At 73.0% G+C, this 57,671-nt stretch carries 47 protein-coding genes (1 of these 47 running past the window's edge); 17 read left to right on the top strand and 30 right to left on the bottom strand.

Annotation, left to right across the window (positions count from 1 at the left end; all coding sequences use genetic code 11):
- Window positions 1–17 precede the first annotated feature (17 nt).
- Window positions 18–2,330 carry a chitobiase/beta-hexosaminidase C-terminal domain-containing protein gene (locus tag UO65_RS23585; protein WP_035286523.1) on the bottom strand — a complete coding sequence of 771 codons (2,313 nt, stop codon included), beginning with the start codon at window positions 2,328–2,330 and terminating at the stop codon, window positions 18–20.
- A gap of 195 nt (window positions 2,331–2,525) precedes the next feature.
- Between UO65_RS23585 and UO65_RS33585 the strand changes: the two genes are divergently transcribed.
- Window positions 2,526–6,308, top strand: a complete 3,783-nt coding sequence (locus UO65_RS33585; RefSeq protein WP_052021678.1) for an AAA family ATPase — start codon at window positions 2,526–2,528, stop codon at window positions 6,306–6,308.
- Window positions 6,309–6,320: 12 nt separating this feature from the next.
- Here the strand turns inward: UO65_RS33585 and UO65_RS23595 are convergent, their stop codons facing one another.
- Together UO65_RS23595 and UO65_RS23600 are read right to left on the bottom strand one after the other, a co-directional pair.
- Window positions 6,321–7,784, bottom strand: coding sequence for a MutS-related protein (locus UO65_RS23595; RefSeq protein WP_035286414.1), 1,464 nt, complete (start codon window positions 7,782–7,784; stop codon window positions 6,321–6,323).
- Window positions 7,781–9,286 carry a MutS-related protein gene (locus UO65_RS23600; RefSeq protein WP_035286415.1) on the bottom strand — a complete coding sequence of 502 codons (1,506 nt, stop codon included), beginning with the start codon at window positions 9,284–9,286 and terminating at the stop codon, window positions 7,781–7,783. The genes UO65_RS23595 and UO65_RS23600 overlap by 4 nt, the downstream gene beginning before the upstream one ends.
- Before the next feature lie 114 nt (window positions 9,287–9,400).
- Here UO65_RS23600 and UO65_RS23605 point away from each other — a divergent pair, with 114 nt between their 5' ends.
- A complete protein-coding gene (locus UO65_RS23605; protein ID WP_035286416.1) occupies window positions 9,401–10,597 on the top strand; it encodes a serine hydrolase domain-containing protein in 1,197 nt (398 codons plus the stop codon).
- Here UO65_RS23605 and UO65_RS23610 read toward each other — a convergent pair.
- Window positions 10,557–11,468: an alpha/beta fold hydrolase gene (locus UO65_RS23610; protein WP_052021682.1), complete on the bottom strand. Its 912-nt coding sequence runs from the start codon at window positions 11,466–11,468 to the stop codon at window positions 10,557–10,559. The two genes, UO65_RS23605 and UO65_RS23610, sit on opposite strands and share 41 nt — an antisense overlap.
- A 107-nt stretch (window positions 11,469–11,575) precedes the next feature.
- On the opposite strand from UO65_RS23610, the gene UO65_RS23615 reads away from it, so the two are divergent.
- Entirely contained in the window at window positions 11,576–12,193 is a 618-nt protein-coding gene (locus UO65_RS23615; RefSeq protein WP_035286417.1) for a GyrI-like domain-containing protein, read from the top strand.
- Window positions 12,194–12,256: 63 nt separating this feature from the next.
- Here the strand turns inward: UO65_RS23615 and UO65_RS23620 are convergent, their stop codons facing one another.
- The 3 genes from UO65_RS23620 to UO65_RS23630 all read right to left on the bottom strand — a co-directional run bounded on the left by UO65_RS23620 (window position 12,257) and on the right by UO65_RS23630 (window position 15,534).
- A complete protein-coding gene (locus tag UO65_RS23620) occupies window positions 12,257–13,084 on the bottom strand; it encodes a class I SAM-dependent methyltransferase (RefSeq protein WP_052021684.1) in 828 nt (275 codons plus the stop codon).
- A gap of 162 nt (window positions 13,085–13,246) precedes the next feature.
- Window positions 13,247–13,801 carry a dihydrofolate reductase family protein gene (locus tag UO65_RS23625; protein WP_035286418.1) on the bottom strand — a complete coding sequence of 185 codons (555 nt, stop codon included), beginning with the start codon at window positions 13,799–13,801 and terminating at the stop codon, window positions 13,247–13,249.
- Between the two features lie 176 nt (window positions 13,802–13,977).
- Complete coding sequence (locus UO65_RS23630) at window positions 13,978–15,534, bottom strand: ATP-binding cassette domain-containing protein (protein WP_035286419.1); 1,557 nt, start codon at window positions 15,532–15,534, stop codon at window positions 13,978–13,980.
- Between the two features lie 390 nt (window positions 15,535–15,924).
- On the opposite strand from UO65_RS23630, the gene car reads away from it, so the two are divergent.
- Together car and UO65_RS36935 are read left to right on the top strand one after the other, a co-directional pair.
- Window positions 15,925–19,416, top strand: a complete 3,492-nt coding sequence (car, locus tag UO65_RS23635; protein WP_084176186.1) for a carboxylic acid reductase — start codon at window positions 15,925–15,927, stop codon at window positions 19,414–19,416.
- Between the two features lie 392 nt (window positions 19,417–19,808).
- Complete coding sequence (locus tag UO65_RS36935) at window positions 19,809–19,958, top strand: hypothetical protein (protein WP_161784502.1); 150 nt, start codon at window positions 19,809–19,811, stop codon at window positions 19,956–19,958.
- A 71-nt stretch (window positions 19,959–20,029) separates the two neighbouring features.
- On the opposite strand, the gene UO65_RS23640 is transcribed toward UO65_RS36935, so the two are convergent.
- The 11 genes from UO65_RS23640 to UO65_RS36945 all read right to left on the bottom strand — a co-directional run bounded on the left by UO65_RS23640 (window position 20,030) and on the right by UO65_RS36945 (window position 33,004).
- Window positions 20,030–20,674: a response regulator gene (locus UO65_RS23640; protein ID WP_035286420.1), complete on the bottom strand. Its 645-nt coding sequence runs from the start codon at window positions 20,672–20,674 to the stop codon at window positions 20,030–20,032.
- Window positions 20,665–21,831, bottom strand: coding sequence for a sensor histidine kinase (locus UO65_RS23645; RefSeq protein ID WP_035286421.1), 1,167 nt, complete (start codon window positions 21,829–21,831; stop codon window positions 20,665–20,667). The genes UO65_RS23640 and UO65_RS23645 overlap by 10 nt, the downstream gene beginning before the upstream one ends.
- Window positions 21,812–22,513 carry a DedA family protein gene (locus tag UO65_RS23650; protein ID WP_052021685.1) on the bottom strand — a complete coding sequence of 234 codons (702 nt, stop codon included), beginning with the start codon at window positions 22,511–22,513 and terminating at the stop codon, window positions 21,812–21,814. The genes UO65_RS23645 and UO65_RS23650 overlap by 20 nt, the downstream gene beginning before the upstream one ends.
- Window positions 22,514–22,665: 152 nt before the next feature.
- Complete coding sequence (locus tag UO65_RS33590; protein ID WP_084176188.1) at window positions 22,666–23,220, bottom strand: DUF732 domain-containing protein; 555 nt, start codon at window positions 23,218–23,220, stop codon at window positions 22,666–22,668.
- 322 nt (window positions 23,221–23,542) lie between these two features.
- Window positions 23,543–24,655, bottom strand: a complete 1,113-nt coding sequence (locus tag UO65_RS23660) for an HAD-IIIC family phosphatase (RefSeq protein WP_035286537.1) — start codon at window positions 24,653–24,655, stop codon at window positions 23,543–23,545.
- A gap of 17 nt (window positions 24,656–24,672) precedes the next feature.
- Window positions 24,673–25,533, bottom strand: coding sequence for a 3-hydroxyacyl-CoA dehydrogenase family protein (locus tag UO65_RS23665; protein ID WP_035286422.1), 861 nt, complete (start codon window positions 25,531–25,533; stop codon window positions 24,673–24,675).
- Between the two features lie 87 nt (window positions 25,534–25,620).
- On the bottom strand, window positions 25,621–26,442 hold the full coding sequence (locus UO65_RS23670; protein ID WP_035286424.1) for a TetR/AcrR family transcriptional regulator: 822 nt from the start codon (window positions 26,440–26,442) through the stop codon (window positions 25,621–25,623).
- 219 nt (window positions 26,443–26,661) lie between these two features.
- Window positions 26,662–28,011, bottom strand: a complete 1,350-nt coding sequence (locus tag UO65_RS23675) for an SWIM zinc finger family protein (protein WP_052021689.1) — start codon at window positions 28,009–28,011, stop codon at window positions 26,662–26,664.
- Window positions 28,012–28,013: 2 nt separating this feature from the next.
- Window positions 28,014–30,668 (bottom strand): DEAD/DEAH box helicase, encoded by a 2,655-nt coding sequence (locus UO65_RS23680; protein ID WP_200873446.1) that lies wholly within the window; start codon window positions 30,666–30,668, stop codon window positions 28,014–28,016.
- A gap of 459 nt (window positions 30,669–31,127) precedes the next feature.
- On the bottom strand, window positions 31,128–31,958 hold the full coding sequence (locus tag UO65_RS36940) for an ABC transporter permease (RefSeq protein WP_035286427.1): 831 nt from the start codon (window positions 31,956–31,958) through the stop codon (window positions 31,128–31,130).
- Window positions 31,955–33,004: an ATP-binding cassette domain-containing protein gene (locus UO65_RS36945; protein ID WP_161784503.1), complete on the bottom strand. Its 1,050-nt coding sequence runs from the start codon at window positions 33,002–33,004 to the stop codon at window positions 31,955–31,957. Before UO65_RS36945 ends, UO65_RS36940 begins: the two co-directional genes overlap by 4 nt.
- Before the next feature lie 216 nt (window positions 33,005–33,220).
- Between UO65_RS36945 and UO65_RS38855 the strand changes: the two genes are divergently transcribed.
- From UO65_RS38855 to UO65_RS23710, 4 genes are all read left to right on the top strand, one after another.
- Window positions 33,221–33,739 carry a beta-ketoacyl-[acyl-carrier-protein] synthase family protein gene (locus UO65_RS38855; protein ID WP_035286428.1) on the top strand — a complete coding sequence of 173 codons (519 nt, stop codon included), beginning with the start codon at window positions 33,221–33,223 and terminating at the stop codon, window positions 33,737–33,739.
- A complete protein-coding gene (locus UO65_RS23700; RefSeq protein ID WP_035286430.1) occupies window positions 33,739–34,983 on the top strand; it encodes an ABC transporter substrate-binding protein in 1,245 nt (414 codons plus the stop codon). The genes UO65_RS38855 and UO65_RS23700 overlap by 1 nt, the downstream gene beginning before the upstream one ends.
- Complete coding sequence (locus UO65_RS23705) at window positions 34,980–35,873, top strand: carbohydrate ABC transporter permease (protein ID WP_035286431.1); 894 nt, start codon at window positions 34,980–34,982, stop codon at window positions 35,871–35,873. The genes UO65_RS23700 and UO65_RS23705 overlap by 4 nt, the downstream gene beginning before the upstream one ends.
- 98 nt (window positions 35,874–35,971) lie before the next feature.
- Window positions 35,972–36,670 carry a carbohydrate ABC transporter permease gene (locus UO65_RS23710; protein WP_084176194.1) on the top strand — a complete coding sequence of 233 codons (699 nt, stop codon included), beginning with the start codon at window positions 35,972–35,974 and terminating at the stop codon, window positions 36,668–36,670.
- 5 nt (window positions 36,671–36,675) lie between these two features.
- Here UO65_RS23710 and UO65_RS23715 read toward each other — a convergent pair whose 3' ends face one another.
- From UO65_RS23715 to UO65_RS23735, 5 genes are all read right to left on the bottom strand, one after another.
- Entirely contained in the window at window positions 36,676–37,872 is a 1,197-nt protein-coding gene (locus UO65_RS23715; protein WP_035286432.1) for an erythromycin esterase family protein, read from the bottom strand.
- A 288-nt stretch (window positions 37,873–38,160) separates the two neighbouring features.
- Window positions 38,161–38,571, bottom strand: coding sequence for a hypothetical protein (locus UO65_RS23720; protein WP_035286434.1), 411 nt, complete (start codon window positions 38,569–38,571; stop codon window positions 38,161–38,163).
- A gap of 20 nt (window positions 38,572–38,591) precedes the next feature.
- Entirely contained in the window at window positions 38,592–39,368 is a 777-nt protein-coding gene (locus tag UO65_RS23725; RefSeq protein ID WP_035286435.1) for a hypothetical protein, read from the bottom strand.
- Window positions 39,365–40,504, bottom strand: a complete 1,140-nt coding sequence (locus tag UO65_RS23730) for a hypothetical protein (protein ID WP_035286437.1) — start codon at window positions 40,502–40,504, stop codon at window positions 39,365–39,367. The genes UO65_RS23725 and UO65_RS23730 overlap by 4 nt, the downstream gene beginning before the upstream one ends.
- Entirely contained in the window at window positions 40,501–42,735 is a 2,235-nt protein-coding gene (locus tag UO65_RS23735) for a hypothetical protein (RefSeq protein ID WP_035286438.1), read from the bottom strand. Before UO65_RS23735 ends, UO65_RS23730 begins: the two co-directional genes overlap by 4 nt.
- A 286-nt stretch (window positions 42,736–43,021) precedes the next feature.
- Here UO65_RS23735 and UO65_RS23740 point away from each other — a divergent pair, with 286 nt between their 5' ends.
- A complete protein-coding gene (locus UO65_RS23740; RefSeq protein ID WP_161784504.1) occupies window positions 43,022–45,274 on the top strand; it encodes a tetratricopeptide repeat protein in 2,253 nt (750 codons plus the stop codon).
- Between the two features lie 28 nt (window positions 45,275–45,302).
- Here UO65_RS23740 and UO65_RS23745 read toward each other — a convergent pair whose 3' ends face one another.
- Window positions 45,303–46,148 carry an NmrA family NAD(P)-binding protein gene (locus UO65_RS23745; RefSeq protein WP_035286441.1) on the bottom strand — a complete coding sequence of 282 codons (846 nt, stop codon included), beginning with the start codon at window positions 46,146–46,148 and terminating at the stop codon, window positions 45,303–45,305.
- On the bottom strand, window positions 46,145–46,597 hold the full coding sequence (locus UO65_RS23750) for a nuclear transport factor 2 family protein (protein ID WP_052021691.1): 453 nt from the start codon (window positions 46,595–46,597) through the stop codon (window positions 46,145–46,147). The genes UO65_RS23745 and UO65_RS23750 overlap by 4 nt, the downstream gene beginning before the upstream one ends.
- Before the next feature lie 96 nt (window positions 46,598–46,693).
- On the opposite strand from UO65_RS23750, the gene UO65_RS23755 reads away from it, so the two are divergent.
- Complete coding sequence (locus tag UO65_RS23755; protein ID WP_035286444.1) at window positions 46,694–47,290, top strand: TetR/AcrR family transcriptional regulator; 597 nt, start codon at window positions 46,694–46,696, stop codon at window positions 47,288–47,290.
- A 16-nt stretch (window positions 47,291–47,306) separates the two neighbouring features.
- Here the strand turns inward: UO65_RS23755 and UO65_RS23760 are convergent, their stop codons facing one another.
- Window positions 47,307–49,118 (bottom strand): glycoside hydrolase family 9 protein, encoded by a 1,812-nt coding sequence (locus tag UO65_RS23760; protein ID WP_035286446.1) that lies wholly within the window; start codon window positions 49,116–49,118, stop codon window positions 47,307–47,309.
- Window positions 49,119–49,285: 167 nt separating this feature from the next.
- Here UO65_RS23760 and UO65_RS23765 point away from each other — a divergent pair, with 167 nt between their 5' ends.
- The 6 genes from UO65_RS23765 to UO65_RS23790 all read left to right on the top strand — a co-directional run bounded on the left by UO65_RS23765 (window position 49,286) and on the right by UO65_RS23790 (window position 55,148).
- Window positions 49,286–50,380 (top strand): phytase, encoded by a 1,095-nt coding sequence (locus tag UO65_RS23765; protein ID WP_035286448.1) that lies wholly within the window; start codon window positions 49,286–49,288, stop codon window positions 50,378–50,380.
- 98 nt (window positions 50,381–50,478) lie between these two features.
- On the top strand, window positions 50,479–50,712 hold the full coding sequence (locus UO65_RS23770; protein ID WP_035286449.1) for a hypothetical protein: 234 nt from the start codon (window positions 50,479–50,481) through the stop codon (window positions 50,710–50,712).
- Window positions 50,713–50,977: 265 nt separating this feature from the next.
- Window positions 50,978–52,072: an alpha/beta hydrolase family protein gene (locus UO65_RS23775; RefSeq protein ID WP_035286450.1), complete on the top strand. Its 1,095-nt coding sequence runs from the start codon at window positions 50,978–50,980 to the stop codon at window positions 52,070–52,072.
- A gap of 100 nt (window positions 52,073–52,172) precedes the next feature.
- Window positions 52,173–54,380, top strand: coding sequence for a tetratricopeptide repeat protein (locus tag UO65_RS23780; protein ID WP_052021694.1), 2,208 nt, complete (start codon window positions 52,173–52,175; stop codon window positions 54,378–54,380).
- 122 nt (window positions 54,381–54,502) lie between these two features.
- A complete protein-coding gene (locus tag UO65_RS23785) occupies window positions 54,503–54,856 on the top strand; it encodes a DUF3253 domain-containing protein (RefSeq protein ID WP_084176190.1) in 354 nt (117 codons plus the stop codon).
- Window positions 54,849–55,148 (top strand): hypothetical protein, encoded by a 300-nt coding sequence (locus tag UO65_RS23790; protein WP_035286551.1) that lies wholly within the window; start codon window positions 54,849–54,851, stop codon window positions 55,146–55,148. The genes UO65_RS23785 and UO65_RS23790 overlap by 8 nt, the downstream gene beginning before the upstream one ends.
- A gap of 136 nt (window positions 55,149–55,284) precedes the next feature.
- Here UO65_RS23790 and UO65_RS23795 read toward each other — a convergent pair whose 3' ends face one another.
- The 4 genes in view from UO65_RS23795 to paaD are tightly spaced (at most 37 nt apart) and all read right to left on the bottom strand, a layout consistent with a single transcriptional unit that may run on beyond the window.
- Entirely contained in the window at window positions 55,285–55,917 is a 633-nt protein-coding gene (locus UO65_RS23795; RefSeq protein WP_052021696.1) for a TetR/AcrR family transcriptional regulator, read from the bottom strand.
- Between the two features lie 37 nt (window positions 55,918–55,954).
- Window positions 55,955–56,383, bottom strand: coding sequence for a hydroxyphenylacetyl-CoA thioesterase PaaI (gene paaI, locus UO65_RS23800; RefSeq protein WP_324608981.1), 429 nt, complete (start codon window positions 56,381–56,383; stop codon window positions 55,955–55,957).
- Window positions 56,384–56,397: 14 nt separating this feature from the next.
- Window positions 56,398–57,477: a 1,2-phenylacetyl-CoA epoxidase subunit PaaE gene (paaE, locus tag UO65_RS23805; protein ID WP_052021697.1), complete on the bottom strand. Its 1,080-nt coding sequence runs from the start codon at window positions 57,475–57,477 to the stop codon at window positions 56,398–56,400.
- 1 nt (window position 57,478) lies between these two features.
- Window positions 57,479–57,671 carry the final stretch of a 1,2-phenylacetyl-CoA epoxidase subunit PaaD gene (paaD, locus tag UO65_RS23810; protein ID WP_052021698.1) on the bottom strand. It continues 326 nt past the right edge of the window, so only the last 193 of its 519 coding nucleotides appear in the window; its start codon lies off the right edge, out of view — the gene reads right to left on this strand; it ends in the stop codon at window positions 57,479–57,481.

Genomic DNA, 57,671 nt, shown 5'->3' on the forward strand with positions numbered 1-57,671 from the left:
GCACCCGGGTCCAGCGGTCAGGGGTGGTTGACGACGTTGACCGGGACGGTGCCCGGGGGTGTCACGCCACCGACGTCGTTGATCACGTGGGTGATCGTCCCCTGGTAGTTCAGGGACACGGTCAGCAGGTTGTGCATCCGCACGCCGGGGGTGTTGGGCACTTCGAAGGCGTGGTAGGCGCTGACCGAGGGGTTGACGTTGAAGAAGCAGTAGCTGCCCAGGCCCCACGCCTCGTGGTTGGTGACCGAGTCGGCGACCTTGTAGGCGGCGTAGCCGTTGAAGCCGTTGGGACTCCTCCAGCTCGCCTGGTTGGGCACGTCGTAGGGCATCTCGTTCTGGAAGAAGATGGTCCGGCCGTTCTGGCCGTTCCAGATGACCTGGTACTTCTGGTAGTGCTCGACGAACAGACCGGTGGCGAGCACGTTGTTGCCGTTGACGATCACACCGGTGTCGCCGGTGGCCTGGGTCCAACCCCAGGTGCCCGCGTTGCCGTGGTCGGCCCGCCAGGCCCAGATGTGGTCGATGACCGTGTTGGCGCTGTTGACGACCAGGCTGGTCGTCGCCTTGCCCGCGATGGCGCCGCCGATGCGGAAGAAGACGTCCTGGACGGTGGTGGGGTTGGTGGCGTGCGACGCCGACGAGCCCGCCGGGCCGACGGTCAGGAGGGCGGCGGAGTTGGTGGTGCCCGCGTCGAAGAGCAGGCCCTTGAGGCGGACGCCGTCCACGTCGGCCACCTGCATGGCGTTGACGCCGTTGTCCGGGATGAGCGTGGGGTAGCCGATGCCGAGGACGACGGTGTTGGCCTTGGTGACGTTGAGGGTCTGGTCGAGGTGGTAGATGCCCGGGGTGAACAGCAGGTGGCACCCCGAGGCGAGGGCCGTGTTGATCGCCGAGGCGGTGGCGCCGGGCTTGACCACGAAGAACTGGCTCATCGGCAGCGACGTGCCGGGGGTGCTGCCGCCCGCCCAGCTCGGGCCGGAGGCGTTGGTGCGCAGGGCGGGCTGGAACACGCGGTACCTGCCCGCGCCGTCGATGTAGAGGTAGGGCACGTCGCGGGAGACGGGGGTGGTGGCGAGGGTGGTCTCGGGCGGGTTGGGGAAGGTGTTGGCGGGGGCACCGGACGTGCCGGAGAACACCATGTTCCACACGCCGCCCGCCCAGCTTCCGTAGGCGCTGTCGCGGGTGTACCACTGCTGCTGCGACACCGACGCGGTCTGGCCGGAGACCTTCGAGTCGGCGATGTAGCCGCCGCTGGCGAAGCCGTAGCTGGCCGGGTGGAGCTGGAGGTCGCCGCGGATGTCCATGCGGCGGAACGGCGCGGCCTGGGCCACTGCCCAGCGGGTGGCGCCGCTGCTGGGGTTGACGGCCAGGTTCTCCGTGGAGCGCCAGAAGTTCTGCAACGCCACGCCCTGGTCGGACTCGTTGAACGCGTCCACGGTGATGTCGCCGTTGATCACCACGTCGCCCGGGTTCTGGCCCAGGCCCGCGACGGAGGTGTAGTAGCCGACGTTGTCGCGCACGGCGTAGGTGCCGGGCTTGAACAGGTGCGCGACCCGGCCGGTGCCCATCTGCGCGGTCAGGGTGTCCTTCTGCGCGGCGAAGTCGGCGTCGAGCCGGGCCTGGATGGTGGCCGCGGGCATGCTCGGGTCGAACACGCGGGTGTTGGGGCCGAAGTCGGGGGTGTCGGACTGGGTGGGGCAGGTCGCCGCGGAGCCGCCGATCGTGTACGACGCGGTCGCGGTGGCGGAGGTGGTCAGGCCGCTCTTGAGCGCGATCGCCTTGACGGTGCGCGACGAGGGGACGCTGATCGGCGTGGAGTACAGCGTCGAGGTTGCCGTGGGGGTGGAGCCGTCGACGGTGTAGCGGATGGTCGCGCCGCTGGTCGCCGTCGAGAGGGTGACCGCCTGCGCGGTCGCGTACGTGCCGCCCCCGGGGCTGAACGTCGGGGCCGCGACCGAGCCGGTGCCGCCGCCGTGGGTGTAGGTGAAGTGCGGGGTGTCGTACTGCGGGCCGCTCTTCTCGTAGGTGAACCAGTAGTCCAGGAGCGAGCCGGTGCTCAACGACCCGACCGTCTGCCGCCAGGTGCCGCCGGACTCGGTCATCCGGAGGTTCTGCTGCCCGCCGCCGTTGACCTGGTAGTGGATGTCGACGTACCGCGCGACCGTGGTCGGGGTGAACACCACTTGGGCCTGGGAGGTCGACACCTGCGTGGCGCCCTGCGTGTAGTCGGCCGCCGCCGACGCCGTGCCGCCGGTGGCGACCAGCGCGGAGAGGGCCAGCGCCGCCGAGACGACCAGTGCACCCGGTCGCCACGTCCGCCTTTTTCGCATCACGAGATCACACCCCAATGACGAAGGTAGTAGCCGCGGACGACCAGTCCCGGGGTGCGCCCATTGGACTAGACCATAAACGGCGATCCGCCGTCGGCGATAGGGACATCCGGTGGAATCCGCGCGCCCGTACCGAATACGGTCATTCCGGCCCACCGCGGGCACCCCCGGCGCGATACTGCGGTGGGAGGTCCGATGGCGAAGAAGGTGCGGCGGCGTCCGCTGGTCGGCGGTGTGGTGGTCGGGGTGCTGCTGCTCCCCATCGCGGTCAACATCGCGACGGACGCGCTGCCGGAGGGGTGGGGCCGCTTCGCCTGGATCGGCCTGCCGGTCTCCCTGGTGCTGACCGTCGTGCTGGCCGTGCACGAACGCCGCGCCGACGCCCGCCCCGCCGCGCTCGAACCCCTCCCCCGCTCCCCCGCGCCCGCCCGCGACGGGCTCGCCGACCGGCCCAGCGCCCTGCTCGACGCGCGCAGCGCGGTCGTGCCGTTCACCGGCCGGGAGCCCGAACTGGCCGCGCTCACCGCGTGGCGCGACGCCAAGACCACCGGCGCGTCCGCGCTGCTCCTGCACGGTCCCGGCGGCCAGGGCAAGTCGCGGCTGGCGGCCCGCTTCGCCGAGCTGTCCGCCGCGGACGGGTGGGTGGTGGCGCAGGCCCGGCACGGCGTCGCCCCCGACGACGCGACGGGTGGTCGGGCGAGCAAGCGCAGGCTGCTGGTGGTCGTGGACTACGCCGACCGGTGGGCGCACCCGGAACTGGTGGCGCTGTTCGCCGACCCGGCGCTGGCCGGGCCCCGGGTGCGGGTGCTGCTGATCGGCCGGACCGTGCAGTGGTGGGCGGCGCTGCGCGGCGAACTGCGCTCGACGGGCGTGGCGGTGGGCGACCTGCTGCTGGGCGAACTGGCCGAGGAGCCTGCCGACCGCGAACGGGCCTTCACCGCCGCCCGCGACCGGTTCGGAGAGGTCCTGGAAGTGCCCGAGCCGATCACCGAGCCGGTGCCGGACCTCGACGGCCCCGACTACGGGCAGGTGCTGACGCTGCACATGGCCGCGCTCGTGTCCGCCCTGACCGTGCGCTTCCCCGGCGAGCCGATGCCGCGCGGGGTCGAGGGCATCGCGGCGTACCTGCTCGACCGCGAGCGCATGGGCTGGCGCAGGCTGCACGGCACCCGGCAGCTCGGCGAGGAGTTCGACACCCCGCCCACGGTGCTGGCCCGCGCGGTGTTCACCGCCGTCCTGGGCGGTCCCGCCGCGCACGCCGACGCCGTGGCCCGGTTGGCGGGCCTGCGCCTGGAACCGGCCGAGCGCGTCCTGACCGACCACCGGTTCTGCTACCCGCCGCGCGACCGCGCCCTCGAACTGGAACCGCTCCTGCCCGACCGGTTGGCGGAGGACTTCGTCGCACTGCTGCTGCCCGGCCACGACGTCACCGGCTACGACCCGGACCCGTGGTCGGCCGACGTGCCACGGGCGCTGCTCGGCCTCGACCGGCCCGACGAGCCGGACCCGGCGGTGACCGCGCGAACCGTGACCGTGCTGGCCTCGGCCGCCGACCGGTGGCCGCACGTGGCCGGGCGGCTCGGCGACCTGCTGACCGAGCGCCCCGACCTGGCTGTGCGCGCGGGCAGCGCCGCCCTGGCCGCCCTCGCCACCGCCCGCCACCTGGACACCGACGTGCTGCTGGCCGTCGAACCGCACTTCCCGGCAGGCCGCCGGGCCGACCTGGACGCGGGCGCGGCCGCGGTCACCGACCGCCTCGTCCGCGAGCGGGTCGACGACCGGACCCGGCTGCACGACGCCGCGTCCTGGTACTCCCGGCTCACCACCCGGCTGGGGCACGCGGGCCGGAAGGCGGAGGCGGTGCGGGCCGGGTACCGGGCGCTGGCCGCCCTGGACCGGCTCACCGAGCTGGACCCGGGGGCCCACGGCGCGGACCGGGCGATCTGCCTGATGGACATCGGCGGCTTCCTGTCCGACCTGGGCAGGCACCGGGAGGCCGTCGAGCACACCGGCCGGGCCGTCGACCTGCTGCGCGAGATCGGGGACCGGCCCGCGCTGGCACTGGCGCTGTCCAACCACGGCAACCAGTTGCAGAACACCGGCAAGCGCGGCCCGGCGGTGGCGGCGGCGCAGGAGTCCGTCGACCTGCACCGGGCGCTGGCGGGCACCGCCCTGGCCGACCCGCCGCGCTTCGCGTTCGCGCTGAACGGGCTGGGCACCCGGCTCATGGCGGTGAACCGGGCCGCGGAGGCGGCCGGGGCGCTGGCCGAGGGCGTCGCCGCCTACCGGCCGCTGGTGGCCGCGGACCCGCAGGCGCACCTGCCCGGCCTGGCGCGGGCGCTGACCAACCTCGGCACCGCGCACGTCCGGCTCGATGCCGCCGACGAGGCGCTGCGGTGCTCGGCGGAAGCGGTGTCGATCCGGCGCGGGCTGGCCGAGGCCAACCCCACGGCGTACCGCGCCGACCTGGCGCTGTCGCTGCTGAACCACGCGGGCAGGCTGTCGGCCGTCGGCCGCGACGGCGAAGCGGTCGAGGTGGCGGCCGAGGCCGTGGCGGCGGCCCGGCGGCTGGTCCGGCTCGACCGGATCGCGCACGAGCCGGTGCTGGCCCACGCGCTCGCGGCCGAGGGCGCCGTCCTCGCCGAGGCGGACCGGGAGCGGGCGGTGGGGTCGCTGCGCGAGGCCGCCGGGCTGTACCGGCGGCTGGCACTGGTCGACGACGGTTATCAGCCCCACGTGGAGGTCGTGGTGCGGAACCTGGACGTCCTGGGCGGGCGGCAGCCACCGGAACAGCCGGGCACCGCCGCCGTGGCGGCGTTCAACGAGGGCGTGCGGCTGGCGCAGGCCGGTCGGGTGGCCGAGGCGGCGGAGCGCTACCGGTGGGCCGCCGAGGCGGGCCTGCCGCAGGCGATGTTCAACCTGGGGCACCTGCACCTCGACGGCGACCGACCCGTCGAGGCGGAAGCGTGGCTGACCCGCGCCGTCGCGGCGGGCCAGACCGCGGGCTGCCACGACCTGGGCGTGCTGCACTGGCAGCGGGGCGACCGGGGCACCGCCCGGAAGTGGTTCCGCCGGGGCGCCGAGGCGGGGGCGACGAACGCGATGATCTCGCTGGGCGCGTCCCTGTGGTCCGACGACGACCTGGACGGCGCCGCGACCTGGTTCACCGCCGCCGCCGAGGCCGGGGACGCCGAGGGGGACTTCCGCCTGGGGCTGCTCCGCGCGGAGCAGGACCGCCCGGCCGACGCCCGCACCCACCTCGAACGCGCGGCCGAGGCGGGCCACACCGGCGCCGCCCGGGAACTGGCCGACCACCTCATGCGGAACCAGGAGGTGCGGGAGGCCAAGGGGTGGTGGCGGGTCGCCCGTGCCAGGGAGGAACCCACCGCCGAGCCGCCACCCGCCCCCGCACCGCCGAACCCCCTCACCGAAGTCGCCCGGGAACGCGGTGTGCCCGTGGTGTCCTTCACCCCCAACCAGGGCATCGAGTTCGCCGCGGCCGTGCTGGCGCGGACCGTCGGCGGCCTCCTCGCGGCGGGCCGCGTCGACGACGCCCTCGCCGCCTACCGCGAGAGCATCGACTCGCACGGCCGCCTGCTGGCCGGGCACCGCGCGGGCAAGTTCCCGATGGGCGACGACATGCTCCACAGCGTGCTGCGCCGATGCGCGATGACCAAGGCCGAACTGGCCCACCTCGAACACGACGCGGGCCACGGCGAGGCCGCGCTGGCGCACAGCGAGGAGGCCGTGGCGGAGCTGGGCGCGCTGTCCGCCCGCATCGGCGACGCGCTGTCCCTCGCCCGGGCGCAACTCGTCTTCGCCTTCGTGCGCCAGCAGCGGGGGGTCGACACCGAACGGGCCGCGGAGGTGATCGCCGAAGCCGTCGCCGCCTTCACCCGGCTCGTCTCGGCCCACCCGGAGGCCGTCCGCGACCTGAAGAGCGCCTGGACCATCCAGGGCCTGCTCGGCGATCGCTGAACCGCGCCCGGGTCACCGGTCGCCGAAGATCCGGGCGTGGAGGTCGCCTGCGTGCGCGGTCGGCGACGGCGGTCCCGGGACGATCCGGAAGCCGTCGGTGGCGGTCAGCGACAGCGCCGGAAGGGCTCCGTCGTGGACAGTGCGGGCCAACTCGTGCAGGTGGGTCACGAAGACGACCCGGACGTCCAGGTCGACGAAGGCGTGCAACACCTCCGTGGCGATCGCGGCGGCCTCCCGCTCGTCGGTGGCGGCGAAGGACTCGTTGCACAGCACCAGCGCGCCGGGGGTGACCAGGTCGACGACCCGGCTCATCCGGGCCAGTTCCTCGTCCAGCTTGCCGCTGGTCATCGCCCGGTCCTCCGCCCGGGTGAAGTGCGTGCACACCCCGGTCGCCACCGACACCGCGAAGTCCCGCGCCGCCACGACCATGCCGCACTGCGCCATCAACTGGGCGAGTCCGAGCGCGCGCAGGAACGTCGACTTGCCACCGCAGTTGCGCCCGGTCACCAGCACCAACCCGGACCCGGACGCGTCCAGGTCGCCGCCCACCACGGGACCGCCGGTCCCCAGCGCCAGGCAGGGTTCGGCCAGGTCGCGGGCGGTCAGCACCCGTTCCCCCGCCGGGTGCAGCCGCGGCAGGCACGTCGGGACGCCGAGGCCCGCCAGCGCGTCGACGAGGTTCAGGCAGCCGATGTGGAAACCCAGTTCGTCGCGCAGCGCCACGAAGAAGCCCAGGACGTGGTCGGCGGACCGGGCGGCGGCCTCGGCGACCGGCGCCAGCGCCCGACCGCGGAAGGCCGCCAGCGCCCGCCAGTCCTGCTCGTGGTGACCGGTGATCGTGTGGACCAGCCCGGACTTGCGCAACCGCCGCGGCACCGCCCCGCGCCCCGGCCCCGGCGGCTCGTGCAGCCGGAAGTCCACGCCCTTGCCACCCTCCCCCAGCCGGGCGCTGAGCACGATGCCGTTGTCGAAATCCATCGTGCGCAACAGCTCTTCGACACCGTCGAGGTAGGCCGCGCCGACGTGGGTGCGGACGTCGGCGAGCAGCGCGGTCAGCCCCGCCGAGTGGAAGTCGCGGCCGTGCCGGTCGGCGAACGCGCCGAGTTCGCGCAGGAAGCCGCAGAACAGGCCGAGCACCCGCCGCGAGCGGTTGAGCAGCGGCTCGGCCTGCCCGCTCGCGGCCCCGCGCAGCACCGTCCGCTCGGCGGCGACGGCCCGGCGGGCCAGGTCGTGCAGGGCGCGCACGGCGCCGGGGTGACGGAGGCAGTCGGCCAGCACGTCCTGGCGGTGGCGCAGCACGGCCAGGTCGGTCAGCGGGGCGAGGACGGTGGCCCGGACCAGGTCGCGCAGTTCGTCGTCGCCGTCGGCCATGGCCGCCACGAGCGCGTCCAGCCGCAGGTCCTCGACCACCTCGGGGTTGACCGGCGCGGGGGCGGTGGGCGCGGAGTCGGCGGGGGCGAGCAGGGCGGGCCTCACCGGCGGACCCGGGCCAGGATGCGGGCGCGGGTCAGGCCGTGCTTCTCGGCGACGGCGACCGCGTCGGCGTACCCGTCGGCGGGTTTGCGCACGACCCGGTAGGTGCGCGCGCCGTGGTCGTCGAGGGTGCTCACCATGCTCACGGTCGTGGGACCGGCCCGCGACAGCTCGTCGAGGAAGCTCACCCACAGGCAGGGCACGTCGAGGCGGGTCAGCGCGTCCAGGACGGTGAGGCTGAGCGCGCGGGCGTCGTCGCCGGTGGTGGAGGTGAAGACCTCGTTGAGCACGACCACGCTGCGGGGTGTGGCCCGGTCGAGGATGTCGCGCATCCGCACCAGTTCCTCTTCGAGCTTGCTGGCCACGCTGTCGGAGCTTTCGGCACGCGGGTAGTGGGTGAACACCCGGTCGGCCAGGGACAACCGCACCTCGTGGCCCGGCACGGGGCAACCCAGCGCGGCGAGGTGGTAGAGCTGCCCGAAGGTGCGGGACAGGGTGGTCTTGCCGCCCTGGTTGGGGCCGGAGACGACGAGGACGCGTTCGGCGCCGGAGAGTTCGAGGTCGTTGCCCACCACGGGCTGCCCGCGTTCGACAAGCTGGGCGGCCAGGGCCAGGTCGACCGCACCGCGCGCCAGGAACGCCTTGTCGGTCGCCGACACCCGGGGGAAGCAGGTCGGGATGCCCGCCGCCCGCAGCGGGGCCAGGTGGTCGAGGTAGGCGAGGTGGAAGCGCAGCTCCGCGTCGAGCCGGTCGAGGTCCGGGGGCAGGAGGTCCGGGAGGTCGCGGTGGCGGTCGTGGAAGGCGGCCAGGTCGGCGAACAGCTCCGGGTGCAGGCGGGCCACGAGGTCCAGCACCGCCGCCTCCACCTCGTCCAGCCCGAGGTCCGGCGGGGGTTGCGGCGGCTCGGCCGGGTCGCGGCGGAACCGGGCGAACGTCGCCAGCACGCGGTCGGCGAAGTCCCCGGGGGAGGTCGGGTCGTGCTCGGCGACGGTGACCCGGTCCTGCTTGAGCAGCAGGTCGTAGCGGACCTCGCCGAGCCGCCGCAGCAGGTCCGCGGCCCGCTCGCGCACCGCGGGGAACTCCCCGTGCCCGACCCACTCGGCCAGGTCCGCGCGCAGCCCCCGCAGCCCCGCCGACCCGGCCGCGTCCAACCCCCGCGACAGCGCCACCACCGCGGCGGACCAGTCGAGCACGACGTCCACGAACCACCACCCGGCCTGCGGCTGGTGGGTCATCCGCCGCAGCATGCCCAGCCGCCGCCTGGTCCGGGCGGCGGTCGCGGTGAACCGCCGCACCGGCTCGGCCACCGCCGGGTCGTCCAGGTCGCGGAACACCGCCTGCCGCGCCTCGACGTCGCGCACGTCCCGCACCCCGGCGTGGAAGTACCCGGCCACCACCGCGTCGTCCCCGGCGACCGCGTGCACCACCTGGTCGAGGTTGAGGTCCGCGAAGCAGTCCGGCCGCTCAGCGGCCGAGAACCCCACCAGCACACTCCTGATCCCCACCCCGGCACCCTAGTGCCGAACCCGGGACGCGCCGACGGGTTTCCGCGAATGACCTGTGCCCGGCTCCTGGCAGAGTCCTGGCCCGGAGCAGTCGAGAACGGATGGTGGTCGCACGTGCCCGATGTCAGCGGGGAGACCGCACCGGGGTTCGAGGGGGTGCGCGCGGCGTTCGCGGCCAACCTCGACGGCGGGCAGGAGGTCGGCGCCGCGGTCTCGGTGTACCTGCACGGGCGCAAGGTCGTCGACCTGTGGGGCGGGGTGGCCGACCCCGAGACCGGCCGCCCCTGGGAGCGCGACACCCTCCAGGTCGTCTACTCCACCACCAAGGGCGTCACCGCGGCCTGCGCGCACCTGCTGGCCCAGCGTGGTGAGCTGGACCTCGACGCGCCCGTCGCCGAGTACTGGCCGGAGTTCGCGGCCAACGGCAAGGCGCACATCCCGGTCCGCTGGCTGCTCACCCACCAGGCCGGGCTGTCCGCGCTCGACCGACCGCTCACCCCGGCCGAGGCGATCGTCGGGGAGCCGGTGGTGGCCGCGCTCGCCGCGCAGCGCCCGGCCTGGGAGCCGGGCACCGCGCACGGCTACCACGGGCACACCCACGGCTGGCTGGTCGGCGAGGTCGTGCGCCGGGTGACCGGGCGCAGCCTCGGCGCGTTCCTCGCCGAGCAGATCGCCGCACCGCTCGGCCTGGACTTCTGGATCGGGCTGCCGGAGGCCGAGCAGCACCGGGTCAGCCGCGTGCTCATCCCCGAACTGGACCCGACCGCCCTGGGCGCGGTGGACCTCGACGCGCTGCCCGAAGCGGTGCGCGACGTGATCGCCGCCTACCTCGACCCGACGTCGCTGACCGCGCGGTCCACGCTGACCGTCGTCCAGCCCGCGCTCGACCTCAACGACCCGGCCGTGCGGGCCGCCGAGATGCCCTCGTACAACGGCATCGGCACCGCCCGCGCGCTGGCCCGGTTCTACGCCGCGCTCATCGGCGAGGTCGACGGGCACCGCGTCCTCGAACCCGACACCCTCGCCGCGGCCACCGCGGAACGGGCCGCGGGGGTCGACCTCGTCCTGCGCGTACCCGTCCGGTTCGCCACCGGCTTCGGCCTCCCCACGCCGGACGCCTTCTGGTACAGCCCGACGGCCTTCGGCTTCTCCGGTCTCGGCGGGTCGCTGGGCTTCGCCGACCCCGCCGCCGGGCTCGCCTTCGGCTACGTCATGAACCACGTCCTGGAGGGCGTGCCGGACCCGCGGGCCGCGAACCTGGTGGCCGCGGTCAACGACGCGGTCCGGGGAGTCGGCGAACCCCACCGGTGACCGCCGGACCGGCGCAGTGCCGGGTGAGCACCGGTGTCGCGCCGTTGTCCGCCAGGAACCCGACCAGGACCCTGGCCAGTTCCTCCGGCTGGTCCTCGGGGATCAGCGTCGACGAGTCGGCGATCTCGACCAGCTTCCCCAGCGGCAGCAACCCGGCCAGCCGCGGACCGTGCTCGCGCGGCATCATCGCGTCCTGCTCGGCCCACACCACCAGGGCGGGTCGGTCGAACCGGGCGAGTTGGGCGGTCCACTCCAGCAGCACCGGCGCCTCGGGGGTGCCCGCGGCGAACTTGCGCAGGTCGCGGCGGATCGCCGCGCTGCCGGTCGCGGGGGCGAACCACCCGTCGAGGACGTCGTCCGGGACGCCGCGCAGGCTCACGCAGCCGAAGGTCTTCCTGCTGTGGCGGAAGAACCCCGTGCCGAGCAGCTTCATCATCAGCCACACCCCGCCGGGCAGCGCGGACAGCGCCACCAGCGGCCGGGCGGGTGGCGGCGGGAAGTTGTCGAACGCCTCGCAGGCCACCAGCACCAGCCGGGCCACCCGGTCGGCGCGGCCCTCGCTGACGAGGAACTGCGGGCCGCCCCAGTCGTTCACGACCAGGGTCACGCCGGTGAGGTCGAGCGCGTCGAGGAAGTCGGCCAGGATGTGCGCCAGGCCGCGCTGGGTGAGGTCGGCGTCCGGGTGCATCGGCGTGCGGTGCCCGCCGAGCGGCAGCGTCGGCAGGATGCAGCGGTAGCCCGCCAGGTGCGGGAGGACCTTGCGCCACTGGGTTTCGTTCATCGGGAAGCCGTGGGTGAACACCAGCACCGGCCCGGCGCCCCCGGTGTCCTGGTAGTCGATCCCGCCCGCCGGGAGTTCCACACGAGGCACCGCGAACCCTCCAGGATCTGTGAGATTGTTTCCGACCATACTCCGAACCGCCGAGTTCCGAGTTCCGGGCGACAACTACACTCCGCCCGCCGGAAGAGGAGGTCGCGGTGGACAAGTACGACGTCAAGAAGGCGCACAGGAACCTCTACTCCGCGCCCTCGAAGGAGTTCACCCTCGTCGACGTGCCCGAGTTCCGGTACGCAGCGGTCGACGGCCGGGGCGACCCGAACACCTCACCCGAGTACGCGAACGCGGTCCAAGCCCTCTACTCGGTGGCCTACACGGTGAAGTTCACCTGCCGGAGAACCCTCGGTCGGGACTTCGTGGTCGCTCCGCTGGAGGGGTTGTGGCGAGCCGACGACCCCACCGCGTTCCTCGCGCGGCGCAAGGAGGCGTGGGAGTGGACCATGATGATCGGCCAGCCGGACTGGGTCACCGAGGACGTGTTCCGGGCCGCGATCGACGAGGTCGCGGAGAAGAAGGACATCCCCGCGCTCGGACGCGTCAGGCTGCTCACCCTGACCGAGGGGACCTGCGCCCAGATCCTGCACATCGGCTCTTACGACGACGAAACCCCGACCCTGGCCCGCCTGCACGAGCACTACCTGCCCGACAACGGCCTGACCTTCAACGGCGACCACCACGAGATCTACCTCAGCGACGCACGGCGGACCCCACCCGCCAAGCTCAAGACGATCCTGAGGCAGCCCGTCAAAGCCGAGTAGCCCGTGCAGGAGGTGCCCCCTGCACGGGCGGTGCGACACACCGTCCGAAGTGGACGGGCGGTTTCAGAGCGGCTTCTGGGCGACCACGATCGCGTAACCGGACTCGGGGATCTTGCTGAAGCGCACGGCGTCGACACCGATCTTCTCGGTGACCTCCGCGGGCATGCCGTAGTCGGCTTCGATGCGCTCGGCCATGGAGCGGAAGCCGTCGTCGACCGCCTGCATGGTGCGTTCGAGGATGTGGTCGCCGATCTCGACCAGCTCGACCAGCTCCAGGCCCGCGTTCTCCACCTTGGCGGGGATCTCGGAGAGCTTGTTGTACTGGCAGCGCACCGAAGCGTAGTAGGCGTCGAGGAATTCCCTGGTCGGGGCGTCGACGGGGGCCCGCTCCACGCAGTCGGCGACCACGAGGCGCCCGCCGGGCTTGAGGACCCGGGCGATCTGGGCGAGGGTCGCGCTCCAGTCGGCCACGTGGATGAGGCACTCGCTGGACCAGGCGTGGTCGAAGGACTCGTCCTCGAAGGGCATGGCGTTGACGTCGGTGTGCTGCACCGTGATGACGTCGTCGAGCCCCTCGGCGGTGACCCGCTCCTGGGCCAGCTTGAGCTGGTAGGCGCCGATGTCGATGCCCACCACCGACACGCCCTTGGTGCGGACGGCGCGGACGGCGGGCGCGGCGTTGCCGCACCCCACGTCGAGGAGCCGCTGGCCCGGTAACGGGTTGACCCGGTCGAGCATCATGTCGGTCATGCGGTTGGTGGCCTCGGCCATCGAGGCGTTGTCCTCGTCGTTCTCCCAGTAGCCGACGTGCATGTTGCCGCCGAGGATCACGATGGAAGCCTCGGTGAGCGCCGCATACTGGGGGTTGATGTCGTCGACCTGTGTCGTCATTGTCCCAATCTATCGGTATCGGAGGCTTGTCGTCCTTGTCTTGATCAAAGACCCGACAGCGCCACCGCGACGATCGGCGACAAGCGGAAATCGGACGCGCGACAGGGGTGGACCTGTTGCGGAACAACCCGATCGGACCTGTCCCGGGTGTTTCGCGGCCTGCTAGTGCGCGGGCCGCGCCTGCTTCCGCACGCGGAAGCGGAGCATGGTGACCGCGCCCGACCGGGTGTTGCCGATGGGTTCCAGGTCGACCCTGCCGAGTCCGGGGGGCGAGAAGCGGACACCGTCGCCGAGCAGCACCGGCAGGACGTACACCAGGACCTCGTCGACGAGCCCGTGCCGCAGGCACTGGGCGGCCACGTCGGCACCGAGGACCTCCAGGTCCTTGCCACCCGCGGCGGCGCGGGCGGTGGCGACGGCCTCCTCGATCCCGCAGGTGAGGAACGTGACGGTGGGGTCCGGTTCCGCGGGGGGCTCGTGGGTGAGGACGAACTGCGGTCCCCCGTCGTAGCCGGTGTCGTCGGCGGACATGCGCTTGGCGACCTCGTAGGTGCCCCGGCCGACGAGCATGGCGCCGGTGGCCGCCATGACCTCCGGGAACACGTCCGCGGTCAGGTGCTCGGCGATCCAGCCCATCGCGTGGTCGGGACCGGCGATGAAACCGTCCAGCGACATCGCCCGGTTCACGACCACCTTGCCGGTGCCCACACCACTCATGCGTCTCTCCAAGAATCCGAAGCCCGAGACCGGAGCATAGTGCGACCCGCGTACCCCACCGCCCACCACTGCCGATCCCGGTCGGCTCGCACTGGCCCCTCCCGATCAGCGGCGACCTGCGGTGGGCGGCGCGGGCCACGCCGCGCCCACGCCACCCCAGTCCACTCGCGACACCGTCACCCGTCCAGCTCGACCCTCGGCCACACCGCGAGGTCGCGCAGCAACTGCCGGTCGTGGGTGGCCACGACGACCGCGGCGCCGGTTGTCAGCAGGGCCGCGGTCAGCTCGTCGACCAGGGTCATCGACAGGTGGTTGGTCGGCTCGTCGAGCAGCAGCACGCCCGGGCGGGCGCCCAGCACGACGGCCAGTTCCAGGCGGCGCCGCTGCCCGGTCGACAGCTCGGCCACCGGCCTGCCCAGGTCGGCGGCCGACAGGAGCCCGAAGTGCCCGCCGTCGCCCAGCACCTCGCGCACGCGGCGGCCACCCGAGGGGGCTGATTCCTGGCCGAGGTAACCGATTCCGGGGGTGCGCCGGGCCGTGCCCGTCGTGGGTCGGAGCTGTCCGGACAGGACGGACAGCAGGGTCGACTTCCCGGCGCCGTTGCCCCCGGTGACCACCAACCGGTCCCCCGACCCGACGGCGAGCGACACCGGCCGGTCCAGCCTGCCCGCGACCCGGACCCCGTCGGCGGCGAGCAGGGTGGCGCCCGGGCGGGTGGGCAGCTCCGGCATCCGGAACCGTGGCGGCGGAACGGGTTCGGTGATCGCGTGCCGGTCCAGGTCGTCGCGGCGGCGGTGCACCGCGCGGACCAGGGCCGGGGCTCGGGTGGCCCGCTGGTGCCTGCCGGTGCCCTTGTCCGGGCGCCAACCGGCGACCAGGCGGTTCCGCGCCGCCGAGAGGTCGTCGGTCAACCGGGCGCGCTCGGCCACCTGCCTGTCGTACTCGGCGGTCCAGCGCTCCAGTTCGGCGGCGCGCCCGGCCCGGTAGCCTGCGAACCCGCCGCCGTGGGCGCGTGGCGCGCCGTCGCGGCTCGGGTCGAGGTCGAGGACGTCGGTGACCACGTCGGACAGCAGCGCCCGGTCGTGGCTGACGAGCACGACCCCGCCGGGGTGCGCGCGCAGCCGGGCGGTGAGGTGGGCGAGACCGGCCGCGTCGAGGTGGTTGGTGGGTTCGTCGAGCAGCAGGAAGTCGTGGCCCGCGCCGAGCAGGCAGGCCAGCCGCACCCGGTAGCGCTGCCCGACCGACAGCGCGGCCAGTGGCCGCTCCCGGTCGGCGACGGCGCCGAGCCCGGCGAGCGCGGTGTCCACCCGCCGCTCGGCGTCCCACGCGTCGATCGCCTCCGCCGCTTCCAGTGCCGCTGCGTAGTCGTCCTCGGCGCCCGGTGCGCCGCCCGCGAGGGCCGCCGCGGCGGCGTCCACCGCGGCCAGGGCCGCTCGTGGGCGGGCCAGTTCGACGGTCAGCAGGTCGCCGACGGTGCCCGTCGCGGGAACCTCCTGCTCGGCCAGGCCGGTGGTCCCGACGCACCGCACGACACCCGCGTCGGGGGCGAGGCGCCCGGTGAGCGCGTGCAGCAGCGTGGTCTTGCCCCGACCGTTCTCGCCGACGACGCCCCACCGCGACCCGGGCGCCACGGTCAGGGCGACTCCGTCCAGCACGGTGCGGCCGCCTCGGCGAACCCGCAGGTCCGTGGCGGTGAGTTGGGCGCGTGTGGACGCGCGGGCAGGAGAGCGCATGGTTCTTCCTCGATGACCCCGGGGCACGGCGTGCCGGATTCGACCCCGGGCGCGGCGCGGCCGGGGTTGGGCGGTGGGCCCGCGCGGAGCGCGGCCCGGGGTCGCCTCAGAGGAAGAAGAGTTGCTGCACGGAGTGGACGATAGCGGCGGCGCCGCGGGGGTGCAGCCGAAATATCGATCACCTGTCCGAGTGGCCCGGGGAGGCAGTCGGGTGGTCTTCCTTGTCCTGTTTGCCCCGGCGTGCCAGATTGTCACTCTGCGTGTCGTACACATCACACGGTTCCGGTCCGTGATGCGCCCGTACCCGCGGGTAGCGTTAGTTAGCGCAGGCAACTAAATGCGCTCGGGTCCGATGAGGTGCCCCCGCGTGACGGGCAAAAGGGGCTGACAATGACGATGCTTTCGCCGTCCGACACCACCACCGACTCCCGCGCCGCCGCGCTGCGCGCGAACGACGACCAGGTCCGGGGCGCCACACCGCTTGCCGAGGTCGAAGCGGTGGTGGGCGACCCCGGGGTGCGGCTCGCGCCGACGCTGGAAGCGGTCATGACCGGCTACGCCGACCGGCCCGCCATCGGCGAACGGGTGCGGGAACCGGTGCGCGACCCGGCCACCGGGCGCACCACCGCCCGGCTCGCCGCCACCTACACGACCACCACCTACGGCGAGCTGTGGGCTTCGGTGACCGCGGTCGCCGCCGAACTGGCGCACGACGCGGCGAACCCGTTGCGCGCCGGGGACTTCGTCGCCGTCCTCGGGTTCACCAGCGGGGACTACACCACGATCGACCTGGCGTGCCTCCGGTCGGGCGCGGTGGTCGTGCCGTTGCAGGCGGGCGCGCCCGCGGGCCAACTGGCGCCGATCGTCACCGAGACCGCGCCCAAGGTGCTGGCCACCAGCGTCGAGCGGATCGACACGGCGGTCGAGGTGGTGCTGACCACCGAGTCGGTGCGCCGCGTCGTGGTGTTCGACCACCGGCCCGAGGTCGACGACGAGCGCGCGGCCGTCGACGCGGCGCGGCGGCGGCTGGTCGAGGCTGGGTCGACGGTCACCGTCGACCCGCTGGTGGCCGTCCGCGAGCGCGGCGCCGCCCTCCCGGCGCCGCCGGTGTTCACCCCGGCCGAGGACGAGGACCCGCTGGCGCTGCTGGTCTACACCTCCGGCAGCACCGGCGCCCCCAAGGGCGCGATGTACCCCGAGCGGCTGGTGAAGGCGCTGTTCGGCTGGTCGTGGAGCAGCAGCGACATCCCCTCGCTCGGCTTCAACTTCATGCCGATGAGCCACCTGGCCGGGCGGGTGGCGCTGTACGGCACGTTCGTCCGCGGCGGCATCGCCCACTTCACCGCCCGCAGCGACCTGTCCACCCTGTTCGAGGACATCGCGCTGGTCCGCCCGACCGAACTGCTGCTGGTGCCCAGGGTGTGCGACATGCTCTTCCAGCGCTACCAGTCCGAAGTGGACCGCCTCGGTCCGGGGTCGGAGGACGCGGTGAAGGCCGACCTGCGGGAGAACTTCCTCGGCGGCCGGGTGCTGCACGCGACCGTCGGCACCGCGCCGATCTCCGCGGAGATGTCCGCGTTCGTCTCCTCCGTCCTGGGCATCGAGCTGCACGACGGCTACGGGTCGACCGAGGCGGGCGGGCTGATGATGGACCACCGGCTGGTGCGCCCGCCGGTGCTGGACTACAAGCTGGTCGACGTCCCCGAGCTGGGCTACTTCACCACCGACACCCCGTACCCGCGCGGTGAGCTGCTGGTGAAGACCGCCACGATCATCCCCGGCTACTACAAGCGGCCCGACGTCACCGCCGAGGTCTTCGACGAGGACGGGTTCTACCGCACCGGCGACATCATGGCCGAGACCGCGCCGGACACCCTGCACTACGTCGACCGGCGCAAGAACGTGCTCAAGCTGTCGCAGGGCGAGTTCGTGGCGGTCTCGCACCTGGAGGCGGTGTTCGCGTCCAGCCCGCTGGTGCGGCAGATCTACGTGCACGGCAGCAGCGAGCGGGCGTACCTGCTGGCGGTGGTCGTGCCGACCGACAAGGCGCTCGCGGCGGCGGGCGGCGACGCGGGCGCGCTCAAGGCGCTGCTGGCGGAGTCGTTGCAGCAGGTCGGGCGGCAGGCGGAGCTGAACTCCTACGAGGTCCCGCGCGACCTGATCGTGGAGACCGAACCGTTCAGCAACGAGAACGGCCTGCTCTCCGACGTCCGCAAGCTGCTGCGGCCCCGGCTCAAGGAGCGCTACGGCGAGCGCCTGGAACAGCTCTACCGCGACCTGGCGCAGGGTGAGGTCGACGGCCTGCGGGCGCTGCGCGGTTCCGCCGGTGACCGGCCCGTGCTGGAGACAGTCGGCCTGGCCGCCGCCGCGCTGCTCGGCCGGTCCAGCACGGAGATCAGCCCGGAGGCGCACTTCACCGACCTGGGCGGCGACTCGCTCTCGGCGCTGTCGTTCTCCAACCTGCTGCACGAGACCTTCGGCGTGCAGGTGCCGGTCAGCGTGATCGTCAGCGCGGCGAACGACCTGCGCGGGATCGCCAGGCACATCGAGGCCGCCCGCGAGTCCGGCACCCGACGCCCCACCGCGGCCTCCGTGCACGGCGTGGGCGCCACCCGCGTGCGCGCCACCGACCTGACCCTGGACAAGTTCATCGACGCCCGCACCCTCGCCGAGGCGCCGGGCCTGCCCCGGCCGACCGGGACGCCGACCACGGTCCTGCTGACCGGCGCGAACGGCTACCTGGGCCGCTTCCTGTGCCTGGTGTGGCTGGAACGACTGGCCGCGACCGGCGGCAAGCTCGTCTGCGTCGTGCGCGGCAGTGACGCCGAAGCGGCCCGCGCCCGGCTCGACGCCGCCTTCGACAGCGGCGACGCGGACCTGCTCGCGCACTACCGGCGGCTGGCCGCCGAGCACCTGGAGGTCGTCGCGGGCGACATCGGCGAACCGGACCTCGGCCTGGACGGGCCGACCTGGGAGCGGCTGGCCGACGGCGTCGACCTGATCGTGCACCCGGCGGCCCTGGTCAACCACGTGCTGCCCTACGACCAGTTGTTCGGGCCGAACGTGGTCGGCACGGCCGAGCTGATCCGGATGGCGATCACCAGCCGGGTCAAGCCGTTCGTGTACCTGTCCACGGTGGCCGTGGTCGAGGGCCGCGAGTTCGCCGAGGACGCCGACGTGCGGGTGGCGAGCCCGGAGCGGCCGATCGACGAGTCGTACGCCAACGGCTACGCCAACAGCAAGTGGGCGGGCGAGGTGCTGCTGCGCGAGGCGCACGACGCGGTCGGCCTGCCGGTGCGCGCCTTCCGGTCGGACATGATCCTCGCCCACACCCGCTACACCGGGCAGCTCAACGTCCCGGACATGTTCACCCGCCTGCTGTTCAGCGTGCTCACCACCGGCCTCGCCCCGCGCTCGTTCTACCGCACCGACGGCGACCGCCCGCGCGCCCACTACGACGGCCTGCCCGCCGACTTCACCGCCGAGTCGATCACCGCCCTCGGCGCGGGCGCCACCGAGGGCCACGCCACCTTCAACGTCCTCAACCCGCACGAGGACGGCCTCTCCCTGGACGTGTTCGTCGACTGGCTGGTCGACGCGGGCCACCCGATCCAGCGCATCGACGACTACGCCGAGTGGATCGCCAGGCTGGAGACCGCCCTGCGCGCCCTGCCGGAGAAGCGGCGCCAGCACTCCCTGCTGCCGCTGCTGCACGCCTTCGCCCACCCCGCCGAACCGGTCGACGGCTCGCACATCCCGGCCACCCTGTTCCACAAGGCCGTACGCGCGGAGAAGATCGGCCCCGAGCAGGACATCCCCCACCTGTCGGCGGCGCTGATCACCAAGTACGCCGACGACCTCAAGGGATTGGGCATCCTCTGAGGAGCGGGTGGTCGGTTCGCGCACCCCACGTGCGCGAACCGACCACCGCGCCGAGACCGGCGCTGTCCGTTGCGTTGGTATCAACGAGTGAACATGTTCCGACACCACCACTCGGAATGCCGCACTAAGTACGGTTCCGGGCAAGGGGAGCACCGGTGCCGCATCACCCGGATCGACAACGTCCGCCTTGGGGATTCCGTGCGCCGGTTCCGACGAATGGTCATGTCGGCCGTCCTGCTCGCCTGCGCGGGCGGCATGGCGGTCACCTCCGCCGCTGTCGCCGACCCGGCCCGTGCGCCGCACACCTCGACGGCTCACCGGACGAGACGTTCGCCATCTGGTCGGACCGGGACGTGGTGCACGCCTGGCCCGGGCACAGCGGGTGGAGCACGATGACCAACGGCGCGGCCGACAGCCTGATCAGGGTGGACTGGGACCCGAGCACCGGCTACCGGCTCCTCGTGGCCAACGTCAACGGGAGTGGCCACTGGTGCACCAGCTACCTGCCCTCCCGCGGTTGGAACAACTGGTTCAAGTGCTGAACCGCACTCGGACCACGGCACGGGCACCGGGCGGCGCGGGGGGCCCGGGGCGGTGCCACGCCGGTCCGGCGTCAGTCGCGCAGGTAGTGCAGGACGGCCAGGGTCCGGCGGTTGAAGCCGGGGGTGTCGGGCAGGTCGAGCTTGTCGAAGACGGCGTTGATGTGCTTCTCCACCGAGCTCCGGGAGACCGACAGCGCCTCGGCGATCCCGGTGTTGCTGTGGCCCTGCGCCATCTTCTCCAACACCTCGCGCTCCCTGGCGGTGAGCCGGGTCAGCGGGTCGACGTGGCGGGTGCGGGCGAGCAGGCGCCGCACCACCTCCGGGTCGAAGGCCGCGCCCCCCGCGTGCACCCGGTCCAGCGCGTCGAGGAATTCCCCGACCTGCATGACCCGGTCCTTGAGCAGGTAGCCGACGCGGCCGCCGTCGGCGGTGAGCAGGTCGGTGGCGTAGCGCTTCTCCACGTACTGCGAGAGCACCAGCACACCCACCCCCGGCCAGCGCTCGCGGATCTGCAACGCGGCCCGCAGCCCCTCGTCGGTGTGGGTGGGTGGCATCCGGACGTCGGTCAGGACCACGTCGGGGCGGTGGCGCCCGGTCTCGGCGAGCAGGGCTGCCGCGTCGCCCACCGCGGCCAGCACCTCGTGGCCCTCCTCGGCGAGCAGCCGGACCAGGCCCTCGCGCAACAGGGTCGAGTCCTCCGCGAGCACTAGCCGCACGGCAGCTCCGCGGTGACGACCGTCGGCCCGCCCGGTGGGCTGTCCACTGTGAACACCCCGTCCACGGCCGCGACCCGCCGGGCCAGGCCGGACAGCCCGCTGCCCGCCGGGTCGGCTCCCCCGACCCCGTCGTCGCCGACCCGCACGACGACCGCCGACCCGGTGCGGCTGACCTCCAGGTCGATGCGGGTGGCCGCGGCGTGCTTGTTCGCGTTGGTCACCGCTTCGCAGGCCACGAAGTACGCGGGGACCTCCACCGCGCCCGGGGGCCGCTCGGCGAGCGAGTACACCAGCCGCACCGGGACGCCCGCGGTCTCGGCCAGGGCCTCCAGCGCCGGGTGCAGGCCGCCGGAGTCCAGCGCGACCGGGTGGATGCGCCAGGCGACCTCGCGCAGGTCGAGCAGGGCGCGGCCGGTCTCCTCGTGCGCCTGGCGGAGCAGGTCGTCGACCGGGGCACCCGCGCCGGTCCGCCCGCTCGCGCGTGCCGCCCGGCCCAGCAGCACACCCAAGGCGACCAGCCGCTGCTGCACCCCGTCGTGCAGGTCGCGTTCGATCCGCCTGCGCTCCTCGTCGACGGCCGCCACCACGTCCGCGCGGCTCACCGTCAGCTCCGACACCCGGCGCCGCAGGAGTTCCCGGGCGGTGGGGCCGAAGAAGTGCCGGGCGAGGCGGCGGTCGAGTTCGGCCACGCCGATCAGGCCCTGCACGGTGAGGAACACCAGCAGGGTGCCGAACAGCACGAAGGTGAACGGGTCGTACCAGTCCAGCCCGTCCGCGACGTCGAAGCTTCCGGGTGCCCCGCCCGCGAGCACCTGGGCCACCATGATGACCGCCGACACCGCGCCGAGGAGCACCAGCAGCAGCACACCGGCCCCGAGCCCGCCGACCACCCACCGCACCCCCAGGTACTGCACGGCGCGGTGACCGGTGCAGCCCTCGGCACCGGCCTGGCCCAGGTACCCCTCGATCCGGCGGCGCTCGAACCCGGCGATCGCCCCGGCCGCGCCGAACACCCGCTCCCGCAGCGGGGGCACCGCGAGCGCGGGCACCGCGACCAGCAGGAACCCCAGCTCGGCGAACGCGCTGGCGCCACCGAGGGCCAGCCCCGCCGTGCGCCGGGCGGCGTGGCGCACCGGGTCACCGAGGACGAGGGCCATGGCCAGATCCTATCGACGCCCGCCCCTCGGGGCCCGCCTCGTCGCGCCGCGACCGCACCCGCACCACGACGAACAACGCGGCGGCGAGCACCACGGCACCGATCACCACCTTCTGGAACACCCCCGCGTATTCCTCGACCAGGTGCCAGCTCTCCCCCAGCCGGTAACCGGCGACGACAAAAACCGCGTTCCAGAGGAAACTGCCGGCCGTGGTCAGCGCGAGGAACTTCGCGAAGCGCATCCGCTCCACACCCGCGGGCAACGAGATGAAACTGCGGAACAGCGGGACCATCCGACCCAGGAACACGGCTTTGGCGCCGTGCCTGGCGAACCAGCGCTCCGTGCGGTCGAAGTCGGACACCTTCACCAGCGGAACCCTGCCCACCAGCGCCCGGGTCCGCTCCCGGCCGAGCAGCGCGCCGACCAGGTAGACGACGACCGCGCCGACGACCGACCCCACCGTGGTCCAGATCAGCGCCTCCGCCAGGCTGAACACGCCCCTGCTCGCGGAGAACCCGGCCAGCGGCAGCACGAGTTCGCTGGGGATGGGCGGGAACAGGTTGTCCAACCCGACCACCAGCGCCGCACCGACCCCACCGAGGGATTCCATCAACCCGACCGCCCAGTCGGCGAGACCACCGACCGGTTCGGGCGCGTTTTCGACAAGCAGGCGAACAGACATCGGCACTCTCTCCTGGGCGGGGATCTTCCATCCGACAACCAGGCTAGGAATGCGCGAGGTCCCGCTCAATGAAGACAACCGCCGACTTCGGTGGCGGAAATCCCCAGTGCGGCACTGCGGAAAACCTCAGGGCCAAGAGACTCGGCGGCGCCTCAGCAGTAGGTGTCCTCCGCCGCGGTGACGATCGCCTCGGCCTGCGCGGGGGTGATGCCGCCACCGAACCCCGCCACGCGTTCGACGAGGGTGGCGTGGGAGGTGCCCTTGGGCACCTCGTTGCACACGGCCTGCGCGATCAGCACCTCCGCGTCGCCGGTGGGGCTGACCGGCACCCCCGCCCCGGTGAGGGCGGCCAGGTAGGCCTCGCGCTTGGGCGGGCCGGGCACGCGGTTGCCCGTCGGCACGACCGTCGCCGCGGGCGGGGCGGCCTTCGGCGGCGCTGTGCTGACCGCCGGGGCCGACGGGACGCCCGCGGGCGCCCCCGGCACGGTGGTCGTGGTCACCGCGCCGGGAGTCGGGGCAGCGGAAACCGGCGCGTCCGCGGACGGCACCGCCGACGCGGACTCCGCGGTCGTGGGGGCGGTGGTCGTGGCAGGGGCGGACTCCGCCTCGAACTCGGGCGGCACGGTGCAGCCCACCAGCGCGAACACGACCGCGGCGACCAGCGCACCCGCACGCCCCGCACGACCCCGTGACTCCGACCCACCCATGCAGCGCCGACCTCCCGTAGAGACTCAGGGGGCCGACCGTACATCGCCGGTACCGGCGAATCCACCGGCCACGGGATTCGGGGCCGAGTCGCCCCGACCCGCCGCTGCGGCCGGGGCGTGGCCGTTGACGCGGGGCTTCCCGGTCCAGCGCGGGCTGTTCAACCACGCGCGCCCCGGCGCGCCCCGCGGCCGCTGGGGCTCGACGACACCCTGCTGCCCGGTGACGACCCGACCAACCCTGGGGCCCACGCGCGCGGACGACCTGGCCGCCCAGGCGCACCAGGTGTACCCGTACTCGGCGGCCACCGGGGCGACATCGACGTCACGGTGGCCGGGGCGCGGGCTGGTCCTCGGGCGCCCAGACCGCGAGGGTCGAGTGGTTGCCGGTCAGGTCGACCGCGTGCACGGTCATCGTGGTCGGTGGGGGCTTGCGCTCGGTGCGCAGGCCCAGCCGCTCGACGCCTTCGGTCTCGGTGGGGGCGAGGTCGGCGGCGCCCTCGTGCCTGCTGAAACCGGCGAACCGGTAGGCGATCTCCATCATGCGGTTGCGGTCGGTGCGGCGGAAGTCGGCCACCAGGTCGACCCCGGCCGCGGCGGCCCGGTCGGTCAGCCAGTTCAGCAACACCGTGCCCGCGCCGAAGGCGACCACCCGGCAGGAGGTCGCCAGCAGCTTCAGGTGCCACAGCGCGGGCAGCTTCTCCAGCAGGACCAGGCCGATCGCGCCGTGCGGGCCGAACCGGTCGGTCATGGCGACCACGAGCACCTCGTGGCCGGGGTCGTGCACCAGGCCGCGCAGGGTTTCGTCGGAGTAGTGGACGCCGGTGGCGTTCATCTGGCTGGTGCGCAGCGTCAGCTCCGCCACGCGGGCCAGGTCGGATTCGGTCGCGCGGCGGATGGCCATCTCCAGCGCGGCGGAGCGCAGGAACTCCTCGTCGGCCCCGGTGAACTCGGTGCGGGCGGCTTCGCGGACGAACGCCGCCTGGTACATCCGGCGGCGCTGCGACGAGTCCTCGGTGATCACGGCGGGGGTGAACTCGGGCAGCTCCAGCAGCCCGTCCACCGCGTCGTGGGAGTAGATCCGCACGTCGGGGAGGTGGTGGGCGACCTCGGCCCGTTCCAGCTCGGTGTCGTCGATGAAGGCGACGGTGTCGTAGGCGAACCGCAGGCGGTCGGCGATCGCCTTCACGGCTGCGGACTTGGCGCCCCAGCCGATCTGCGGCAGCACGATGAACTCGGCCACCCCCAGCCGCTCGACCCACTCCCACGCGTGGTCGTGGTCGTTGCGGCTGGCGATCGATTGGATGATCCCCCGCCTGTCCAGTTCGACGATCACCCTGCGGACCTCCTCGCGCAGGCGCACCTCGCCGTCCTCGAGCAGCACCCCCTCCCACAGGGTGTTGTCCAGGTCCCACACCAGGCACTTGACGGTGCCCATCGGCGGTTCGGCCGTGCTCACGACGTTGTCCGGTACTCGAAGAACCCGCGGCCGGTCTTGCGGCCGAAGTGGCCCGCGGCGACCTTCCCGACCAGCAGGTCGCACGGTCGGTAGCCCTCGTCGCCGGTGCGCTCCAGCAGCACGTGCAGCGAGTCGACCACGTTGTCCAGGCCGATCAGGTCGGCCGTGGCCAGCGGGCCGGTCCGGTGCCCGAGGCAGCCGGTGAAGGCCGCGTCGACGGCTTCCGGGGTGGCCACGCCGTCCTGCACGATGCGGGCGGCCTCGTTGATGGAGCGCTGCAACACGCGGTTGACCACGAACCCGGGGCCGTCGCCCACGTGCACCGGGGTCTGGCCCAGCGCCGCCAGCAGCCGCTCGGCCGAGGCGATCGCGGCGTCGCCGGAGCGCGGGCCGCGGATCAGCTCGACCGTGCGGATCAGGTACGGCGGGTTCATGAAGTGGATGCCCACGACGTCCTCGGGGCGCGCGGTGTACCCGGCCAGCTCGTCGATCGGGATGGCCGAGGTGTTGGACACCACGACCGTGCCCGGGGCGAGCGCGGCGGTCGACGCGGTCAGCGCCCGCGCCTTGGCCTCCACCTTCTCGGTGACCGACTCGATGAGGGCGGCGGCACCGGCCACCCGGCCGGGGTCGGTGGTGGTCTCCAGTTCCCCGTCGGCGATCCCCCGGTCGAACGAGCCCATGAGCCTGCCCAACCGGGTCTGCGCGGTGATGCCCGCCCTGGCCCGCTCCAGCCGTTCCCGGTCGAGGTCGACCAGCACGACCGGCAGGCCCGACCCCACGGCCAGGGTGGCGATGCCGGTGCCCATCACACCCGCGCCGATGATCGCCACCCGACCGAAAGCGCTGTCACCCATGTCAGTCCTCACTCTCGACGTCGCGGGAACCGGGTCCACCGCTCCGGCGCGGCGTGCCGGGCGACTCCCGGGCGAGCCCGTCGCGGGTCAGCCGGACGCCGCCCGCTCGTCGCCGAGCACCCCGGCCCGCTGCTGCTCCACCATGACCGAGATCCCGTCCAGCAGCCTGCGCAGCCCGAACCGCAGCGCGTGCTCCGGGTCGTACGCCGCGCCGTGCGCTTCGCCCGCCGCGGTGCCGACCCGGTCGGCGTTGGGCGTCGCCCCGGCCGTGGCGAAGCCTGCCAGCCACGGGCTGTGCGCCTGCCACCACTGCTGGTCGGTCATGCCGGTCTCGGACTCCAGGGCGGCGATGTCGGCGGCGGCGCGCGCGCTGGCGCGCACGTGGCCGAGCACCAGGGTCAGCACCGAGTCCAGGTCGACGTCGCCGAGGCCGCTGTCGAGCAGGGCGCCGAGTTCGCGCTCGTACTTGGCCAGCAGGTTGGGCCCCAGCACCGGCCTGCTCGACTCGACCGCCGCCAGCCACGGGTGCGCCCGGTAGAGGTCCCAGTTGTCCATGGCCACCCGTTCGAGCCGGACCCGCCAGTCGCCCTCGTCCGGCGCCTCGGCGGGCAGTTCGCCGTAGACGGTGTCGATCATCAGGTCGAGCAGTTCGGACTTGCCGGGCACGTAGGTGTACGGGGACATGGTCCCGACCCCGAGCACCTCGCTGACCCGGCGCATGGTCAGCGCCGCGATGCCCTCGGTGTCGGCGATCTCGATGGCCGCGGTGGCGATCCGGGCGACGCTGAGTTCCGTGCGCCCCTCGCGGGCGGACGGCTCCCTGGTGCGCCACAGCAGCGCCAGGCTGCGGGCGGGGTCGGCGGTGCCCCGGGTGGCGCCCCGGTCTTTCGCGCCTCGATCTTTGGCCATAGTGGGCACCAGCTTACAGCCGTATTTTGTACGATACGATGTATGTCCAGCGCGGCACCGACTACCGGCCGAAAGACCAGGGTTCCACGCGGCTGAATTCGATCAAGGCAGTCCGGGCGCGCGATGCTGCCGCAGTACGGCAAGGTGGCCTGGTCCGGCCCGGCGGCAGCAGGCTCAACCAGCGCACCCGGGGCCGTTCTCGACAACCGCCTGCCCAGGTCACTCGGCGGGGACCAGTTCGGCGAGGGTCGCGGTGAGCGTGGCCGCGGGCGGCCCGGCGGGCGTCCACGCGGCGCCGTCCCGGGTGTAGGGGTGCCAACGGCCCTCGGACGACAGCCGCAGTTGCCACCCCCGTTCCTCGATGGTCCACCGGTTGCGCCACACCTTGACCTCCGGTTCCCCGTCGAGACCCGCGTCCACCCAGGCGTCGACCAACTCCACCCTGGCCCTGGCGACCACGTCCTTGGCCGGGGTCCAGGAATCCTCCAGGGTCGCCAGCCCCTCCGCGCCGGTGAGGGCCCAAGCCAGCACACCCCGGTGGAACTCCGCGGGTCGCGGCCCGGCAGCAGCCGCCCGGGCACGCAGCTCGTCATCCCCCCGGGCGGCCAACCGGATCGCGTCCGACCACGGGTCGTCAGTGGCGACGGGCCTGCCCGCCAGCAGCGCCGCGGCCCGGTCCGCGGCATCGGCTGCCAGCACGGCCACTGCGGCGGCGTCGACCGGGGCCTCGGCCAGGTCGGTGTCGGCCAGCAGCGGCGCCAAGTCGAGCACCTGGTGCACGTGCGTCGGGGCCGCCGGGAGCGCGACCGCCCCAGCCGCCCACGCCTGCTCCGCCGCAACCCCGACAACCGCGTCGTCGGCGTCCGATGTGGACCGGCCGGTGTTGCGGCGCAACAGCTCCTCGGTCAGCTCGGACTCCGACCGGCCGCGCAGCAGCAGCAGGACGAACGGGTCGCGGTCGAGCAGCCAGGAGACCTGGTGGACCAGCGCGGCGGCGTGCTTGCACGGGCTGTCCCAGTCCGGGCAGTCGCAGTCCGGGTCCAGTTCGCCGAAGCCGGGCAGCAGCCGGGTGCCCGCGTCCGACGCCGCGCCGACCAGTTCCCTGGGCATCTCGCGGTCGAGCAGGGCGGCGATGTGGCCCGCCTTGGCCGCGACCTTGTCCAGGAACCGGTCCCACTCCGCGTCGGACAGCTCGGTGAAGCGCACGGTGGTCGTGTACGGGCGGTGGTGGTCGCCGTCGTGCACCGGCGCGGTCGCCCGGCCCGGGCTGACCGTGATCGGTCCGACCTGGCCCGCGAAGGCGTACCGACGGCCGCTCTTGAGCTGGTCGAGGTCGAGCGCGGTGTCCTGCATGGCCTCGGTCCAGGCGTTGCCCCACCAGGTGTCGGCGAACTTGCGCCCGTAGCGCTTGTGCGGCGGGAACGCCGGGAAGGAGACCGCGCGCCGGTGCGGGTCGACCACCTCCCCGGCGTCGTCCTCGTCGTCAGCGTCGTCCTCGGTGTCGTCCTCGTCGGCGAACAGCGCCGCGAGACCGTCGTCGTAGTCGTCCTCGTCGTCGTAGCTGCCCATGGTCAGGTCCTCCTCAGTTCGACGAGGCGGCGCAGTTCGGCGTTCGACAGCTCGCTCAGCGCGGCCTCGCCGCCGCCGAGCACCGCCGAGGCCAACTCCTGCTTGGACTCCAGCAGGGTGGCGATGCGCTCCTCCAGCGTTCCCTGCGCGATCAGCCGGTGCACCTGCACCGGGCGGGTCTGGCCGATCCGGTGCGCCCGGTCGGTGGCCTGGTCCTCGACCGCCGGGTTCCACCAGCGGTCATAGTGCACGACGTGGTCCGCGCGGGTCAGGTTCAGTCCGGTGCCCGCAGCCTTGAGCGAGAGCAGGAACACCGGGACCCTGCCGTCCTGGAAGTCGGCCACCATCTCCTCGCGCCGGGGCACCGGGGTGCCGCCGTGCAGCAACTGGGTCGGCACGCCCCGATCGGCGAGGTGGCGTTCGAGCAGCTTCGCCATCTGGACGTACTGGGTGAACACCAGCACCGCCCCACCCTCGGCGACGATGGCCTCCACCAGGTCGTCGAGGGCTTGCAGCTTCTCCGACCGCGACGCGGAGGCGTCGGCCTCCTTGAGGTGGTGCGCCGGGTGGTTGCACACCTGCTTGAGCCCGACCAGCAACTTGAGCACCAGCCCCCGGCGGGCGATCCCGGTGGCGCCCGCCTCGATCTCACCCATCACCCCGTCGACCACCCGCTGGTAGAGGGCGGCCTGCTCCGGGGTGAGCGACACCGGGTGGTCGGTCTCGGTCTTGGGCGGCAGCTCGGGTGCGATCCCGGGATCGGACTTGCGGCGGCGCAGCAGCAGCGGGCGGACCAACCGGGCCAGCCGCCGCGCGGTCGCGCCGTCCCGCTCGACCTCGACCGGCCGCGCCCACCGGTCCCGGAACTCGCCGACGCGGCCGAGCAGGCCGGGGGTCGTCCAGTCCAGGATGGACCACAGCTCGGTCAGGTTGTTCTCCACCGGCGTACCGGTCAGGGCCACCCGCGCCCCGGCCGGGATCTCCCGCAGCGCCTTGGCCGTGCCGCTGAGCCGGTTCTTGACGTGCTGGGCCTCGTCCGCCACGACCATGCCCCAGTCGTGCGCGGCCAGGGTCGCGGCGTCGACGCGCATCGTGCCGTAGGTGGTGAGCACAAAACCCCGGTCGGCGCCCGCGAGCGAGCGGGCCCCGCCGTGGAAGCGCCGGACCGGGGTGCCCGGGGCGAACCGGGCGACCTCCCGCTCCCAGTTGCCCAGCAGCGAGGCCGGGCACACCACCAGCGTGGGTCCGGCCGTCGCCGGGTCCAGCGCGCGCCGCAGGTGCAGCGAGATGAGCATGACGGTCTTGCCCAGACCCATGTCGTCGGCGAGGCAGCCGCCGAACCCCAGCGAGGTCATCCGGTCCAGCCAGCGCAGACCGCGCCGCTGGTAGTCGCGCAGGGTGGCCCGCAACGCCTCGGGCTGACCCAGCTCCTCCGGGCCGCCGTCGGGCTCGGAGATCCGCTCGACCAGCTCGCCGAGCCACCCGTCGGCCACCGCCTCGACCCGGTCCCCCTCGACCACGGCGCTCCCGATCAGCACCGCGCCCAGGGCGTCGAAGGCAGGCAGGGCGGGCAGGGACCGTTCCCTGGCCCGACGGGCCAACTCCGGCTCGACCAGCACCCAGCGCCCCCGCAGCCCGACCACCGGGCGGGACTTGGCGACGGTGTCCATCTCGGCATCGGTCAGCGGCTCACCCGCGAGCGTCAACTGCCAGGACAACGGCATCGGCGGCGCACCGCGCAGGTGCGCGGCGACATCGGCGGGGCGCTCCCCGGAAGAGGGCACCAACACCCGCGCGTTGAGGTCACGCGAAAGCCCCGGCGGCCACTCCAGGTCGACACCCGCAGCGGCCAACCCGGCCTCCGCCCCACCGAGCAGGTCGGCCACGTCCTCGTCGAGCAGGTCGAGCCGCACCGGCTCGGCATCGGCGAGCAGGCTCTCCAGCGGCGACCACACCCGCGCGGCCCGGCGCACGGCCAGCATCGCCTCGAAGGTCGCCCGCTCACCGAAGCCGTGGTCCCCACCCGCCCACAACTCCTCGGCGTCGATCACCCTGGTCGGGTCGGCCAGGTCGCGCAGCCGCACAACCGCGTGGAACCGCCCCCGCTCGAAGTCATCCCCGGGCACGACCAACCGCAGGGCGACCCGCAACCCGGTGTCCACCCCGGCGGCAACCTGCACGGCCCACTCACGCAGGTCCAGGTCGGCGGCCACCGGCGCGGCGGAGGCGTACCGGTCATCCCCGGTGACCCGGGTGGCCCCAGCGGTACGCGGCAACGCATCCGCGACGGCGTCGTAGAAGGCTCGAAGCAGCCCCTCCGGCTCCGGCAACAGCGGAACGGCGGCGGCCGGGTCCACCGGCACCGCGTGCGCGGCAGCGGGCATCGCCGCCGCCAACGCCCGCAACCGCTCGATGTCCGCCACGTCGAACGGCCCCATCCGCCACGCGGCAAAGCCCTCCGGCGAAACCCCGGGCAACAGCCTGCCCCGCGCCGCCAGGTGCAACGCGGTGGCCGCCGCCACGGCGTAGAAGGCCGCCGCCGGGTGCGCCCGGTCGTCCGCGCGCGCGGCCAGCAACAGCGGCAGCGCCCGGTCGAAGGGCAGCCGCCGAGCCCGAACCGGCCGCACAACCACCCCGGCCTCAGCCGGAACGGCCATCTCCACCTCGACGGACTCGCCGAAGTCAGCCCCCGGGTCGCGCTCGGAATCCCAGAACAACACCGCACCCGAGCCTGCCGGATCACCCGGCTCGAAGACCACCGCGCACCGACCCGAACCCAAAACGCCTCCTCGCCGCCGACCGCCTCCAGTACAGTGTACCGTATCCAATACGCGCACGTCTCCAGGTCGCTCGAGAACCACCGGCACAACCGCCGATCACCCCCATAGACCCTCTGTCCGACTACCAGCCGCCCGAATACCCACCGGCGCAGCGGGCCGGGGTGGTCGAGGCGGGGGTGGCGGTCAGCGCGAGGGCAGAGGTGGCGACGATCCGGGTGAGGGTTCTACGCACCGGTGCATCCCCGAGGGTCGGGGTGCGAACAGAGGACTGCCCCGGCGGATGGAGGGGCCCGCCGGGGCAGCCTCGGTCTGTTCCAGCGTGGAACGGACCGCCCGTCAGTCGCTCAAGGACGCGTAGCGGCGCACCGCGAGCGGCAGGAACACCGCCAGGATCACCAGCGGCCAGACCACCGCCATGAGCGAGGCGTTCGCCACCACCCACGAGTCGCCGCCCCAGCCGGGGTTGCCGAACAGCACCCGGGTGGCGGTCACCGTGGACGACAGCGGGTTCCACTCGGCGATCGCGCCCAGCCAGCCCGGCATGGTCGACGGCGCGACGAACGCGTTGGACAGGAACCCCAGCGGGAACTCCAGGGTCTGCACCCCCGCGACCGCCTCCTGGCCGCGCATGACCAGGCCGAGGAAGATCCCGACCCAGATCAGCGCGAACCGCAGCAGCAGGATCAGGCCCATGGCGCCCAGGGTGGCGCCCACCGAGCCGTTGGCCCGCCAGCCGATCGCCAGGCCCACCAGCATCATCACGACCAGGGTGACGACAGCGAAGAGCATGTCGGCCACCGCCCGGCCGATCAGGATGGCCGCGGGCGCCATCGGCATGGAGCGGAAGCGGTCGGTGACGCCGCGCTCCACGTCGGTGGAGATGGCGATGGTGGTCATGCTGATGCCGAAGATCATGGTCATGGCGAACATGCCCGGCATCAGGAACTCGCGGTAGCTGCCGCCGTCCGGCACGGCCATGGCGCCGCCGAAGAGGAAGGCGAACATCAGGACCATGACGATGTTGAACGCCAGCGAGGCGATCAGGGTGGCCGGGTTGCGCACCCAGTGCGCCAGGCTGCGCCCGGTCAAGGTCACCGAGTCGGTCAGGACGTTGCCCAAGCCGCCGCCGGTCGCCGCCGGGGCGGGCCGGTCCAGGGTCGCGGTCACGCGTTCACCTCCTGCGCGCCTGCGCTCTCGGCGACCGGTGCGTCCTTCTTGCCGTTCTTCCTGCCCTTGTCCTTCTTCTCCGCCTTCGCCTCCTCGCCGACCGGCCTGCGACCGGTGAGGTGCAGGAACACCTCGTCGAGGGTGGGGCGGCGCAGGGCGATGTCCTCGGCGGTGACCCCGGCCGCGTCGAGGGCGCGGATGACCTCGATCAGCGAGGTGTCGCTGTTGGCGACCCGCACCGAGAGCTTGCGGTCCTCCTCGTCGAGCTCGGGGGTGCCGCCGGTGAGCTGTTCGACGGTGCGCGCGGCCAGCGCCAACCACTCGCGGTCGTGCACGGCGAGGTCGATCCGGTCTCCGCCGGTCTTGGTCTTGAGCTGGTCGGGGGTGCCCTCGGCGATGACCCGGCCGGTGTCGATGACCGAGACCCGGTCCGCGAGCTGGTCGGCCTCGTCGAGGTACTGGGTGGTCAGCAGCACGGTGGTGCCCTGGCGCACGAGGGCGCGCACGGCCTCCCACACCTCGTTGCGGCCGCGCGGGTCGAGGCCGACGGTGGGCTCGTCGAGGAAGAGCACCGACGGGGCCAGGATCATGCCCGCGGCCAGGTCCAGCCTGCGCCGCATGCCGCCGGAGTAGGACTTGACCGGCTTGCCGCCGACCTCGGCGAGGCCGAACCGGTCCAGCAGCTCGTCGGCGCGCTGCCGCGCCGCCTTGGCCCCGAGCCGGTACAACTTGCCGAACATGACCAGGTTCTGGTGCCCGCCGAGCACCTCGTCGACCGCCGCGTTCTGCCCGACCAGGCCGATCCGGTAGCGCACCTGCGCTGCCTCGGTGGCCACGTCGTACCCGGCCACCTCGGCCCGGCCGCCGTCGAAGCATTGCAGCGTGGCCAGGATGCGCACCGCCGTGGTCTTGCCCGCGCCGTTGGGACCGAGCAGCCCGCACACCGTGCCGCGCGGCACGCTCAGGTCGAAACCGTCCAGGGCGACCTTGTCGCCGTACCGCTTGCGGAGACCTTCGGCCACCACCGCGAGATCGCTCGAACCCACTGTTGCTCCCCTTCCGTTCATCCCGCCGGAAACGCATCGGCGTACAGCATACGGTACACCACTTCGTACGTTGTACGCCAATCGCTGCCCAGCCAGGTTCCCGGCACGTCAGCGCCTACCAGGCGTTCGCCTGGTCCTACGCGGTGAACACCGGTCAGATCACCATCCGGCACGGAATGCGCGGCCCCAGCGGGGTGCTGGTGTCGGAGCGGGCGGGTGGGCTCGGACCGCCCGTCCGCGCTGCGCCGCACCGCCAAGGCGACCCCGGCCGACGCGGGCGTGGATGCCGCCGACGTGGTGTTCGCCGACGCCGCGGGCACCCCGGAGTTGGACGCGGCCGAGGTGGCGGCGCCGGCGGAGGTGTTCGGCGCCGGGCGGGCGTCGGTGACCGCGCCCAAGACGATGACCGGGCGGCTGCACTCGGGTGGGACGCCGCTGGACGTGGTGGCCGCCCTGCTGTCCATTCGGGACGGTGGCATTCCACCATCGGTCAACACCACGGGGACCGCGAGCGCGGGCGGCGAGGAACCCGCAGACGTGGGCCCGGACTCCCTGGACACCACGTTCGAGGAGCTGGGCCACGACTCGCCGGCGCTGCTGGAGACCCAGGGCCGGATCGAGCGCGTCCGCGCGGTGGCGTGGCTGCCGGGCCGCGATTCCTCCTGCTGGGAAGAGTCGACACGAGAGGGGGGTGGTGCGAGAATTCCCGCCACTGTGCTCCGGGAGGCGGGTTGATGGGGATCGAGACGAGTCGGCGGTCGTTCCTGGCGGTGGCCGGGTTGTTGGGGCTGGCGGCGTGCGGGTCGAACACGGGGCGGGAGGGGTCGGCGGCGGGGACGTTGCGGCACTGTTACCACGCCTACGGGGAGGACGGGGTGCAGGACGCCGTCCGGCGCTACGCCGCCGCCTACCCCGGGGCGGAGGTCGAGGTGCAGTGGAACCCCGGGGACTACGACTCCAAGATCGTCACCGCCCTGCAGAACAGCGCCGTGCCGGACGTGTTCGAGGCGCAGGTGAAAGTGGACTGGGTGCGGCAGAAGCAGGTCGTGCCGGTGGGCGACCTGCTCGGGGACACCCGGGGTGACTTCGTGGCCGCCCTGCTCGAATCGCAGACCGTGGACGGGCAGCTCTACGGCATCCCGCAGTCCATCGACACGCAGGTCCTGTTCTACCGGCCCAGCCTGCTCCAGGCGGCCGGGGTCACCCCGCCGCGGACCGTGGACGAGTTGCTGGACGCGGTCAAGCGGCTCAACACCGGTGGTGTCCGTGGGTTGTTCGCGGGCAACGACGGCGGTGTCGGCGTGCTGACCCCGCCGCTGCTGTGGGCCGCTGGGCTGGACTTCCTGTCCCCCGACGGGTCCGCGCCGGGGTTCGACGACCCGCGCGCGGCCACCGTGTTCGGCAAGTTCCGGGAGTTGCAGACCGGCGGCGGGCTGCTGCTGGGCGCCCCCGCCGACTGGTCCGACCCGGGGGCGTTCGTCGACGGCCGGGTCGCCATGCAGTGGACCGGGCTGTGGAACCTGCCCAAGATCACCGCCGCGCTCGGGGACGACGTCGGGGTACTGCCGTTCCCCAAGCTGGATGACAGCGGTGCGGTGTCGGTTCCGGTGGGCGCCTACAGCGCGATGGTGAACGCGCGCAGCGCGGACGTGGAGGCGGCGAAGGCGTACGTGCGGTGGCTGTGGGTGGAGCGGACCGACCACCAGACCGAGTTCGCCACCGCGTTCGGCGCGCACGTGCCTGCCCGCAAGAGCCTCAGCGACGAGGCGGAATCGCTGCGGTCGGGGCCCGCCAAGGACATCGTCGGGTTCGTCGTCGACAGCGGGCGGATCGCGAGCCCGTCCCGGTGGTCGGCGCGGGCGAACACCGCCCTGTCCGACGCGGTGTCGCGGATCGCGCGCGAGGGGGCGGACGCCGCCACCGAGCTGCGCGCCGCGGTGGAGGTCGCCCGGGGTGAGATCAGCAGGACCGGTCGGTGAACCGACGCGGCGCACTGGCGTTCTGGCTGTTCGTCGGCCCCTTCGCGGCGGGGTTGCTGCTGTTCACCTACGTGCCGATCGGGTGGAGCGCGTACCTGAGCTTCTTCGACGCGCACAACACCGTCACCCCGACCGAGTTCGTCGGGCTCGACAACTACACCGACATGCTCACCGACCGGGCGTTCCTCGACAGCATCGGCACGTTCTCCGCGTTCGCCGCGCTGATCGTGCCCACCACGGTCGTGCTGTCGCTGCTGCTGGCGCTGCTGGTCAACCAGGTGCGGGTGGCGCGGGCGTTCGTGCGGTCGGTGTTCTTCCTGCCGTTCGCCTGCTCGTACGTGGTGGCCTCGCTGGTGTGGAAGATGTCGCTGTTCTCCGGGGTGGACACCGGGGTGGTGAACACCGTGTTCGGCTGGTTCGGCGGCGAGCCGCAGGCGTGGGTGGGCACGGTCGACCCGCCGCTGTACTGGGTCGTGCTGGTGACCGTGCGGCTGTGGTTGCAGCTCGGCTTCTACATGGTCCTGTTCCTGGCAGCCCTGCAACGCATCCCCGACCACCTCTACGAGGCCGCGTGGACCGACGGCGCGTCCCCGGGGTGGCAGACCTTCCGGCACGTGACGCTGCCCGGCCTGCGCGGGGCTCTGGTGGCGGTGCTGGTGCTGAACCTCATCAACGCCTACCAGGCGTTCGACGAGTTCTACAACATCCTCGGTGACGCGCGCGGCTACCCGCCGTTCGCCCGGCCACCGCTGGTCTACCTCTACTACACCTCCCTCGGTTCCGGCGGCCAGGACCTGGGGCGGGGCAGCGCGGGTGCCCTCGTGCTGGCGCTGCTGATCGCCCTGGTGACCCTGCTGTCCGGCCGCGTGCTGCGGAGGTCGTCGTCGTGAACCCACCCGTGGGCCACAACCGCACGACGGTGTCCCGCGTGCTCGTCCGGCTCGTGCTGGCCGTCGCCGCGGCGCTGTTCCTGCTGCCGTTCGCGGTGATGCTCCGCCAGGGCCTCGCCGAGGACTGGTCGACCGTCGGTGAGCTGTTCACCGACGACGAGGTCCCGTTCGCCCGCAGCCTGCTCAACTCCGTGATCGTGTCGGTGCCGCAGACCCTCGGCCAGTTGGTGGTGTGCTCGCTCGCAGGCTACGGCCTCGCCCGCGTCCCGTACCGGCACGCGTCGAAGGTGCTCTACGCGGTGGTCGCCACCCTGATGGTGCCCACCGCGGTGACGTTCGTGCCGAGCTTCGTGGTGGTGTCGAGCCTCGGTTGGCTGTCGGACCTGCGCGGGCTGATCGTGCCCGGGCTGTTCAGCGCGCTCAGCGTGTTCCTGTTCCGCCAGTACTTCCTGGACTTCCCGCTCGCGCTGGAGGAAGCGGGCCGGTTGGACGGGCTGAGCCGGTGGGGCGTGTTCTGGCGCGTGGTGGTGCCCAACTCGACCGGCTTCATCGCGGCGATCGCGGTGATCGACTTCATCGGGAGCTGGAACCAGTTGCTGTGGCCGCTGATCATCGCCCAGGACTCGTCGACCTGGACGGTGCAGGTGGCCCTGTCGAGCCTGCTGACCGCGCAGAACCCGAAGATCACCCTGCTGTTCGCGGGTGCGGCCGTGTCGATCCTGCCGGTGCTGCTGGTCTTCGTGCTGCTCCAGCGCCACCTCGTGCGCGGCGTCACCGAGACCGGCCTCAAGGGGTAGTCGGGTCAGTCCTGCGGGGCGTCCTTGATGAACACGACCCCGTCGTGGCTGGCGAGGTGGGCCGGGTCGAGCGGGGCGTAACCGTGGTAGGGCGACACGCGGGGCTCCGCGTCGCCGAGGACGGCCTTGAGACGGCGGGGGTCGACGACGCACCGGTCGTCCGGGAGCGCGTACAGGAGGCCTTCGAGGGTGTCCGGGGGCGGGGTGTCGACTCCCCGGTGGCGGATCGTGCCGAGGGCCGTGGTCAGGAAGGCGTACCCGTCGCCGAGGTGGGCGCCGACGATCGCGCCCGCGCTCCACCACCGCAGCGGCAGGCCGCCCATCCGCATGCTGCTCTCGTCCCGCTGGAGGTGGCCGTTGTGGGCGTGCACCAGTACCGGGCCCCGTTCCGCGAGGGCGAGCAGGTTGGCGGCCATCATCGAATCCCGCAGGCCCACCAGCCGCGCCATGCGGCTCGGTGACGTGTCGGCCATGCAGGCGTGGTGGCGCAGCAACCCGGTGGCGGTCCGCGCGTACAGGCGAGCCCGGTCGCACTCGTCCCGCGAGGACACCGCGACCAGGTGCGGTGTCTGCGCGTCGAGCAGGGCGGCCAGGTCGTCGGCGATCAACCGCAACCGCTCGGCCTCGGGCGTCCGCCCAGCGGACTGCGCGGGGTCCATCATCGCGGCGGGGTCGGTCCACCGGTCGTCGGCGCCGAGCAGGCGGTCGAGGACCTCGGCGGTGCACGGGAGCAGGTCCATGTCCACCCGGGCCGCGAGGTGGTCGTGGAGCGCGGTGAGGGCCTGCCGGGGGCTCGCGGCGTGGGTCATCTCCAGCGGGCCGTCGATCCCGGCGAAGCGCACCCGTTCGGAGGCGGGCAGGCCCTCGTTGTGGGCGCGCATCCACCGCACCAGCTCGCGGTTGGCCTCGGACGCGCCGAAGCCGTGGCTGAACCCCGCCTCCATGACCTCGTCGAGGGTGCCCTTGCCGGAGGTCACGTGGTCGTCCACGACCAGGCCCATCATGCAGTCGCTCTCGACCGCGATCATCCGGTGGCCCTCCTGCTCGACGAGTTGCCGGAACAGGTCGTTGCGCAGGTGGAGCAGGACGTCCTCACCGTGGGTGGGTTCGCCGAGGGCGAGCACCCGCGGGCGGTTCGGGAGCAGCCCCATGACGGCGGCGGCGTCAACGGGGTGGGTGGTGTCTGTGAGGCCGGAAGTCATGCCTTTGACAGTATCGTTGAAGTTCTTATTTAAACCTTTCCTCCCGTATTTGCAGTACAAAGCGATAAAACCTTCAAGACCGTATACCGGCCAATGCGGTTCGCGCGAGGTCGCGCAACCAGGTGTGGGCGCGGGTGAGCGGGTGTTCCCGCCGCGCTCGCGGACCTCGGCCTGCGGCAGGAGTGGATCGCCGACCTCGGTGGGATCGAGACCGCGCGGGCCACCGAGGCCGCGATCCTGTTCGTGCCGCACGTGATCCGGTCCAGCGGGTTCTCCCCCTTCGCCGTCTCAATCACCCGCTGACGCAACCGGATCACCGGGGGTGTCCTTGGTGGAGAAGGCTTTCACGAGCTGGTCGACGGCGGCGGTGATGCCGTCCCGGGCGCTGATGGCGCCGCTGTGGAGGGTGCGGGCCAGTTCGTCGAGGTCGAGGGTGACCGAGACCAGGCGGAGCGTGGTGGGGGTGCTCGGCCACCTGCCCGTGTCCGAGGCGGCGAGGACGGGCCCGGCCAGGGGGCGGGGAACGGTGCCCGCGATCCGGATGCCCGGCAGCTCCAGGGGGATGGGCCGCAGGCGCAGGGTGGCGCGGGCGGAACCGTCGGAGAGCGGTTCGGCGGAGACGAACTCCGCCGCCACGGTGGTGCCGTTGGGGAGGAGGGCCCGCACCTCGGGGAAGGCGGTCCGCAGCTCCAGCCCCACCTCCAGGCGGAGGTGGGAGATCAGAGCAGCAACAGGGCCAAGAGCACGACCAAGGCCAGTCCCGCGCCGAGCAGGAGCCGGACCGGGAACGGGGCGGGCGTCGGGGACCGCGGGGTCCCCGGCGCTTTTCCCAGCGGCCGCACCCCCGCCACGGTCGCGGAGTCGCTGAGGAGCAGGACGGCGGTGTCGGCGCCCAGGGCCTGCCTCGCCCGTTCGGCGCCCGCCTCGCTGACGAGCCTGTTGGTGGCGATCGCGTAGCCGACGGCCTCGCCGGTCAGCAGGTCGGCGAGGCGGGCGAGGAAGGTGCCGGTCGAGGAGGGGTCGTCCGCGGACATCACCCAGGACGCCGGTTGCCCGGCGCCCGGCACCTGTTCCCCCGGGGAATCGACGGCGTCGAGGACCGCGTCCGCCGCCGGGCCCAGGGGGCGGTCGACGACGCCGCGCCACTCGTCGACCAGGGCCTCGGTGATGACGCCGTCGAGGCGGGCGCCCAGGGCGGCGCGGGCGGTGTCGTCCAGAGCCGCGCGCGCCAGGGCGAGCACCGCGCCCGGGCGGTCGTCGCCCGCCAGGACCAGGGTCACCCGGATGGTCCGGCCCACGCTGTCGCGGCGGGCGGAGGGGATTCCGCTGACCAGCGCCCGGAACCCGGTCCCGTCCCGCAGGGCCAGCACGGCGGGCTGGTCGAGGTCGGTGAACCTGGCGGGTTCCACCCACCACTCGTCACCTGGGGTGCCGAGGTAGCCGTAGTCCCTGGTCCTGCCCCGGGTGATGACGGCGGTGACCTCCGCCCTGCTCACCAGACCTCCACCCGGGCGTCGCGGGCGCGGGTGGCCAGGCTCTCCATCGCCGCGGCCAACTGCTCGTGGCGGGTCTCGATCTCGATCAGCTCGGCGGTGCCCGACTCGATCTCCCGGGTCACCCGGCCCGCCTCGCCGCTGAGGTGGTAGGTGAGGGTCCCGATGAGGCCCTTGCGCTGGGCGCGGCGGGAGGTCAGCTCGGCGACCGCCGTGGTGGTGGCGGCCTGGGCCGCGGCCTCCTGCTCGCGCCGGGCGGAGATGATCGCCTGGCACAGCTCCTGCACGACCGTGGCGGCGGCGCGGATGGACGGCCGCGGTGGGTCGCCGCGGAAGCGGTAGGTGGCCCGCAGGGTCAGGATGCCGTCGGCGGCGGGCTCCCAGAACGCCTCCGACAGCTCGACGCAGCCGTAGGTGTCGATCGGCGAGTAGACGACCCGGATGGCGCGCTTGGTCGCCTCGTCGCGGACCGCGGCCAGGACGTCGGCGTAGACGGTGCGGACCTCCTTGGCCAGCTCGACACCGGAGTAGCCGGTGCGGCGGCCGTTGTCGGAGAAGTACTTCTCGCACTTGAGCGGGGCGAGCACCAGGACCGCGGGCTCGTCGGGGGCCTGGTTGCGCAGCCGCGCCCACTGCTTCACGACCTGGTGCACCTCGGTCAACCCCAGCCGGGCGACCCGGGCCGCGCGCTCCTTGCCGGTGGTCGTCTCCATCAGCACCGCGGCGTCGATGGGGACCACCAGCATGATGCTCTGCCTGATGTGGTTCTCGCACCGGGGCCAGTCGGTCCTGGCCTGCGGTGAGCCCGCGCGCTCCAGCGGGTCCAGCCAGCCACCGGGGAAGTCGAGGACGGAGAACGGGACCGACAGCTCGGCCATGTCGATCGACCGCAGCTCGAGGGTGTACTCGGTGGTGGTCTGGGTGCTGCCCAGCGAGTGCGGCTCGAACTCCTGGGCCGCGAGCGCCATGGCCAGTTGCTTGCGGTGGGTGGCCAGCTTGTTCTCGGTCTCCTCGTCCGCGGCGACCTCGACCGGCGTGCCGCGCAGCAGCGCCTGGGTCTGGTCCAGGATCGCCGAGACCAGGGTGGTCTTGCCGACCGCGGTCGGGCCGACCATGGACACCTTGAAAGCGTCGGTCACGCCGCCACCCCCTGCTCCTCGGCGAGGACGGCCCGCAGCTCGGCCAGCAGCCCGCGCAGCCGCTGCAACCCGATGCCGACCGCCAGGTCCGCGTTGCCGTCGGCGGGCCACATCTGCTCCCGGAAGGCGTCCACGACCCGCACCATCTCCTTCTCCGCCGCCTTGCCGCGGATCAAGCCGTCCTCGAACTGCTCGGCGAAGGCGAGCAGCACGTTGGCCGCGCGCTCGGGGATGGTCGCCATGACCCGCCCGGTGTCGTGCACGCCCTGCTTGGCCAACTGGGTGACCCGCTTGTAGAGCAGCTCGGCGCCCTGGGCGTCGTGGCTGACCCCCAGCAGCGACGCCATCTGCACGCCCTCCTCCCCCGGCGGTTCCGGGTAGAGCAACTGCAGGGCGTCGCGCACGTCCGGCAGCACCAGGGTCCGGAAGTCCATGCGCACGTCGAGCACGAACTCGAAGGCGTCCACCATCGCCGGGCACGGCTCCGGGATCTCCCGCAGCGCCCCGACCAGGCGGTTCAGCGCCGCCTGCGGGTCCCGCTCGGCGCCGCAGAGCACCCCGAGCCTGCCCAGCGCCTCGACCAGCCCCGACCAGAACTCCGCGCGCCGGGCCAGCAGCACGTCGTCCACCGCGGCGAGCCTGCGGGCCAGCTCCACCCGCACGCTGTTGAGCGCCGCGGCGGCGAACGGCCGCGACGCCTTCTTGCGCCGGAAGTCCTGCAGGGCCATTTCCTGCCAGTGCTCGGCGCCCTCGCCGAACCCGGTGTCGATCCAGGCGCGGATGTCGGCCCGCACCTCCGCCGCCCGGTCGTGGAAGCCGTCCCCGACGTCCTCGCGGGTGAGCTGCCGCTCCAGGTCCCCGATCCAGGCCTGCAACGACTGGGCCAGCTCGGCCAGCACCGACTGCGCCAGCGCGTGCAGCGCCTCGCTGGAGGTGGGGGTGACGACCTTGCGCAGCGCGTCGAGCGCCTCCCCCACCCGCCCGGCGATGGCCTGCTGGTTGCGCGCGCACTGCGCCAGGGCGTCGCCGATCACCGCGGCGTCCATCCGCGGCAGCGCGTCGGCGAGGTGGTCGAGCACGGTGTCCAGCACCTCGACCCGCACCGCGTCCGGGTCGGCCACGTCGGCCTCCAGCACCCGGAAGTAGGCGTCGTCGGTGCGGTTGTTGACCCGCTCGGTCAGATCGGCGCGCAGCGCGGCCACGTTCTCCGGGTCGCACTGCCCGGTGTTGACCAGGATCATGGCGAAGTCGCGCATCGCCGCCGCGCCCCGAGCCTTGTTGGCCAGGTCCATCGCCGCCGCGTCCGAGGTCGTCCACAGCGCGTTGGTGCCGGTCGGCCACTTGACCATCAGCACGAGGTCGACGTCGTTGTGCAGCCCGACGATGTGCCGCTCCTCGGCCCGCGGGGTCAGCTCCCCCAACCCGGGCAGGTCGATCAACCCGATGTCGGTGGTGTCGGTGCGCGGGAACGCGCAGTGCACCACGGCCTCCCGCACCGCCAGGTACCTGCGGTCGGGGTCGACGGACTCCTCGGCCGGGTACGCCACCCACTGCCGCAGCCCGTCCAACGGCACGTCGAGCACGGCCCCGGTCAGGTGCCGCCGCCAGGTGTGCGCGCTGTCCCGGATCTCCCGCAACCGCGCCAGCAGCGGCCCGTTGTGCGGGTCGGCGGCCAACTGCGCGGCCAGGGCGGAGTCGGCGAGCACGTCGGAGCCCCGGGTGAACTCGGCGAGGTCGGTCGGCACGGTGACCACGCCGAACTCGGCGTAGTAGGGGTAGAGCACCTCGTCGAGGAAGGACTGCTCGGTGTGGGTGGTGACCCGGGCGCCCTCGTGGTCGGTCGAGTGGAAGATCCGGCTGCGCACGGCGGTCACCGGCCTGCCCTTGCCGGTCGGCACCTGCTCGTCGCCGAGCCCGGACAACGACCGCAGCAGGGTGCTCTTGCCGTTGCGCGCCTGCCCGCTGACCCCGATGTTGATCGTCCGCCTGCGCACCCTGGCCCGCACCCGCCCCAGCGCGGCGGCCGAGTCCAGGGCCAGCCCGGCCAACTCGACCAGGTCGGTGTCCAGCAACCCGGCCCTGGCGAGCAGACCCCCGCCCAACCCGGGCGCCCGCAGCAGGCCCAGCACCTCCCCCACCCGGTTCCACCTGGCGATCTCAGCGTCGACGAGGGAGAGCTGGGCCTGCCGCCGCTCCAGCACACCGTCGAGCTTCTGGCTCGTGACCGACACCCCACACCCCTCCCGACTCCGGCACGGGCAACCGCCCACCACCCGCCCCGAACACTACGCAAAGCCGGTGAACGCCCACATCCCCTGACCCGAAGATCGGCCCCCGCCGAGCACCCGCCGACCTGCTGGGGACCTCTGTCACAGCCCACCCGCGTCGTCGACCCGGCACGCCGGCGGCGATCTGGGACTGCCGCACGGGCGAGAAGCCCCTTCGCCCTCCAGGGTGACCAGGTACTTGCGGACGGTGTTCGGCTTGGGCGACAGTGGCGGTCGGATGCGCAACGAGATGGATGGTTCAGCGAGGCAGGTCGTCCAAGCCCACACCATCACCGGTGGGGTGCGGTTCGAGACCGTGCCGGGCCTGTCGCCTGGCTCGGTGCCCCCGGTGCGACCGCCCTTCGGCAAGCTCGACCTGCCGGTTCGCGGTCGAGACCAGACGCTCACCCGACTGGAGGTGCTGCTGCGTCCAGGACCGGATCGGGTCGCTCTGCTGCACGGTCTGGGCGGCTGCGGGAAGACCACGATCGCCCTGGCATTGGCGAGGCGGGCGCTGGAGCGCGGTGTCACCGTCCTGTGGGTCAGCGGCGCCACCGAGACGGACCTGCAGGCGGGCATGCGGCAGGTCGCGGTGCGCCTGGGCGCGGAGCAGAGGTCGATCGAGCAGGCGTGGGGCGGTGGGGCCAACGCCGCCGACCTGGTCTGGAGCCTGCTGGAAGCACACCACGACCGGTGGCTGCTGGTGATCGACAATGCCGACGACCCGGCGGCCCTCGGCGGTGTGCCCGCGTTGCGCGAGGGCGCGAACTGGTGGCGGGAGGTCGGGTCCGACCTCGGCGCGGTCCTGGTGACCAGCCGGTACGGCGATCACTTCACGTGGAATTCGTGGTGCCTGCCGTTGCGGGTCGGGGGACTGGCGGCGCCTGACGCGGCTCAGGTGCTGATCGATGCGACCGGGGGGAGAGCAGGTGCGCGGGAGGACGCCGAGTCGCTCGCCACCCGGCTCGGCGGTCTGCCCCTCGCCTTGAGGCTGGTGGGCGCCTACCTGGCGGAGGCGAACGAGGTTCCCTGGAGCGTGGCCGTCAGGACCTTCGCCGACTACGCGGGGGTGCTGGAGACGGGGGAACTCGCCGACGACGAGCCCACCCAGGACCTGGCGAGGACCTGGGACCTGTCGATCGATCTGCTGACCCGCCTCGGACACACCGGGGCCCGTCCCCTGCTGGGCCTGTTGTGCCACTTCGGTGACAGCGCCATCCCGGTCCGGACACTGCTGGAGCCTGCGGTGGTCACGAGGCACCCCCAGCTCTGCGGTGTCGGCGCGGTCCAGCTCTGGAAGGTGTTGACCGAGTTGGCGAACGTGGGGCTCATCGACCTGGTCCGGGAGGGCGGGGACACCACCGAACCGTGGGTGGAGATCCACCCGCTCGTGCGCGAGATCGGCAGGCGTCGCGCCCGCCGGGACGGTACGGCACCCGGCTACCTCGAGGTCTGCGCCAGGTCTGCCGCCGAAGCCGTGGAGGCGGAGCACCTGGAGTCGCCGGAAGATCCCGATCGGTGGCCGTTCTGGCGATCACTCACCCCGCACGTCCTGTGGATGGTGCGGATGGCCGTGCCCGAGGCGCTCTCCCCGGGAGCCGTTCGCGACGTCGTCCGCGTCGCCACCGCGTGCGCCAGGAATCTGCGGGAACTCGGCCTCTACGACCGCGCGGCGGACGAACTCACGGCCATCGTCGCGCTGAGCGTCACCCGACTCGGCGAGACCGACGCGTTGACCGTGGACGCGTACCACTGCCTGGCCAGCGCCCACCACGCGATGGGCCGGTACGACATCGCCCTCGACGAGTACCGCAGGGTCCTGGACATCCGGCGCCGGACGGTCGGCATGGACGACCTGCTGACACTGCCGACCCGACACCAGTTCGCCTACGCGCTGCACGACCTGGGCAGGTTGGCGGAGGCCGAAGCCGAGTTCCGGGCCCTGCTCGCCGTGCGCAGGGAGGTCAGTGGCACCACCGACGTGCGCACCCTCAGCACGTGGCAGCGCTGGGCCAGGGTTCTCCACGACCAGGGCGAGCTGATCGCCGCGGAGAACCAGTACACCAAGATCGCCGCCATCCAGGCGGAACACCTCGGCCCGCAGCACAGGCACACCCTGTCCACCCGACACCTCATCGGTGTTGTCCGGCTGGGCCTCGGCGACATCGATGGCGCGGAAACCGAGACCACTTCCGTTTTGCGAGCACGCCTGGCGACGTTGGGGACGCGCCACCCCTCCACGCTGATCACAGCCAGCCAGGTCGCCCTGCTGCACCACCTCCGTGGCCGGTTGTCCGAAGCGATCACCGACTACCGCGCGGTCCTCGACGCCCAGACCGACCTGCTGGGCCCTGAGCACCCGCACACGGTGATCACCCGGCGGCGCCTCGCCGATGCGCTGTCCGCCCGGGGGCGGTACGCCGAAGCGGATGCCGAACGCCGGAAGGCTTCGGAGTCGGGGGGTCCTGCCGCAGAGGGACCCGGGCCTGCCCGCTTCGTGTGAGGGCGCACGCGTTCCCCCGTATCGGGTGTCAAGGGGAGAAGGCGTCCCGGTTGGCTGCGACGAAGTCGCGGAATGATCGGGCGGGGTGGCCGGTGAGGTTTCGCACCGTGGGGGTGACGCGGTCCTCCGCGCCTTGGCGGATGGCGGTCTCGAGGTCGGCCAGGATGGTGGCGAACCGCGGTGGCATGCCGGTGTCGGTGAACCGGGTGATCATCTCGGTTGCGCTGACGGCTCGGTGTTCGACCGCGCGGCCGGTGGTTTCGGTGATGATCGCGGCGGTGTCGGCGTAGCTGAGGGCTTCGGGGCCGGTGATCAGGTGATCGGTGTTGTGCGGTGCGGGGTCCAGCAGGGCCACCGCGGCCACCGCGGCGATGTCGGCGGCGTCGACGAACCCGACTCGGCCGGGCCCGGTCGCGGTGACGATCTCCCCGTGGTCCCGGATGCCCGCCGCGACGGGGTGGGAGCCGAGGAAGTTCTGCATGAACCAGGACGGCCGCAGCACGGTCCACTCCGGCACCGCCGCGCGGACCAGCGGGGGCAGGGCTCCCGGCCCGGAGTCGGCGTCCGGCACCGCGGAGGAGCTGAGCAGCACCACCCGCCGCACGCCCGCCTGTGCCGCTTCGGCGAGGAAGCCCTCGACCAGCGGCGCGGGCTCGGCGACCCCGACCGGCGGGAGGAGGTAGACCCGGTCCGCTCCGGCCACCGCGGGACCGTGTGTGGCCTGCTCGCCCCAATCGAATCGGACCTGCCCGGGATCGTCGGGTTTCCGCGTGCCGATGCGCACTGCGGCTGACTGCTCGCGCAGCAGGGCGGCGACCCGGCTGCCGGTGGTGCCGGTGCCGCCGATGACCAGCACTGTCGACGGTGTGCTCATGCCTTCGACGCCTCACCGGCGAAAGCCTTGAGTTCGTCGAGGCCGCCCAGGATCTCCGTGGCTGCCAAGGGGCTCCAGTAGTCGCGGTAGGAGGCGATCTCACCGTTCCGCGCGGTGAGCACCGCGACGTAGCGCATCCGGTACGGCGTGCCGGTCGCCACTGCCACGCCCGCTGCCTCGAACTCGGCGACCACGACGTCCGGGTCGCCCGTGCGGTGGACCACCTGTTCGGTGATCTCCTGAACGTCCAGCAGGTCCGGGTAACCGCGCAGGTAGGCCGCGATGGCCGCGCGGCCTTCCAGGCGGGCCGGGTAGTCCGCCGTGGCGAAGGGGAACACCATGACGCCGTCGACGGCCCACAACGCGGCGTAGCCCGCCATGTCCTTGGCCAGCAGCAACCGCAGCGACTCGGTGAAGAGGTCGCTCGCTGTGCGCACCTGTGTGGTCATGGTTCGACTCCTGCTCCGAGAGTGGACGGTACGGTACCGTCCCGTCGTTAACCCTAAACGGGACGGTACCGTCTCGTCCAGCGGTAGGCTCCGGGGATGACCGAGCGCACCCGGCGCGCCCCGACGGGCGCCGCCCTCCTCCAGCCGCACATCACCTCGGCCATCACCGACTCCGTGCTCCACGAGTTGGCCGCGCGCGGCTACGGCAGGCTGTCCATGGAAGCGGTGGCCAAGCGCGCGGGGGTGTCCAAGAGCGCGCTGTACCGCCGCTGGCCGTCCAAGCAGGACATGGTGATCGCGGTGCTGTCGGAGTTCAGCGTGGCGCAGGCCGAGGTGTCCGACACGGGCTCGCTGCGCGGGGACCTGCTGGCGACCCTGCGCGCGGTCCGGGACTGGGTGACCCACCCCCGCTTCGCCACGATCCTGCCCGACCTGGTCGCCGAGGCCACGCGCAACCCGACGCTGGCCGGGGCGATCGCGGCCACGATCGGCGAACCCCGCCGCGCCCTCGGCGCGGTCCCGCTCCGCCGCGCGATCGACCGCGGCGAGCTGCCCGCCGACCTGGACCTCGAACTCGCGCTCGACCTGGTGGCCGCCCCCGTCTACTGGCGGCTGACCGTCCGCCAGGCCCCCGCCCCGCCCGACTACCTCGACCGCCTCGCCGACCACATCGTGCGCGCCCTGCGCGGGTGAGCGCAGGTCGTCGGGGTCAGCGGCTCGTCAGGGCGAACGCCAGCAACGCCGTGGCGGTGAAGTCGTCGGCGGGTTCGACGCTCTGCCAGGCGCCGACGTCGTCGACGAAGCGGGCGCCGTGGCCGTCGAAGCGGGTGAAGTCCGCGGACGCGCAGGGGCGCATGGTCGGGAATCGGTTGGGCTCGGTGAAGAGGTCCGCCCGGTTCGGCCCGTTGACCGCGGCGCCGGTCAACTGCTGCCCGGTGAGGTTCGCGACCTGGTGCTCGGGGCAGCGCGGGTACACGCTGCCCGCGCCGATGACGAACGACGACCCCCACGGGTTCGCGCCGAGCGCCCAGTTCCGCTGCTGGGTGCCGAACGCGGCGTAGGTGTCCTCCCCGGTGGCCCGCTGGTGCAGCAGCGCCGTCGTGGCGAGGCCGAAGGCGTGCGGCACGGCGTCGAACTCGAGGTAGTCGGTGCCCGCGCGGAAGGGGTCCCCCACGGCCCGCGCGCCGCCGTCGTCGAGTTGGCGGGCGAGGTCGTCGGTGAGCAGGTCCCGGGTGGTCTCGGCGGCTGCGGTGCCGGTGTCGAAGAGCTTGACCAGGTCGGCGTGGGCGAGTGCGCTGACGTCGCCGACGCCGAGGGTGCCGAGCGCGTCGGAGGCCAGGTGGTCCGCGGCCCAGTGCCCGGCGTCGCGCGCCCAGCCGTCGGTGCGCGGGTCGCCGAGCGCCCGGCCCGCCAGGGCCAGTTCGGCGGCGGCGAACTCGAGGTCGTCCTGCCAGGACGCTTCGGGGTAGAACGCGTGCGGGTACGCGGTGACCAGCGCGTCCGGCTCGCGGTCGGCCAGGTCGTACACCTTCGCCGCCTTGTCGAGCGCGCGCAGCGCCGCTTCGCCGGTGGTGGTCTGGGCAGCCAGCGCGAAGGCTGCGGCGACCTTCCCGGCCAGGTTGGGGCTGATCGGCTGACCGGGGTCGGCGGCGCGGAACACCGGCCTGCGGGTCAGCGCGGGGTCCGCACCGGGTGCTTCGTCGGCTTCGGGCAGCCGCCAGGCGTCGTGGTCGGTGCGCACGTCCTCGTTGCCCGCGCCGATCCCGACCTGGGCGTGGAGGGTGCCGGTCGAGTCGTCCCACACCTTGTCCAGCCACGCCAGGCCGTGCCGAGTCTCGGCCGCCAGTTCGGGGCCGCCCGCGGGGGCGTCCCGCTGGGCCAGCAGGAGCAGGGCGGTGCTGTAGGCGGCGGTGTGCGTGAACTTGAGGAAGTCGCCCGCGTCGAACCAGCCCCCGGAGACGTCGACCGGACCACCGGTCGGGGTGAGCCGCTCGTCGAGCAGTTCGTCCCCGGACTCGTCGTAGCGGGGGACCTCGTACACGGTCGCGGCGGCGTCGTTGAGGTGCGCGGGCCTGCGGTCCACAATCGACGCGACGACGTCCGCGCCGTCGCGCTGGGCCTGGAAGAAGTGGACGTTCGCGGCGACCTGGGGGCCGAACAGCTCGGCACCCGAGCCGACCCGGAAGACCGGCGACGGTTCCGCCCCGGTGGCGAGGACCCGGTAGCTGCCCGGGGTCCGCAGGGCCGAGAGGTCCAGCGCCCGGACCACGGGGAACCCGGTGTTCCAGGAACCGGTCGACGGACCGGCAACACCGTCGAGGACGGTCCGCCCGGACTCGTCGACCACGCGGAAGGACGCGTCACCGGGTGAACCCATCAGGAAGGCCTGCTTGGCTTCGTCGGTGCGGTACCCGACCTGGTCGACGCGGACGAACCCGGTCGGCGACGGGGTGGGCGAGTCGCACGCCGCCGCGCAGGTGGCGAGCAGGGCGGCAGCGAGGCACAGCACGGGCCTGGACATGTCCAGAGTACGTCCGCACCTCGACGGGCGGTTCACGAGACGGCGTGGGGACAGGACCGGCCCCACCGGCGTGCGGGCAACCGGTGGCACCGGGTGGTCGGCTCGGGACGACCCACCGCGCACGTCGCGTTCACCCCGCGTACACCGGGACCTCGTACGTTCCGATCATGTCCCCACTCGCCCTCGCCGTGGTCCCGCTGCTGCTGACCGGGGTGCCCGCCGCGCCCCCCGTGCTCACGCCGACCGCCGTGACGCAGACCTTCGCCGAGCCCGCCGACGCCGACGACCCGGCGATCTGGGTCAACCCCGCGGGGGTGGAGCGCAGCGTCGTCCTCGGCACGCTGAAGGAGGGCGGGCTCGCGGCGTTCGACCTGCGGGGTCGCACGCTCGGTGTCGTCCCGGCGCCCGCCGGGCCGACACCGGAGGCGAAGCCGGGGCGGTTCAACAACGTCGACGTGCTCGGCGACCTGGCGTTCGTCAGCGACCGCGGCCGGGACCGGGTCCGGGCCTACCGGGTGTCCGCCGCGGGGGTGCGGGACGTGACCTCCCCCGGCGCCCGCCCGGTGTTCTCCGCCTCCGAAGCCGAGGTGGACGAGCAGCACACCGCCTACGGCCTGGCGGCGGGCACCGTCGGGGGCCGCGACGTGGTCGTCACCAGCAGGCGCAGCGAGACCCGCATCGCACTGCTGCACGTGGTCGAGGGCCGCACCGTCGACACGCGCGTGGCGGCGACCCTCGACCTGCCGAACCGGTTCACCCTCCCCGACGGGACGACGTGGTCCCCGTGCGGTGACCCCGGCGACGACCCGCAGGTGGAGGGCATGGTGATCGACTCCCGCGCGGGGGTGCTGTACGCCGCGCAGGAGGACGTCGGCATCTGGCGCATCCCGCTGCGCGCAGGCGGTTTCGGCGAGCCCAAGCTGGTGGACAGGGTGCGCACGTTCGGCGCGCCGCAGGTCTACGACCCGCAGACCGAGGAGTGCGCCGCCGCCGGGCCGAACCCCGGTTTCGGCGGGCGGTGGCTGGAAGCCGACGCCGAGGGGCTAACCATCACCGGCGACAAGCTCATCGCCTCGAGCCAGGGCGACTCGCGGTTCGTGCTGTACCAGCGGACGGGAAACTTCCACGCCCTGCGGGACTTCCGCGTCGAGGGCGTCGAGCACTCCGACGGCGCGGCCATCGTGACCGGGCGCCTGAACCTGCTGGTGGTCCACGACGGAGAACGCCCCGACGGCACCGGGTTCGCCTTCCTGCGCTGGTGACCGGGCGCAGGCACCCCCCGAACAGCCGGTGATCACCGCGGTCCCGCCGCGCGGCCCCGCTCCTGCGGTTGACCACCTCCCGGAGGAAGGTCGGCGGTATGGTGGCGTCGTTGCGCTCGGTCCTGGATTTCCTGGGGCCGGAGAACCTGCACGACGAGGACGGGGTAACCGGACCGCACCTGATCACCCACGACGCGGGGATGGCCCTGCGCGCACAGCGCACCGGCCTCGAGACCAAGCGCCTGACCGACCCCGTCGAACGCGACCCCGACCCGAACAAGACCCCAGAACCCAAGCGGAGCAACCGCCACCGACCTGCCCCGAGGTCATGATCACCCGCTACGACAACCCGCGACCACGAGCACCTTCGCGGCAGCGTCGAGTCCCGGTCCGAGGAGGAGCGGTCGCGCATCGCGGTCTCGACGGCGACGGGCGGTGTCCCGCTCCGGGGCGCGCGGCGACTCGTTGAGACGATGAGCGCGAGTGCTCCGGTGGCACGGGGGCGGAAGGGCTCGTCCGATGGTGAGGGCATCCCGGGGTCGAAACCGGGGTTTGTCCCGATGTCGAGGCGCCGTCGGCGCTGTCACCGTTGGGGCCATGCGGACAACAACGAAGTGGGTGGCCTCGCTGGCCACCGCCGCCGTCCTCGCCCCGCTGGTGGCCGTGCCTGCCCATGCCTCGCCCCGGCTGGAACTCCCCCGCCCCACCGGGTTTTCAGCGGTCGGGCGGCACACCGAGCAACTGGTGGACCGGACCCGGGCCGACCCGTGGGTGCCCGAAGCAGGCCCGCGGCGGCTGATGGTGACCGTGTTCTACCCGGCCGTCCCCGGTTCCGGCAGGCAAGCTGCCTACCTGGGCCAGGACGAGGCCGCGGCGCTCACCGGGTACGCGGAGTTCGGCGACGAGTTGCCCGGGCCCGTGCTGGCCTCGACCCGGGTGTGGTCGCGGGAGAAAGCCGTGCCCGCACCGGGCAGGCACCCGCTCGTCCTGCTCTCCCCCGGCTACACCGTGCACCGGCACACGATGACGGGGTTGGCCGAGGACCTGGCCTCGCACGGTTACGTCGTCGCCGCGGTCGACCACGCGTACGAGGCCGTGGGGGTGCGGTTCCCGGCGGGCGTCCTGCCGTGCGCGGCCTGCGACCTGCCCGGGCGGGTCGGCCCCCTGCCCGTCGCCGCGAACCGGGCGGTCGACCTGCGGTTCGTCCTCGACCACCTGCGGCACCTGCCGTGGGTGGACCGCACGCGCGTCGCGGCGGTCGGGCACTCGATGGGTGGGCTGGCCACCGCCGCGGTGATGCGGCTGGACCCCCGGGTGCGTGCCGGGGTGAACCTCGACGGCCCCCTGCTGCCCGCCGAAGGGGTCGGGGACCGCCCGTACCTGCTGCTCGGCACCGAGGACGAACACTCCCCCGGTTCGACGCAGGACCCGAGCTGGGCCGCGGCCTGGCCCGCGCTGACCGGCTGGAAGCGCTGGCTGACCGCGGCGGGCGCGGACCACTTCTCCTTCACCGACCTGGACCTGCTGGTGCAGCAGGCAGGCCTGTTCCCGGACCTGCCATTGACCGGCGCCAGAGGACTCGAACTGACCCGCGCGTACACCCGGGCGTTCCTCGACCAGCACCTGCGCGGCAGGCCCCGAGACCTCCTCACCGGTCCCAGCCCCGCCAACCCGGAGATCGTATTCCACTGAGGACACCAGATGACCTTGGGGACGCTGTTCGCCAAGCTCACCGCATGGACCAAGTCCTAGTGTTGTCCATCCGAAGGCATCGAGAGTGCGGAGGTGGGCGATGACGGTCCAGAACCTGGGCGGCGGAAGCCCCGGCGATCCAGATCCGTCAAGTAGACAACCGCCTGATGCAGACGCCCGAATCCAGAACTCGGTGGTCGCGGCGACAGTGACGGGTGTGGTGCAGGCCCACAACATCACCGGCGGTGTCCACCATCATCACGCTCCCGGTCACTCCGCCCGGCCGGTTCCGAGGCAGTTGCCGCCCGCGCCGCATGGGTTCGTCGGCCGTGCCGGTTGCCTGGCCGACCTCGATTACCGCCTCGACGCCGTCGCAGGCAATCTGTCGGATGGGCAACGGGAAGCTCCCATGGCGGTGATCTTCGCGATCGGGGGCACCGGCGGGATTGGCAAGACCTGGCTGGCGCTGGCCTGGGCCCACCACATCCTGCATCGGTGTCCCGATGGCCAGTTGTTCGTGGACCTGCGCGGCTTCAGCCCCGCCGGGAGTCCGGCGCACCCGGCGGAGGTGCTGGGTGGGTTCCTCGACGCGTTGGGCGTTGAGCGTGACCGCCACCCCGCCGACCTCGATCAACGCGCCGCCTTGTACCGCAGCCTGGTGTCGGACCGGCGGATGGTGGTGGTGTTGGACAACGCGGCCTCCACCGAGCAGGTCGCGCCGCTGCTTCCCGGCGGCCGCCACTGCGTCGTGCTGATCACCAGTCGCAACCACCTGCCCGGTCTTGTCTCCCGCCGCGGTGCCCGTCCGCTCCACCTCGGCGTGCTCACCACTGCTGAGGCCCGCACCCTGTTGGCCACCGCGCTCGGTCCCGGTCGCGCCACCACCGAAGCCCGACCCATCGCGCTGTTGATCGAATTGTGCGGCGGGTTCCCCCTTGCCCTGGGCTTGATCGCCGCCCGTGCCGCCGCTGAACCCCACCTGCCCTTGGCCGACGCCGTCGGCGAGCTCCACGCCCTGGGCTTGGACGCCCTGGACTCCGAGGACCCCACCGCCAGCCTCCCCGCCGTGCTGTCGTGGTCCCTGCGCCACCTCAGTGACCGGCAACGACTGGTGTTCGCCCTGCTGGGGATCGCCCCCGGCCCCGACACCGGCCTGGTGGCCGCCGCCCACCTCACCGGCATGTCCGAGCGGGCGACCCACGCCGAGCTGCGCGTACTGGTCGAGAGTTCCCTGGTCAACCGCACCCCCGGTGGCCGCTACGGCATGCACGACCTCGTCCGGGCCTACGCCACCACCGAAGACCTCGACGAGGATGTGCGGAAGCCCGCGCTACGCCGGGTACTCGACTTCTACACCCGTACCGCCCGTGCCGCGGACTTGCTCTTGGACCCCCACCGTGATCCCCCTCAGCTCGATCTGTCCACCGTGGGGAACCGTCCCCATCCGTTGCCCGACATCGCGGCGGCGTGGGCCTGGTTGCACAACGAGTACGCCTGCCTGATCGCCGCCCAGTACACGGCCACCATCCACCGGTGGCATTCGACGGTCTGGGCGTTGGCCTGGAGCCTGGACACCTTCCACCACCGGCAGGGGCACCACCACAACCTCCTCGCCCTGTGGCGAGCAGCCGCCGAAGCCGCCGTCCACCTGCCCGACCCCACCACCCTGATCCGCACCCACCGGCTACTCGGCCTCGCCCACTCCGCCCTCGGCCGCCACGCGGACGCCATCGGGCACCTGCACCACGGCCTCGTCCTTGCCGAAGGCCACCCCACCCACCAAGCCCACATCCACCGCACGCTGGAGTTGGTCTGGAAAGGGCGTGGTGACAACACGATGGCCCTGAAGCACGCGCGCCGCGCCCTCGACCTCTACCGCGGCATCGACAAACCGGTCTGGGAAGGCATCGCGCTGAACGCCGTCGGCTGGCACACGGCCCGACTGGGCGACTACGACACCGCCTACGACCACTGTCGAACCGCCCTGACGCTGCACCGGAGACACGACAACCCCGACGGCGAAGCGAACACGCTGGACAGCCTCGGCTACATCGATCACCACAGGGGACACCACCAGCAAGCCATCCACCACTATCATGAAGCTCTGAACATGTATCGAAACCGCGGCGGCGCATACGCGGTGGCCGGCGTCCTCGAACGGCTCGGTCACCCGCACGCGGCACTCGATGAGGTCGAGGAGGCGCGCGCAGCATGGCGGGAGGCATCGGAACTGTTCCGGGAGCTGGGACACGTTGCCGATGCTGAACGGGTTGAACGGCACATCGAAGACCTCCCCGGCACTGGATGACTCCAGGACACCGAGAAGGTGTCCGACGTGAACTGTTCCCGGCCTGCACGATCTTGATGCGGGCGCGTGGAAAGCCTCCGAGCCACCGGGCGGGATGGGCTGATCGGTGTGATCCTGGTGGCATGACCGATCGGCCCGCGCCGCAGCGGGAACTGGAGCGCATCCGGGGTGGTGGTGGCCCCGGTGCCGACCAGGCTCGGACCGCGCTGAGCGCTGGGGCTCCGCTGGAACGGCTGCGGGCCGCCATCCTCGCCCTGACCCACGCGCGGGGCGCGGGGTCCAGCACCTGCCCGTCCGACGCGGCCAGGGCGGTGGCCGACGATTGGCGGCCCCTGCTGCCGCAGGCCCGGGAGGTGGCTCGGGAGCTGTCCCGGGCCGGGTGGGTGCGGCTCACCCAGGGGGACCGGGTGCTCGACCCCGATGGGGAGTGGCGGGGGCCGATCAGGATTCGGCTGCCCGGGAGTGCGGGTGGCTGAGCCGGAGCGCACGCCGGACGGGCGCTTCATCGTGGTCGACGGGCGGCGGTGGCGGGCCACCGATCCGGAGATCCCGGAGGAGGCTGCGGCCCGGTTGCGCAGTCTGCTGATGCGGGCTCGCCGGGACGTCGGGGCGGCTCGCCGGGGGCAGGACGCGGAGGCGGAGCGGGATGCGCGGGCGCGGGTGCACACCGCCAAGGTTGCCTTGGGTGAGCGCGGGACTCCGTGGTGGGAGCAGGATTCCGCCGAGCGGCGGCGGCGCTGGGAGCACGGATTGGACGTGTTGGGCTGAGGCCGGGCGGGGATCGTCCGGCTGGGTGGTTCAGCGGTTGCCTGCTCCGCACTGAGGCACGACCGGGACGCCCGCGCCGGGGGCGCCGGTTCCTGTGCGCGGGACCGCGCGTTGCCTTTCGGCGGGTGACCGGCCGTCAGGGGTGTTCTCGGGTGCGCAGGCCCTCGAAGGCCACCGCGACGACTGTGGCGGCGAGGGCGGTGGGGCTGGTTCCGCCGTGCGGGCGGTACCACTCGGCGATCGAGTTGACCATGCCGAACAGGAGGCGGGTGGCGGTGGGCGGGTCGATGTCCGGCCGCAGGTCGCCCTCCTGGGCCGCCTGGGCCACCAGGGTGGCGACGAGGTGGTCGAACTCGCGCCTGCGGGCCAGCGCCGCCCGTTCCACCGGCGTGTTGCCCCGCACCCGCAGCAGCAGGGTGACGAACGGCAGTTGCTCGGCCAGCACCCGGACGCTGCCCCGGACCAGTTGTTCGAGGCGGTCGATGGCTGGGCCGTCCACCGCGTCCAGCTTCTCCACCTCGGCGAACAGGCCGTCCAGGGCCCGGTCCACGGCCAGGCGCAGCAGTTCCTGCTTGCTGGGGACGTGGTGGTAGATCGCGGACTTGGTGATGCCCAGCCGTTGGGACAGGTGTTCCATGCTGGTCCCGTCGTAACCCCTTTCGGTGAACAGGGTGGCCGCGGCGGTCAGCAGGGACTCCAGGTCGTAGCCCGGCCTGCCCCGGCGCCTGCCTTCGACGTCGGGTCGGGGCGGGTGGGCTGCTCGGGACATGTCGGCAGTGTCGCACCCCGCGCGCGGGGTGCCCGGGTCAGGCACGCGGGATCGGGCGGCCCAGGGAGCGGCTGCGGCCCCGGAACTCGGCGACCACCGCCTCCCCGCAGCGGACTGTGACGTCGTACACACCGGACCGGCCGCGCAGCACCACCTCGCGCGCCTCGGCGACCAGCAGGTCGTCCAGCCGCGCGGGTTCGAGGAAGTCGACCTGGAAGCCCGCGGCCACGGTGACGGTGCCGCGGGTGTTGCAGGCCAGGGCGAAGGCGCTGTCCGCCAGCGCCGAGATGAGGCCGCCGTGGCACAGGTCCCAGCCGTTGACCATGTCCGGGCGGACCCGCATGGACACCCGGGAGAAGCCGGGGCCGACGTCGTCGAGGCGCATGCCCAGCGCCCTGCTCGCCGCGTCGGCGGACCACATCAGCTCGGCGTCGCCCCGGGCCCGGTCCGGTGGGGTCTCGCTCACCGCTGCTCCTCGGGTCAGGCGTCGAAGTCGACGGTCACGGTGTCGCCGACGGGGAACGTCTGGCAGGTGAGGACGAAGTCGCGGGCGACCTCGTCGGCTTCCAGGGCGTAGTTGCGGACCATGTCGACCTCGCCCTCCCGGACGAGCGCCCGGCAGGTGCCGCAGACCCCACCCTTGCACGCGAACGGCACGTCGCCGCGCAGCCGCTGGACGGAGTCGAGGATCGTGGTGTCGCGGGGCAGCGGCGCGGTGGTCGAGCGGCCGTCGAGGACCACGGTGACGTCGCTGGTGATCCCCTCGGCGAGCGTGTCCGCGTGCCGGAACCTCGGCGGTGGTTCGTCCACGTAGAACAGTTCGAAGTGGACTTTCGCCGGGTCCACGCCCAGCTCGGCGAGCACGGCGCGGGCGTCGGAGAGCATGTCCAGCGGACCGCACAGCCACACGTGGTCCAGCGCGCCGACCGGGACCAGGGCGGTCAGCAGGCGGCGCAGCCGGTCGGCGTCGAGGCGGCCGGAGAACAGCTCGACGTCACGCGGTTCGCGGGAGAGCACGTGCGCGAGGTCGAACCGCCGGTGGTGGGCGTCCTTGAGGTCTGCCAGCTCCTCGGCGAACATCACCGAGTTGGTGGTGCGGTTGCCGTAGAGCAGGGTCACGTGGCTCTTCGGGTTGCGCAGCACCGTGGACGCGATGGACAGCATCGGCGTGATGCCGGAACCCGCGGCGACGCACAGGTGCCGCCCACCCTCCTCGGGGTCGGCGCGGAAGGTGCCGGAAGGCGACCGCACCTCGACCGCGTCGCCGGGGCGGACCTCGCGGGCCAGCCAGGTGGAGAACAGGCCGCCCGGGATCGCGCGGACGCCGATGCGGGGTGGCTCGCCCACCGCAGCGCAGATCGAGTAGCTGCGGCGGTGCTCGACGCCGTCGACCTCGCGGCGCAGGGTCAGCGACTGGCCCGCGGCGAAGTCGAACTCCGCGCGCAGGTCGTCGGGGACGGCGAAGGTGACCGCCACGGCGTCGTCGGCGACGTGGTCGACCCGGCTCACGGTGAGGGTGTGGAAGCGCGTCGGGGAGGCCACCGGCAGCGTGCTCGTCACCTCAGATCTCCTTCACGTGGTCGAACGGTTCGAGGCAGGCGCGGCACCGGTAGAGCGCCTTGCACGCGGTGGAACCGAACTCCGAGGTCAGCTCGGTGTCGGCGGACCCGCAGCGCGGGCAGTGCACGCGGCGCCGGGGGGCCAGCAGGTCCAGCGCCACCGGGGCGTCGCGGCGCGGGGCCGGTCCGGGCGGG

The sequence above is a fragment of the Actinokineospora spheciospongiae genome, from assembly GCF_000564855.1.
GTDB lineage: Bacteria > Actinomycetota > Actinomycetes > Mycobacteriales > Pseudonocardiaceae > Actinokineospora > Actinokineospora spheciospongiae.

What these genes read in the sequence shown, in the direction of transcription:
- UO65_RS23620 (WP_052021684.1), bottom strand. Translation starts at nt 13,084, where the DNA reads ATGACGACACAGGTCGACGACATCAACCCCCAGTATGCGGCGCTCACC.
- UO65_RS23770 (WP_035286449.1), top strand. Translation starts at nt 50,479, where the DNA reads ATGGTGGCGTCGTTGCGCTCGGTCCTGGATTTCCTGGGGCCGGAGAAC.
- UO65_RS33590 (WP_084176188.1), bottom strand. Translation starts at nt 23,220, where the DNA reads ATGGGTGGGTCGGAGTCACGGGGTCGTGCGGGGCGTGCGGGTGCGCTG.
- UO65_RS23700 (WP_035286430.1), top strand. Translation starts at nt 33,739, where the DNA reads ATGGGGATCGAGACGAGTCGGCGGTCGTTCCTGGCGGTGGCCGGGTTG.
- UO65_RS23675 (WP_052021689.1), bottom strand. Translation starts at nt 28,011, where the DNA reads ATGGGCAGCTACGACGACGAGGACGACTACGACGACGGTCTCGCGGCG.
- UO65_RS23715 (WP_035286432.1), bottom strand. Translation starts at nt 37,872, where the DNA reads ATGACTTCCGGCCTCACAGACACCACCCACCCCGTTGACGCCGCCGCC.
- UO65_RS23750 (WP_052021691.1), bottom strand. Translation starts at nt 46,597, where the DNA reads ATGACCACACAGGTGCGCACAGCGAGCGACCTCTTCACCGAGTCGCTG.
- UO65_RS23775 (WP_035286450.1), top strand. Translation starts at nt 50,978, where the DNA reads ATGCGGACAACAACGAAGTGGGTGGCCTCGCTGGCCACCGCCGCCGTC.
- UO65_RS23765 (WP_035286448.1), top strand. Translation starts at nt 49,286, where the DNA reads ATGTCCCCACTCGCCCTCGCCGTGGTCCCGCTGCTGCTGACCGGGGTG.
- UO65_RS23745 (WP_035286441.1), bottom strand. Translation starts at nt 46,148, where the DNA reads ATGAGCACACCGTCGACAGTGCTGGTCATCGGCGGCACCGGCACCACC.
- UO65_RS23785 (WP_084176190.1), top strand. Translation starts at nt 54,503, where the DNA reads ATGACCGATCGGCCCGCGCCGCAGCGGGAACTGGAGCGCATCCGGGGT.
- UO65_RS23650 (WP_052021685.1), bottom strand. Translation starts at nt 22,513, where the DNA reads ATGTCTGTTCGCCTGCTTGTCGAAAACGCGCCCGAACCGGTCGGTGGT.
- UO65_RS23755 (WP_035286444.1), top strand. Translation starts at nt 46,694, where the DNA reads ATGACCGAGCGCACCCGGCGCGCCCCGACGGGCGCCGCCCTCCTCCAG.
- UO65_RS23585 (WP_035286523.1), bottom strand. Translation starts at nt 2,330, where the DNA reads ATGCGAAAAAGGCGGACGTGGCGACCGGGTGCACTGGTCGTCTCGGCG.
- UO65_RS23665 (WP_035286422.1), bottom strand. Translation starts at nt 25,533, where the DNA reads ATGGGTGACAGCGCTTTCGGTCGGGTGGCGATCATCGGCGCGGGTGTG.
- UO65_RS23670 (WP_035286424.1), bottom strand. Translation starts at nt 26,442, where the DNA reads ATGGCCAAAGATCGAGGCGCGAAAGACCGGGGCGCCACCCGGGGCACC.
- UO65_RS23660 (WP_035286537.1), bottom strand. Translation starts at nt 24,655, where the DNA reads ATGGGCACCGTCAAGTGCCTGGTGTGGGACCTGGACAACACCCTGTGG.
- UO65_RS23780 (WP_052021694.1), top strand. Translation starts at nt 52,173, where the DNA reads ATGACGGTCCAGAACCTGGGCGGCGGAAGCCCCGGCGATCCAGATCCG.
- UO65_RS23740 (WP_161784504.1), top strand. Translation starts at nt 43,022, where the DNA reads ATGGATGGTTCAGCGAGGCAGGTCGTCCAAGCCCACACCATCACCGGT.
- UO65_RS23630 (WP_035286419.1), bottom strand. Translation starts at nt 15,534, where the DNA reads ATGCGCTCTCCTGCCCGCGCGTCCACACGCGCCCAACTCACCGCCACG.
- UO65_RS33585 (WP_052021678.1), top strand. Translation starts at nt 2,526, where the DNA reads ATGGCGAAGAAGGTGCGGCGGCGTCCGCTGGTCGGCGGTGTGGTGGTC.
- UO65_RS23760 (WP_035286446.1), bottom strand. Translation starts at nt 49,118, where the DNA reads ATGTCCAGGCCCGTGCTGTGCCTCGCTGCCGCCCTGCTCGCCACCTGC.
- UO65_RS23680 (WP_200873446.1), bottom strand. Translation starts at nt 30,668, where the DNA reads ATGGCCGTTCCGGCTGAGGCCGGGGTGGTTGTGCGGCCGGTTCGGGCT.
- UO65_RS23625 (WP_035286418.1), bottom strand. Translation starts at nt 13,801, where the DNA reads ATGAGTGGTGTGGGCACCGGCAAGGTGGTCGTGAACCGGGCGATGTCG.
- car (WP_084176186.1), top strand. Translation starts at nt 15,925, where the DNA reads ATGACGATGCTTTCGCCGTCCGACACCACCACCGACTCCCGCGCCGCC.
- UO65_RS23795 (WP_052021696.1), bottom strand. Translation starts at nt 55,917, where the DNA reads ATGTCCCGAGCAGCCCACCCGCCCCGACCCGACGTCGAAGGCAGGCGC.
- UO65_RS23710 (WP_084176194.1), top strand. Translation starts at nt 35,972, where the DNA reads ATGCTCCGCCAGGGCCTCGCCGAGGACTGGTCGACCGTCGGTGAGCTG.
- UO65_RS23645 (WP_035286421.1), bottom strand. Translation starts at nt 21,831, where the DNA reads ATGGCCCTCGTCCTCGGTGACCCGGTGCGCCACGCCGCCCGGCGCACG.
- UO65_RS36935 (WP_161784502.1), top strand. Translation starts at nt 19,809, where the DNA reads ATGACCAACGGCGCGGCCGACAGCCTGATCAGGGTGGACTGGGACCCG.